The organism is Streptomyces sp. NPDC002619, from assembly GCF_042889305.1.
Lineage (GTDB): Bacteria > Actinomycetota > Actinomycetes > Streptomycetales > Streptomycetaceae > Streptomyces.
Genome location: NZ_JBIAQV010000055.1, coordinates 1 through 41,541 on the forward strand (window position 1 = coordinate 1; position 41,541 = coordinate 41,541).

Below are 41,541 nucleotides of genomic sequence, written 5' to 3' on the forward strand. Positions count from 1 at the left end.
TGGGCGCTCTCAACGTTCTACGGGCCGGGCTGGTCCGTCGCGAAGCTCAACCGGCTTAGCGAGAAGCCACCCCGTTTACGGGGTGGAGGAGTCACTGGGAATCACTGCCAACGCAGGAACTGGAGCACCGCCTGCACCCGCCGGTGCTCGCGCTCGCTCTGCTCCAGGCCGAGCTTGGTGAACACGCTGCGCACGTAGCCCTCGATCGTCTTGGGGCTCAGGACCAGTTCCTCGGACAACGCGGCGTTCGTCAGCCCCTGGGCCATCAGCGTCAGTACCTCCCGCTCGCGGTCGGTGAGCTCGGTGAACGGGTCACGTTCCCGGCGCCGACCGACCAGCCTGGACACGAGCTCGGCGTCGATCACGACCTCGCCACCGGCGACGCGTCGTACGTCCACCGCGAAGGCACCGAGGTCGGACACCCGGTCCTTCAGCAGGTAGCCGACCGCACCGTCGAACTCTTCCATGAGCCGTAGCGCATGATGCACCTCGACGTACTGCGACAACAGCATCAGCCCGACCCGCGGCGCGAACGAGCGGATCTCGGCCGCGGCCTCGATGCCCTCGTCCGCGAAGCCCGGCGGCATCCGCAGGTCGGTGATGACCACGTCCGGTGGGGAGCGGCGGACGAGGCCGACCAGCTCGGCACTGTTCCGGGCCTGAGCCACCACGTGGAAGCCCTCCTCGGCGAGGATGCGAGCCATCCCCTCGCGGAAGAGGACCGCGTCGTCGGCGACGATCACCCGCACGGCAGCACCGCCCTGATCCGTGTCCCGCCGCCGGAGGGGCTGTCGACCCGGAGCTCGCCACCGAGGGCGGCGAGGCGATCCGCCAGCCCCTGCAGGCCCATCCCCGGCCCTGGGCGTGCGCCGCCGCGACCGTCGTCGGTGACCTCCACGCGCAGCCCGCCGTCGACCGAGGCCACGTCGACGACGACCACGCTCGCGCCCGAATGGCGTGCGGCGTTGGTGAGCGCTTCGCAAATGACGTAGTACGCCGTTGCCTCGACATCGCGCGGCAAGCGACCGGCGCCGGCCACGTGCAGTTGCACCGGGATCGCCGACCGGTCCGCGAGCGCGCCGAGCGCGGGTTCGAGACCCGACTGGGCCAGCACCATCGGGTGCAGGCCACGGGCCAGCTCACGCAGCTCGGCCGTGGCCTCCAGCAGTTGCGCCCGCGCTTGTTTGACCCGATCCGCCATCGCCGCGCCGCTGGCCTCCGCCTGCTTGGCCAGGGCGCCGAGTTCCAGACCGAGGGTCACCAGCCGCTGCTGCGCACCGTCGTGGAGGTCGCGCTCGATGCGCCGGCGGGCCGCGTCTTCGGCGGTGACGATCCGGCGGGCCGCCGCCTGGATCTCCTGCGCCTGTTGCTGCTGCACGATGACGAGCCCGGTCTGCGCGACCAGGTCCGACAGCAGACGGACCTCCGTGGCGCTGAGCGACTCCCCCGCCGGCTTGCGGACCGTGATCGCGCCGCGCACGGTGCCGCGGTGGACGACGGGCCGGACCAGCCGGCGCGGCCCGTCCAGCCCGGCGAGCGCTGCCGGGCTGGCCTCGACCGTCGCAGCCGGCCACCGGCCCCGCGGCACCAGGCGATGCTCGTCGCCCACCCACGCGACAACCTCGGTGGCGCCGACCGCGCCTGCGACCGTGGCCGCGATGGCGTCGAGCAGCTCCTGCGGCGGGTCCTCGAGGTGGGCCGACAACCGGGACAGCGCTTCGTACGGCGTCGCGCGATGCCCGTACACGAGACGATCCGCCAGGCGCTGGGCCCGCCGCCGCAGCGGCTCGAACGCGACTGCGACGACGGCCGTCGTGACCAGCGACAGCGCTCGTTCGTCAGCGGGAACCACGGTTCCCGCACCGACGACGATCGCCACGTACGCGGCCGTGATCAGCAGCAGCATGGCCCCGACGACGAGGGTCTTGTTGATGACCGGGTCGATGTCGTAGAGCCGGAACTTGAGAATCGCGAACCCGGCGGCGATCGGGATCAGCGGGAGCGCGAGCAGGCCCGGCACAGGGCTGCCGAACGCAAGCAAGCCGGCCACCAGCAACACGATCGCCATGACCACCGCGAACACGAGCCAGCGCATCTGGCGCGCCTCGTCGCCGCGGGCGCGGCGGATCCGCACCACGATCGCGACAGTCCACAGCACCTGGAAGAGCAGGTAGCTGTACTGGGCGTATTCCCAGACGCGGTCCGCCGCCTCCCCGCCAGGCACAGCCAGTGGGTGTGGAGCCGCCAGCCCCATCCGGTCGTACTCCACCGGCCACAGCGCTGACACCACCGCGAGAACGGCCGCGATCGCCATCATCGCGACCACGGCGAACCGCCACCAGGGTGATGGGAGCCGCCCGTCGGGGAACGCCATGAACGTCCACCCGGCCAGCGCGATCGCCAGCGGCAACGGCCACACCCCGACCCAGCCGACCCAGGAGGCCCCGGCCAAGGCGCCGTCGTGCAGGCCGTACTGGCGGCCGAAGAACATCACCGCGTGCACCATGCCGGTCGCGACGAACAGCCAGCCCTCCGGGTGCCGCGGCCGTATCCGGACGACGTACAGCCCCACGGCGGTGAAGGAAGCGCCGATCAACGCGTTGTGCACGTTCTCGAGGTGGAAGCCGAGGTACCAGCCGTAGCCGACGAGGGTCGCGACCACAAGCGCCACCAGTGCGGCTCCGGCTTCGCGGACCGTCGGTGGGGCCTGATTGTGCGCCTCCGTGGCCGCAGACATGAAGCAATGCTGGCACAGCGGCAACGCTCACGGATGAGGGTTTTCCCGGATCGAAGTGCAGGGTGCGCACCGTGTCCCGCAACCCCGGGGAGAGACACGGTGGCTCCACCGACTCGTTCCGATCGAAGGAGCCACCATGAGTACGTCGACTCGAGCCCGCACCCGTCTGTCCCGCGTCGGACGCCCCGAACGGGTCGCCGGGCCCCTTCTGGTGCTGAGCGGGGTCGCCTTCTTCGCAGGCGGCGCCATCCACCCCGGTGACAGCGGCGAGGGATCGAAGGTCTCCCAGCTCCACGAGATGCTGGTCGACTCGATGTGGTACCCCTCGCACGCGCTGCTGCTGGCCGCGATGGCGTGCTTCGCGGCCGCAATCCTCGCGTTCCGGCGCCGCGGCAGCCTCGACGCCGGCATGGCCACAGCGACCGGCGTCGTCTCCGCCATCGCCGTCGTCGCCACGATAGGGATGACGCTGCACCTGTTCACCGCCCTCGGCGCGGACGGGATCGCCGGTGGCGAGAAGACGTTCCTCTACCACCTCCAGACGTGGAACGAGACGATCGTCGATTCGCTGTGGGGCCTGGGCATCGCAGCCCTCGCTGTCGCCGGTGGCCTCACCCGCACCCTCGGCAACCCGATCACGCTCGCCCTCGGCCTCATCGGCGGGCTGGCCTTCGCGTTGGCGTCCGCCACGATCGCGTTCACCGACCGCTTCGACGCGCTGTTTCCGTTGGCCTCACTCATCGGCATCTGGGCCGTCGTGGTCGGCCTCATGATCTCGCCGCGGAAGGCCCGATCCGGGGGCGCCGCATCTGCCCCGGATTTCGACCGGGCCGACACCTCCAACTGAGGGGTTCGCGCGCGGCGAGAAGCCCGAGGTGATCGCACGGGTGCGAACTGGAATGCGACGAGACACCGTCTCCGTCTTCAGTAGGGTCGGGGACTGGCGCGGTGGCTGACTCCGTTGCCAGTCCCCGCCCCTACTTGACCCGGTGCCGCTCGCTCGAGGCCCCGAGCAGTACCTACGACTGTTTGGCGACCGGTCCGTCGGCCTCGTCGAGGATGGGCCAGGGCCTGTCCAGCCAGCGGGGAGTGACATCGGACTGAGGCCTGCACCGCGTTCATCGCCGCCGGCAGCAGTCTCCAGGTACAGCCCGCCACGGGACTGGCTGGCGTCGCCGCCGACAACGGGGCCCGGCTCATCAGCGTCAACGCCGAACCGACCCCGTACGACGACCGCGCCGACGAGCTCATCCGCGAACCCATCGGCACCGCCCTGCCCAAGTTGCTTCGCACGCTTCACAGTTGAGGCAGATAGGCGTGCCTCTCAGGTGGCTAGAGTTCGCCCGGCTCAATCTCTCCGGCCGGGCGGGCTTCCGGCTCAGGCAGCGGGTGATCAACCAGCGTTGGGAACGGAGCGCCGACATACACGAAGTCTTCCTCAGACCTGCCTGCTGCCTGATCACTTACCGCCAGCTGGGGGCATCGCGCCCGCCTGGCAGGACAATGAGGTGAAGCGATGACGGGGGAGCCATGGCGCGAGGCGGTCGACAGAGCGGCACGATCATTCACGTGGGTCGCGGACGTGTCTACAGACCTCAAGGAGCAAGGCGAGTCCGCAGAGCCATCGGACACACGCTGGGCCTGTTGGTTGGATTGCTCTTCGTCACCATCGGTCTCGTCCTCGGCTTGGACAACGCGGCTGCACGACTGCACTTCGATGACGCCGGGAAGGTCCCAGCTGTAGTAGTCGAAGCTGACTACGCCAAGCCGCAGATGAAACAAAGCGCCTCATTCATCAGCGTCACCCTGACAGACGGCTACCGGACCCAGGCGTCAATCGACAACGTCCTCCAGGCCCCGGACAGTCTGTCGACGGGCGACCATGTCACCGTGCTCTACGATGCGGCACGACCCGGGCATGCCCTGTTCCCCAGCCAACTCGGCTGGACGAAGTTGATGGTCCCTGGCGGGCTGTTGTTCCTTGTCGGTCTCGTCCCCACCATCGGCAACGGCCTAGCGGTGGCCAGGATGATTCACGCGTACCTCCGAAGGTGACCTCTTGCGTTCCGCCTCCAGGCAGGCGAGGCCGCAAGGAGGGCGCCATTCAAGCTGTTGGCTGCTCTGTCAGCCTGCGGGCAGTCCCTGTGTGAACCCCCGGAGGCACTGCACCATACGCAGTCCCCAGAGACTCAGCGAGATCAGATTCGCGTGTTACATCTACCGATGCCTTGCGACGGGGAGGTGCCGGTGCTGGTGCCATGTCCGGGCATCTCCATGACCTGCCCCGAGCCGTCGAGGAACACGGTGGTCTGGGTGTCCGGGTCCAGCGTGGCCGTGGCGTACGCGGTGGCCATCGTCGGTAGGTGATGGTCTACACGGCAGTGTCAGTTGAAAATCGTCATCTGAGTATCAGTGGCACAGGCCCGGTGACCTGCTGATTGGCACTGACAGATGGTGCTCACCTGTTGCTGACATGAGTGACGAAAGGCCATGTCATTCTCACGCCGACCGCTATAGCGGGGGCGGAGGTTGCGCTGGTCAGAGACATGAGTTCCATGCTGTGGTGATGGGCTCCGTCCGGTCAGCGGCGTGGAACGCCGTGTGGCCAGTGGCCGCCCGTCGAAGACGGGGGGCTGCATGCGCCACACGTTCTCGTGGGCTCCCGGTGCTGCCGCAGCCAACTGCTGCGCGGCCGAGGGTGTGCCGCTCGAAAATACGATTCGTGCCGTGACCTGTGCTGATGCCTTGGGCGTCAGGCGGCGCTCTGGTACTCGTTGATTAGGCCTCCGAGGACGGGTTGTCGCCGAATCCTGTGAGTCTGGAGGTCGGTGACAGTGGCCGGGGCGGGCGGTTGGTCGCTGTCCGGGGGTAGCTGCCGCCGGGATTGGTGGGGGCGGTGCCCGTTGTAGTGGCGGATGTACTCGGTGAGCACTGCTTGGGCGTGGGCCTCGTTGTAGATCAGCATGCGGTCCAGGATTTCGCGGCGGAGGGTGCCCACGACTCTCTCGCAGATCGCGTTCGCTTTCGGTGCCCGAGGCGGGCTGAGCAGGATCTCTTTATCATCGGCTTCGAACACGGCGTCGAAGGCGCTGGTGTACTTGCTGTCCCGGTCCCGGATGAGGAAGCGCAGCGAGTCGATGCGGCGTCCCAGGGTCATGGCGAGGTTCCTGGCTTGAGCTGTGGGGTTGGTAGTGACGCCGGCGAGGTGGAGGCGCCGGGTGCCGTGTTCGATGAAGACCAGGGCGTACAAGCGCTCGAGTGACACGGTGTCGAGGTGGAGGAAGTCGGCGGCGATGACGCCGTGGGCCTGGGCGGTGAGGAACTGGTGCCAGGTCGGCCCTGAGCGCTGCGGGGCGGGATCGATGCCGGCGGCGTGCAGGATCTCCCAGACCGTGGACGGGGCGATCGGGTAGCCAAGGCGGGCGAGTTCGCCCTGTGTCCGCCGGTGGCCCCACGTGTTGTTCTCGCGGGTCAGGCGCAGGACAAGGTGCTTGACGATGGGCGCGGTAGGAGGTCGCCCGGGGCCGTGGTGGGTGAACGTCCATCTGTGGGTGGCGAGTTGGCGATGCCAGACCAGCAGCGTGATGGGTGTGACGGCGAAGACCTGACGCTGGCACCCGCGAGGAATCAGTCGGGAGAGGGCAGGGCGGCGAGCCGGATCCGGTCGGCTGGCTCGTACCGGACCCGGGCGATCTGGCGGCGCAATACCGCGTTCTCATGCCGGAGCGCCATCACTTCCGCATCCTTGGCCACGCGGCTACGCAGCACGGCAGTGGGCACCATGATCAGATTCCGGACCAGCGTGGAGACAACCGACAGCGACATCCGCAGATCGTTGCAGGCCCGTCGAGGCCGCGTCGCCAGGATCAGCAAACATGCAGGCACAGCCCCAAATCGTATTTTCGAGCGGAACACGGGCTTGGGGTTGCTGCGCTGCAGGATGGCCAGCTGGTGCCGGAGCACCAGTATCCCGACGTCCTTGGCCGTGGAGGACCGCGCCAGCAGGCGCAGCCAGCCGAGCAGGAGGCAGCCGAATCGGTAGACCAGACGGAACGTCACGACTCCCCAGCGTGTGCCGACGGGCTCACGAGCGCTTTCGACGTGATCACATCGTGACCCTCAAGTCGCAGCTCAGCGTAGGTGACAGGATTGTCGGCACCCACAGGCCAGGAGCGTCGGCGTGTCCTCCATCGTGCGCTTGGGCGCATCCCGACAGTCCCGGTGTCTGACTGGTATGCGACGGCTGGATGGGTCCCCGGGGCCCGGCGTCCGGGACGCCTGCGGTACGGGGACGGCGGCAGGGACGACGATGCAGGCGAAGACGCGTCAAACGGCGGAAGCCGTCGGGGCGGGCTCGCTCTCCTGGGTGGGCGGTTCGGTGGTTCCGTTCTGAGCGGCCAGCGCCTTCTCCAGTCGCCGGATGTGGTAGTACTGCACCCGCGTGGTCCGCTGCAGGGCCATGACCGCAGCGAGGAACTGGTCCATCTCGGTGGCCCGGGTGAGGATGTCGTCGGGCACGTGCTCGTCCCGCAGGCAGGCTTTCGCGTCCTGGCTGAGCACGGCGTGTGCCCAGCTACGGGTGATCGGCTTGAACAGGCCCGGGTGGTTGGTCACGATCCGCGCCCGGATGGCCAGGTCGTTCTCGGCGGCTTCCAGGTGTAGCCCGGTGTCCTTGTTGCGCGCCCCGAACAGCGGCTCATGGATGTGGTAGGCATCAAAGCCGTGCTCGGCGCAGCCGATCCAGAAGTCCCAGTCCTCTCCGGCCCGCATGCTCTGGTTGTACCCGCCCACGGTCTGCCACGCTTCACGGCGGTACAGCGAGCAGTAGAACATGATCAGTCGCTGGAGTAGCAGTTCTCTGCTGTAGGCGGGCAGGGGCATCGCCTGCGGGGGCAGATCGTCGTCGGTGAAGGTGAACACATCGGTTGAGGCGATGGCGATGTCGGGATCGTTCAGTACCGCGACGGTCTTCTCCAGCATCGTGGTCGCGATCACGTCGTCGGCGTCCAGCGGAAGGATGTAGCGGCCGGCACTGGCCTCGATCCCGGTATTGCGCGCGGCGGAGACCCCGGCATTGGCCTGTTCGAGCAGCTTGATGCACCGGTCGGGGTGGCGGGCGATCAGGCCTTGGGTCACCTCAACGGTGTTGTCGGTGCTGCCGTCGTCGACGATGACGAGTTCCCAGTCGCGGAACGTCTGGGCGAGGACGCTGGACACTGCCTCGGGCAGATAGCGGGCGTAGTTGTGGCACGGGATGACCACCGAAACCACGGGGTCGGATCTGTGGGGCATGCGCCGTCTTTCGCTTCGGAAGGCAACGGGACGGAGGAGGATCCAGAGGGTGCGGGTGGCAGGATTCCGCGTTGTCGGGCGTCTGCGGCCCCCCCGGACCCCGTTCGAGGGCCCCGTCCAAGCAGACCCGCCGGATCACCTACTGGCTGGGGCGCCGTCAACCCCAATCGTCGTCGTCGTAGTCGGAGTCGTAGTCGGAGTCGGAGTCGTAGTCGTAGTCGTGGTGTGAATGATGCTGGTGGTGACCGTAGTCGCAGCCGTAGTCGGAGATTGTGACGTTGCCCATGGGCGTGCAGGGGTGCGCGGAGCCGGAGATGAGGGCGACGTCGCCGCTTGTCGGGTGCTGTTGGTACCCGTACGGTGCCGACGCCGTGACAGGCTCCGCATTGAGAGCGGCGGCATAGGCCGCCTCCGCGGTGTTGAGCAGTCCGGCGGTCGCCAGTGCGGCAGGGAGGGCCAGGGAGGAGATGACACGGGCTTTCACAGGGCCTTCTTTCTAGTAGGGAGCTGCCCTGTAATGCCGGTGAACTCCACGGCAGGGGCAGTGGTGCCACCGTAAAATCGACTACCTAGCGTGTCAAAACGATTACTCCTATTAGCGGTCACGTCGTAATTCCCCACGATCTGCATGATCAGCGTCACGTAATTCCCCATCTGGGCTGAGGTGGTGACGGGCCGCCCGACTGCTGAGTGTCTGGCTGGTCCGGTCGGTCAAGGGCGCCTTCGGCGGCGCTCCGCGCGGGCCTGACGGCCATCCTGGACAGCCTGAACGACAGTCCGGCTACCGGGCGGCCCGGAACCCTTGGCGCCGTGGGAATCTCGACGCATGGTCACCGTCTCCCTGTCCGCGGCGGTTGCGACGCCGCCGTCCCCCCGGCCCATCGCGTGACGTTCGGGGTGGCCAATTGCGTGACCGTCGACAACCCCCGTGCTGTGGGGAGGTGGATCGGTGCTTTGTGCCGGCCCCGGTCGGTCAGGACGGGGACATGGCTCCGATGTCCGCCGGATCCGGGACATGGTGCGGATGCAGCACTTCCAGGTCGGGCAGCGCCCAGCAGGCTGTGCCCATGTCCCGGGCCATCGCGGCGAGACCCTCGGTCTCGATGAGGTGCCGGTACGGGAAGGACGGGAAGTTCAGGCCGTCACGGTGGAGGTCGGCGCGTACCAGCAATGCGGTGCCGCCGACCGAGTCGACGCGGAGGAGCCCTTGCCCGCGCAACTCGTCGAGGTACGTCCGGCCGAACCCTCTGGGGGGCTGCAGAATGCCGTCGCGCCGCCACTGGGACCAGTTGAGCGTGCCGGCCCTGGGGTGAAGGACGAAGGTGTTGAGGTCGTACGTGGGTCCACCGGTCGTGGTGGCACAGTGCGGGACGACGATGTCCTTGCGCGCTCCGAGCAGGTGCTGGACGAGGTCGGCCGGGTAGCCGGTGACATCGACATCGAGCCACAGCACCCACTCCTCGTCGGCGAGGGCCCGGGAGAGCAGATGGTTGCGCACCTTGGCCAGCACCGACCGGCGTCGGCGCTGGACGCTGGGCTCCCAACGGGGGCCCGCCAGCTGGAGGCCGAAGTCGCGGTGTACGAGGATGACCCGCCGGTACTCCGCCTCGAGGCCGGGCAGGACCTGTTGGAGCAGTTCCGGCGTCGTGTCCTTGCTGTCGCCCTCCAGCAGGCCCAGTGAGATCGCCTCGCGCGGGTAGTCCAGGGCGCGAAGGTTCTCCAGATAGCCGGGCAGGAACGCGGCCGCGTCCTTAAGGGGGGTGAGCACCAGCACCAGGGGCCGCTCACTCGCCGGGCCCGGGGCGGACTCGACGGCCGTCTGCGCTCTGCGCGCTGAGGCTCGGGCGGCGCGATCGGTCTCGGCCTGGGCGATCTCCTCCGGCTCGATCGGCAGCCGAGTCGCCATGGCCAGCAACCGCTCGACGTAAGTGCCGGGGTCGGCCCAGATCTGGGTCGCCACCTCGAAGTGCTCCGCGAAATGGGACTCGTTGAACGTATTCCTGCCGTGACACACATACGTGTACAGCTCGGGCGCGTCGACCGATACGACCCGGCAGGTGCGAACCACCTCTTCCGCCACCGGGGTGTCCTCGCCCCGGCGTTGCGCCGGGTAGCGCGGGAGCCGTTCCTTGGCGCACACCATCGACCCTTCCCAGACGCGCGCGCAGGAGATCGCGAGCTTGTGGCGAGCGGGCCACCACAGCCGTTCACGGGCGAGGAAGCAGGCCTCGGCACCGAGTGCGAGAATCGCCGCCATCTGTGTCTCGACCCGCTCCGGGTCGTACAGGTCGTCGTCGTCCCACTGGCATACGTAGGGCCCGGTGGCCCGGTCCACCGCCTCATTGCGCAGCTCGCCCAACGGCCGCCCCTCCGCAGGGAGCCGGTGATGGCGGATCCGCGAGTCGCCCAGCTCGCGGATGTGCTGCTCAAGGGTGTCATCCGTGCCGTCCTCCACGACGACCAGTTCCAGGTTCGAGTAGGTCTGCGTACGGAAGCACCTGATCGCGCGGCGGGCCGTCGACGAGCGATCCTTGGTCACCATCAGGCATGACACCATCGGCGCGGGCGCGCCAAAGGCCCAGCGGCGGCGCTGTGCGTCCAGGCTGAGCAGACCGTCGGCGAGCGGTTGCAGCTCCTGGCTCGCCCAGAACGGGAACCTTTTGCCGGCCGAAATCCGCGGCGTCCCGGGGATGTCGCGCGCCCAGCTGCCAGACCAGTGGTGCACGGCGTACGCACGCTCATAGTCGGCTTTCTGAGGGCCGAACAGTTCTGTCGCGTACGGGCTCACCTCGGGGTACAGGACCTCCGGGCCGAGGACTGTGATCGAGGCAGGTTCCGGGGCGCTGTCGATTGCTCGGGTGAGGAAGAAGGGGCCTGTGACGTCCAGAGGGCCGGGCAGCTTGTGGGCGCCGACCAACTGTCGGTGCACATGGGCCCAGAATGGGTGGCCCGGCCGTGACGCGATGAACGCGTTGCCGACGATGCGGCCGAATCCGCGCTGGCGGGCCAGCAACAGCCGTGTGTGCACCTCGGGCTCGCAGCCGAGGACGAGCTCGTGCCCGTCAAGGATTCCGTCGACCGGGCTCAGGCACTCGAAGTCCAGATCCACGTAGAGCCCGCCGAAATGGTCGAGCAGGAAATAGCGAATGGCGTCGGCCCGCATGATCGCTTCTGGATAGCCGTCGTAGACCGGCAGGAACCATGGGTAGTGCTCCTGGAGGAATGCGCGATTGTCGGCGTCGGTCCACAAACGGTACCCCCAGTCAGGGTGGCGCAGACGCCAAGAGTCAGCCCACTCCCTCCATTTCAGGGGTACGTCGGTGTCTTTCCAGGTTTGATGGATCAAGGCGGGAATCCGCTTTGGCATCCGCATTGACACAGTATGCCGAGCCGCTTGGCGGAGAGGATTTCCGGTAGGACCAGTCGGCAGAACATTCACCCGGGCGGCCCTCCCTGTGATGTTCTTCGCGGCTGCGGATTTCTTTCCCTGCTGGCAGTAGCTGGTGGCATCATGCCCGGCCATGGGGAAGAGAGAGGGAAGCGATGGGGCGCACGTCGTCGACCTGCGCAACCGGGTGCTGGGAGAAACGGCCCTCACCCAGCACACGTTCGACTGGCTGCTGGGCGATGCGGGGGTTGGCGGGCGGCGGGCCGGACTGCCGGTCGATGCCTCCTGGCCCGGGCACCAACTCGTGGTCGAATACCGGGAGCTGCAGCGCCATCGGCCTGTGCCGCACTTCGACAAGCCGGACCAACTGACCGTCAGCGGCGTCCACCGGCGCGAGCAGCGGGCCCTGTACGACGCCCGACGCGAGAGCGAGATCCCCTCTCACGGCCTGCGGTTGCTGGTCATTCGCCCCCGCCGACCTCGACGCGGACAGCCGTGGGCGCCCGCGCCGCAACCGGGAGGCGGACATCGCAGCACTGAGGAAGATCCTCGCCCGCGACAGTGATGAGGACCGGGTCACAGATGCCTTCCGCACTTGGTTGCGGGCCCAGGACTGGACACCGGTGACACCGACCGACCGCTGGAGCGACATCGAGGCGGTACGCGGGAGCGAACGGCTGATTGGTGAGGCCAAGGGGCGAACCAGCGAGAAAGGCATCGACGCCGATATCGCCTACGGGCAGTTGCTGCGCCGTATGACCGGTGACGCACCAGGTGTGCGGTACGCGTTGGTCGTGCCGACTTCATCGGTCAAGGCCACTGAGCGCGTCCCGGGTCGTGTGCGCCGGCTGCTGCGGATCGACGTGTACGAGGTAACGGACGACGACCAGGTGCGTCGGCTGCCTACATCACCGTTGTGAACCGGTGCGCGGACTTCTTCGCACCGTCAAGGAAACTCTCGAAGGAGAGGGATTCGTCCATGAATGGACGGTAGCGGTGCCTGTCGTCCGTATCACCATCGCTGCCCACGTCACCGCCTGGTGCGGCGAGCCAGCCGACCAGCGTGGCGAGAGCGTCGGTGCCTGCGCCAGTCGGCGAGAGGCCGTGGATGCCTGTCGTCGCTATCTGACTGGTCACCTCGACCAGCTCCGCTACGACATCGCTCTGGCCGCGGGTTGGCCGATCGCCACCGGCGCGATCGAGGGCGCCTGCCGTCACTTGATCGGCGACCGCCTGGACATCACCGGCGCCCGCTGGGGCCTCGTCGGCGCCGAAGCCGTCCTCAGGCTCCGCACGTTGATTGACAACGGTGACTTCGATTCCTACTGGCGTCACCACGCCGCGCGTGAGCACCAGCGTCTCTATCCGGCGCCCGACCAGCAGGAATTCATCCTTACTGCTTGATCGCGGGGCTGCCTTGCGGACAGACTGCACCGGTGAGCTCCGACCTTCCTGCCTTCCGCTATCACCCCGATCCGCTCGCGAGCGGGTCCATCCGTGACAGCGCCGAGACATGTGTGTGCTGCAACCGCGCCATGGGGTGGATCTACACCGCGACCTTCTACACCGCCCAAGAGGTCAGCGGACGCTTCTGCCCCTGGTGCATCGCAGACGGCAGCGCGGCTGAACGGTTCGCCGGCGAGTTCATCGACTCCTACGGACTCGACGGCGTCAGCGAGGAGATCCTGCACGAGGTCACCCGCCGCACTCCCGGCTTTCACGCCTGGCAGGATCCGCACTGGCTCGTCCACTGCCACGACGCGGCCGCCTTCATCGGCGAGGTCGGATACAGCGAACTGGCAGCCCACCCCGAGGCCCTCGGCCAGCTCAGGCAAGACCTGCGCATGGACGGCTGGCACGACGCAGCCCAACTCGAGCAGTTCCTCACCCACCTCGGCGAGGGGGCCACAGCCATGCTCTTCCGCTGCACCGTCTGCGACACCCACCTCGCCTACGCCGACGCCTCGTAACTGCCACTCAGCCCGACAGCCCCCGAGATCGAACCGATCATCCCTTCAAAGGAACCGCACCCTTCGCCGATGAACCGGTCCTGGTCATACGTGCTGGTGCCGTAGATGGGGGAACCTCACTCCGCTGCGGCTGCTGGGCGTCGTGGCGAGGAACCGGGGCCGAAAGGCTTGAGCGAAGTCTCCCAATGACCACAACGCCCGGGCCCCTATTGGGGCCGGGCGCTGGCAGCTTTCGGTAGGGGCAGGGCGTCCTTTCCGGGCAGCGGGAGCTCCGGTTCCCGGGCGGGCTTCCGCGCGAGCGTCGTCCCGCCGGCGCCGGGCAGTCCGTTGACCGACACAGCTGACATGCCGCGACCCTAACGGTGTCGTCGGCGTCCGCGGAGCAAGCCCCCGACTCGGCGGGTCCACGCCGCGGACGACTCGTCCGTGACGCGGATCCCCGCGGACCGCGCCCAGTTGCTGCCGGTCCGGCCCCAAGATGGCAGGGGGACCCGGGGGTCGTGCGGGAGGCGGCCGATGAACAGGGGGCGCAGGTCCGTGTCGTGTTCGGCCCAAGCGGCGGAGAACTGGCTGCGGGTGACCCGGAGGTTGGTGTTGAGCTGGGTCACGGCCGCGCGGGCGCAGTCCTCGCGCCATGCGTCGTCGTGCCAGTCACCCGAATCCGCGGGAGCGTCCACCGCCAGCGCCAGGCTGAGGAAGCAGGCGGCGTTGTAGTGGACCAGATGTCCGGCGGCGGCCCTGTTGGAACCACGGTGCCGCGGCGCCGCACCGGTGGTCAGCGCCTGGCTGTGGGCGGGCCGCCCCGCGTGGCCCCCGCCGCGCGCGTGATCGGCGTACAGCAGACGGCGCATCCCCCAGTTGCGGCCGCCCCAGCGCCGGCCCCAGAGCGCCCAGCCGCCCGTGACCTCGCTGGCAACGACGCGGAACGCCTCCCGGAGCCCATCGGGCGGTTGGGGGGCATTGGGGTTCATCCGAAGTACCTCGGCCGCGTGGGCGATCCGCACGGCCCCGAGGAAGGAGCGGCGACGGGTCCGCAGCGAGGGGCGGGGCCGCTCGAGGGCGAACCACCGGCGCCAGTAGCGGCGTTCACCGAGGTTGCGACGGCCCGGAAGCCAGGTGCGGGCGTAGCGGCGAATGATGGCCCGCCGGGAAAGGCGCTTGAGGAGCCGGCCGAGGTGGGCGCGGGAGCTCGATTCGTCGTCCTCCTGCGCACCTCGGGCGCGGGCGATGGCCAAGCGGTACGCGGTCTCGATGTGCTCGGGCCAGAGCTGGACGCAGTACGTGTAGATGTCGACGGCGCTGCGGATGTGGTCGGCTTGGTTCCGCACGCCGAAGGTCTGGGCGGTGAGCTCCTGGAATCCCGCCTGATGGAGCCGGATCGTCAGGTTTCCGGGCACCAGTTCCGCGGCCTGCGCGTAATGCTTGTCTGCGCGCTGGGCCTGCTTCTTGCTGGCCCTGCTCCGTCCCTTCGCAGCCAGCGCAAGAGCCAACTCCTGCGCCTTGATGCCCATGCGGTAGAAGCGGTACGCCGCGGGGTCGTCGCCCCAGCTCTCCCAGCGGGGGATACGGTCCTTCGAGCGCGGATCCGCGAGGATCTTGACGGTGCAGAAACAGGCTATCGTCTCGTACAGCTCCCTCTCGCGGCCGTCCGGGGACCCGTCCGTCCGCGCGGTGGCCTCGGCCTCCATGATCGTGGCCGCCACCACCGTGTTCTGGGGCATGTACAGGATGCGCACCGAGAAGCGGAGCCGATCGTTGTCGGCGGACAGACAGTGCAGCATCACGTGGTACGCCCGGGGGCGGAAGAGGGCGAGCCGCTTCATCACGTCCACCCAACCGTGCGGCGAGGACGCGGTCTCCGGGGCCGGATCGGGGCCGATGGTGGTGCCGCTGCCGGGAGTCAGGACGTTCGGGCCGAGCGTGTCGGCGGCCATGTGCTCCGTGATGTACGCGGCCAGTTCGGCGGTCCGCGCGGACTCGTGGCCGTGGCCGCCGTTGTGGTCCGCGCCGTCGTGCCCGTTGCCGTTGGCCCTGTGGCCGTTGCCGCCGAGGAGGCTGCGGTCCTCGCACACCACCACAGGCAGCAGCCGGTTGCTCCGGTAACGTCTCAGCAGCGCGGACACCAGTCGGACGAGCGCGATGATGACGATGACCAGGCAGATGCCGAGCAGCCACACGGCGGTGCCGCCGGACTGTTGCCAGAACGCGGTCCAGAAACTCCCGGCGGCCAGGGCTTCGGGCGCGGCGAATTCCAGCCTCATGGCACATCCCCCCTCATTTTCCCCCTGCGTGGTCGTACTGATCCCCCTCACCGGAGATCACCAAGCCCACGCGGGGTCGTGAGTCGTCAACTCGCCTTCTCCGGGGCCTCCACGCGCCCTGCCGGGTCGTGCGGGACGGGCCCGTCGGCCAGGCGGGCGCGGCGACCACGGCGCCCGGACGGAGAACTTACTCCGATGCGGAGGCCCGGCCGAAACCCGCCCGGTCCCGTGCCGTCATCGACGCGCTGTCGCCGTTCGCGAAGAACCCCGAAGGACCCTCAGGACACGATGTCCTTCCGCCGGAAGCCGCGGAACGCCGGCGCGAAGAACACCACCGCGAACGACAGCGACACCGACGTGCCCTTGATCATGCCGGCCCACTCCAGGCGGGGTCAGCTGGTGTGCTGGTCCTCGGAGGCGAGCTCGGTGAGTCGGCGGACCTCGTCCTCGGAGAGGCTGAGCTTCGCCGCCGCGAGGTTCTCGGCGAAGTGACCGGGCGTCGTCGTGCCTGGGATCGGCAGGCTGTTCGGCGACCGGTGCAGATGCCAGGCGAGGGCGACCTGCTGCGGCGTCACTCCATAGCGCTGCGCGATGGCCTGCACCTCGTCCCGGATGCGCGGCGCTTCGGGGCCGTCGATCCGGGTCGGTCCCCAGGGCGAGAACACGACGTCGGCGCGCTCGGCGGCGGCAAGCTGCGCGGCGCCGGCCCGGCTGGCGAGGTTGTACTCGGCGGTGATCGCGGCGATATCCACGATCTTGCGGGCCGCTTCGAACTGGTCGACGGTGACGTTCGACAGGCCGATGTGGCGGATCAGGCCCTGTTCCTTGAACTCGGCCAGCACGCCGACCTGGTCCTCGAACGGCGCGTCCGTCGCCCTCCCGCTGTGCAGGTAGTACAGGTCGATGCGGTCCAGGCCGAGCCGCCGCAGGCTCATGTACACGCACTGCCGCAGGTAGTTCGGGTTCCCGACCGCGCCGAGGGTGTCGTACGGGTAGCCGCCGCGTACGAAGCCGCCCTTGGTCGCGATCACGAGGTCGTCGGGGTACGGATGCAGCGCCTCGCGGATCAGCAGCTCGTTGGAGTGCGGCCCGTAGACGTCCGCGGTGTCGATGAAAGTGACGCCCGAGTCGACGACCTGGCGCAGCAGGGCGATACCGCCGTCGTGGTCCGGGTACTCACTCCACACCTGATCACCGGTCAGCCGCATGGCGCCGAAGCCCATCCGGCCGACGGTCAGCTCTTCGCCGATCGTGATCGTCTCGATGTCCCGTGCTGTAGTGGGTGACATGGGTCCTCCTTGTTCGAGTGGTGGTTGCGGGCTTGTTCAGCCCTGCTGGGGCTCTGAGCCGGCGTCGAGGGTCGCGAGCATCCCGGCGGGGTAGCGGTCGCCGACGGCCTTGCCGATCGGGGCGGCGTCCTCGAGCGCGGCGCGGTCCGCGCCGGTGAGGACGATGTCGGCGGAGGCCGCGTTGTCTTCCAGGTACGGGATCCGGCGCGTGCCCGGGATGGGCACGTGGCCCTGGTCGAGGAGCCAGGCGAGGGCGAGTTGCGACGGCAGCACGCCCTTGCGGGCGGCCACCTCGCCGATCGCGGCCACGAGCCGCAGGTTGGCGTCGAGGTTCTCGCCCTGGAAGCGGGGGTCATGGCGCCGGAAGTCGCTGCTGTCGAGTCTGTCGAGGCTGGTCAGCGCGCCGGTGAGCATGCCGCGGCCGAGTGGCGAGTACGGGACGAAGCCGATGCCGAGCTCCCGCACGGCGTCGAGCACGCCGTTGTGCTCCACACCGCGCTCGAAGAGCGAGTACTCGCTCTGGACAGCGGTGAGCGGGTGCGTCGCGTGGGCGCGCCGGATGGTGCCCGCGGATGCCTCGGACAGGCCGATGTGGCCGACCTTCCCGGCCGCGACCAGCTCCGCCATGGCACCGACGGATTCCTCGATCGGCACCTTCTGGTCGATGCGGTGCAGGTAGAGGAGGTCGATCTGTTCCACTCCGAGGCGGCCCAGCGAGCCGTCCACGGCGGTGCGCAGGTGCTCCGGGCTGCAGTCGACATCGGGCTGGCCCCCGTCGTGGGTCACCATGGTGCCGTCATCGTCGAAGACGAAGCCCACCTTGGTCGCGATGCGCACCTGGTCGCGGACGGGGGCCAGTGCGGAGCCCACCAGCCGCTCGTTGTGGAACGGCCCATACGTCTCCGCCGTGTCGAACAGCGTCACCCCCAGTTCTACGGCTCGCGCGAGGGTGGCGCGGCTCGCCTCGTCGTCGCTCGGGCCGTACGTGGTGCTCATGCCCATTCAGCCGAAGCCGAGGGCGCTGACCGTCAGACCCTGACCGCCGAGTTCCACGCTCTTCATCGTTGTCACCTGTCCCATCCGGTGTGCTGGCAGTGGTCCCGCATTCGGTTCAGGACCCGCACCTGCAGAGTGGTTTTCAGGGACGTCCCCTGCCCCCAGGCAAGTCCCTGGGAGGACACACGGGTCCCGGTGGGCGGGAAGCCCTGGGCGGACATGCCCCCCGGGCGAGACGCGTGGAGCGACGGGAGGGCGATCCGGTGCCGGACGTCGGCCTGCACTCGTACCCTGTGCGCATGTCCAGATCACGGAGTGTTGCCTTCATGGGCCGCGCTCGTGAGCGGGTCGAGCTTGACGCCCTGCTTGCCGACGCCCGTCACGGGGCCGGTTCGGTCCTGGTCATCCGGGGCGAGGCAGGCATCGGCAAGACGGCCCTGATGCAGTACTGCGCACGCCAGGCGTTCGGGTTCCAGGTCCGGGAGGTCTCCGGCGTCGAGTCCGAGATGGAGCTGCCGTTCGCCGCGCTCCACCAGCTGTGCGCGCCGATGCTCGACCGGCTCGACGTCCTGCCGGCTCCCCAGCAGCAGGCGATCCAGGTGGCTTTCGGGCTGGCCGGCGGTAGTCCTCCGGATCCGTTCATCGTCGGCCTGGCGACGCTCGGCCTGCTGTCCGAGGTCGGGGCCGAGCAGCCGCTGGCCTGCCTCGTCGACGACGCCCAGTGGCTGGACAGCGTGTCCAAGCAGGTGCTCGGTTTCGTCGGCCGGAGGCTGAACGCCGAGTCCGTGCTGCTGCTGTTCGCCGTCCGGGGAGAGGCCGCAGACGCCGACGACCCGGGGTTCGCCGCGTTGCCGGTCCTGACGCTCGGCGGGCTGACCGACGAGGACGCCCGCGAGCTGCTCACCGCGACCGTTCCCGGGCGCCTGGAGAAACGGGTCCGCGACCGGCTGATCGCCGAGACCCGCGGGAACCCGCTGGCCCTGGTGGAGTTGGCGGGCGAGATGAGCCCGGAGGAGCTGGCCGGTGGCTTCGCCGGCCGGCCGTCCCTGACCGGCATGCTGCACGACCTCTACCTGCAGCGGATCGGGAGCCTGCCCGAGGCGGCCCGGCTGTTCCTGGTGCTGGCCGCGGCCGACCCGACCGCCGACCCCGCGCTCGTGTGGCGCGCGGCGCACGCTCTGGGGCTGGGACGCGACGAGGCGGCGGCCGCCGAGACCGAGCAGTTGCTCGTCATCGACTCACTGGTGCGCTTCCGGCATCCGCTGGTGCGCTCGGCGGCGTATGCGGCGGGCAGCGCGGAGCAGCGCCGTACCGTGCACCAGGCGCTCGCCGAGGCGACGGATGCGCAGGCCGATCCCGAACGCTGGCTGTCGCACCGGGCGGCGGCCGCCACCGCGCCGAACGAAGACATCGCTGTGGAGCTCGAGCGGGCGGCGGACCGGGCAGAGGCCCGCGGGGGCTTGTCGGCCGCTGCCGGCTTCCTGCAGCGGTCGGCCGCGCTCACCGAGCGCCCCGGCACGCGGGCGGACCGTACGCTGGCGGCCGCGTCGGCGCACCTGCAGGCTGGCTCGTTGCAGACCGCCGGCGCCCTGGTGGCCGAAGCAGAGGCGGATGCGGGCACCGATCTGCAGCGGGCCCTGGTGGCGCGGCTGCGGGGGCAGATCGGCTGGGCCTCCTCCCCCGGGCGGTCGGCCCCGGCCCAGCTGCTGCGGGTCGCGACGCAGCTCGACGGGCTCGACGCGGGTCTGGCGCGGGAGACCTACCTCGACGCCTGGGCCGCGGCCCTGGTAGCCGGCCGGTTCGCCGAGCCCGGTGGGCATCTTCCGGACGTGTCGCGGGCGACCCTGCAGTCGCGCGCCATGGCGGAGCCGTCGCCGGAGCCGGCGCATCTGCTGCTGCGCGGATTGGCGACCCTGATCGACGACGGGTCGGCCGCCGCGGCGCCGAGCCTGCGTCAGGCCGTCGACGCGTTCGTGCACGATCCCGATCCCGGCTGGTTCCAGAAGGGCGCCAACCTCGTCGCGACGGCCGCCGTCCTGCTGTGGGACTTCGACACCTTCGCCCTGCTGAGCGGCCGCTGGACGCAACACGCCCGCGCATCGGGCGCCCTGGCCCCGTTGGTCGGCTCCCTGGGCGTGCAGGAGCTGGTAACCACATGGCGCGGCGACCTGAAGGCGGCGGCAGCGCTGCGGGACGAGGGCGAGACGATCGCGGACGCTACCGGGACGAGGATGTTCCCGCTGGGGGCGGCGCTGCTCGCCGCCTACCGGGGCCGTGCGGACGAGGCCATGCCGCTGATCGAGGCGACCGCCACCGCCGCGGTCGAGCGCGGCGAGGGCATCTCCTCCCAGGCCGCGCACTGGACGGAAGCGGTCCTGCGCAACGGACTCGGCCAGTACACCGAGGCGATGGCGGCCGCGGAGCGGGCCGTCGACGAGACGTACCTGCCGCAGTTCACGTGGTGGGTGCTGCCCGAACTGGTCGAGGCAGCGGTCCGGGCCGGGAAGCGGGACGTCGCCGAGCGGGCGCTGCGGCGGCTGACCGGACACGCGGGCGATGCGGACTGGCCGGTGGGCATCGAGCTTCGATGCCGGGCCCTGCTCGGCGACGGTACCGAGGCTGAACGGCTGTACGCCGAGGCCATCGAGCGGCTCGACCGCACGCAGCTGCGCCCCGAGGCCGCCCGGGCACGGCTGCTGTACGGCGAGTGGCTGCGCCGCGAACAACGGCCCACCGACGCCCGCGACCAGCTCCGGGCGGCCCACGACCGGTTCTCCGCCATGGGTGCGGAGGCGTTCGCCGAGCGGGCCCGGCGGGAGCTGGCCGCCGCCGGCGAGAAGCTCCGCAGGCCGGAGTCGCAGGCCGCCACCGGGCTCACCTCGCAAGAGGAGCACATCGCGCGCCTGGCCCGGGACGGGCGCACCAACCCGGAGATCGGTGCCGAGCTGTTCATCAGCGCCCGGACCGTCGAATGGCACCTGCGAAAGATCTACATCAAACTCGGCATCACGTCGCGCCGGGCTCTGCGAGAGGCCCTTCCGGCCCTGGGGGACGGTTCCTCGACAGGGCCGCGCTAGGTCCGGCGCACGGGTCCCGGCGGGTCACCAAGTCTGGTCTGCTGCCCGGACGACGATCTCGTTCACCGCGACACGGCGGGGGCTGTAGACGATGAAGGCCACGCTGCGCGCGACGTCCTCCGGTGCCAGGCGCTCGGTCTTCCGGATCCGCGTCTCGACGCCGGGGCGCCGCTCCTCCCGCGTGCGCGAGGCATGTCCGGTGTCCACGGTGCCGGGTTCGACCACGCTGACCCTGATCCGCTGCAGCTGCAGCTCCTGCCGCAGGGACTCGGAGAAGGCCGCCACGCCGGCCTTGGTCATGGAGTAGACGGCCGTGCCGGCGCGGGCCACCCGGCCCGCGGTCGAGCTGATGTTGACGACGTCGGCCACGTGCCGCGGGTCCGAGGCGGCGGCTTTCGCCAGGTGCGGCTGTGCGGCCTGAGTGACGTAGAGCAGCCCCAACTGGTTGACCGCCACCATCCGCTCCCACTCGCCCGGCGGCGCGTCCTCGACGGGGCCGACGAGCATGACCCCGGCGTTGTTGACCACGGTGTCCAGCCGACCGAACCGGGCCACGGTCTTCTCGACCGCCCGAGCCGCCTGCCCGCGGTCGGTCACGTCCGCCTCGACGCACAGCGTGGGAGGGCGCAGGTCGAGCACCTGCCGCGCCACGGCTTCCAGGCGGTCCCGCCGCCGCGCCACCAGTGCGACCGCCGCGCCCTGCTGCGCGAGCGCGACGGCGGTCGCCGCGCCGATGCCGCTGCTGGCACCGGTGACCAGGGCCACGGTGCCGTCCAGTCGCTCCATGATTGCCTCTCCCCACACGTGCTCCGCCCGCGCTCCACCGCGGGCCGGGTGTCCCTCTGCGAGCATGGGCCCGGCCCGGCCCGGCGGGACCAGGGACGTCCCTGGTCCCGCACCCCGGTGAACGGCATGGCCTGGGCTCGGCGCGCGGGCTCGCCGCTTGGGTATCAGCCCACGGTGAGGGTGCCCTTCATGTTCGGGTGGATGGTGCAGATGTAGGAGTAGCTGCCGGGTGCGGACGGTGCGGTGAAGGTGGCGGTTGCGTCGCCTGCGATGCTGCCGGTGTCGAACGTCTTGTCCCCGGCGGTGACGGTGTGCGTGGCGGAGTCGCGGTTGACGACGGTGATCTTCGTTCCGGGGCGTACGCGAAGGTTCGCCGGGGTGAAGGCGAAGTTCTCGATCACGATGCGCGCAGCAGCGGGGCTGGCACTGGTCGCGGCGGGTGGGGCGCTGGTGGTGGTGGGGCCATTGCCGTTGCCGCCGTTCGAGCAGCTGACCAGGGCGAGCAGGGTGATGGCTCCCCCCAGGGCAACGGCGGTGCGGCCCCGGTGCAGTGGGGTGAATGTCATGGGGGCGGGCCTTTCGGGCGGGGACTGCGTGGTCAGGCTCGGCCGGTGGTCGGCGGTTGCATTCAGGTTCGCTCTCACTGACGGTGCTTGGGCGGGGCGTACCGCCGTCTGCTTCGTCTGCTCACCCACGGGGGCGTGTGTCCGGCTGTGGCGGGGGTTACTTGAGAGCGGTGGCGGTGCGGCGGAAGAGGATGGCTGCGGCGAGGGTGAGTCCGGTCAGCCAATGGAAGCCTTCCGCACGCAGGCCCGCGACGTCACCGAGGCACCTCTGCCGCAGGTCGCAGTCCTGGGCATCGACGAGACCCGGCGCGGACGGCCCCGCTGGGAACAGGATGCGGATACCGGCAAGTGGCGCCTGACCCGGGACCGGTGGCACACCGGCTTCGTCGACGCCCTCGGCCACGGCGGGCTGCTCGGACAGGTCGAGGGCCGCACCGTCGCCGACGTCCTGGCCTGGCTCGCCACCACCGACCTGGACTGGAGAAGGGGCATCGGCTACGTCGCCATCGACATGTCGGCCACCTACCGCGCCGCGATCCGTATCGGCCTGCCGCACGCCACTGTCGTGGTCGACCACTTCCACGTGGTCCAGCTCGCCAACAAGACGCTGTCCATGGTCAGGCGCCGCACCACCGCCGAGACCCGCGGCCGACGCGGACGGGCGAGCGATCCGGAGTGGAAGGCCAGACGGCGGCTTCTGCGCAACCGCGAGGACCTCACCGACGACCAGTTCGCCACGATGTGGAACACGCTCCTGGGCGAGGGGGAGATCGGGCAGACGCTGCTGACGGCCTGGATCGCCAAGGAGAACCTGCGCACCCTCCTCGCCCTGGCCCGCACCGGAGTCGACCGCCACCAAGTCGGCCACGCCCGCTGGAAGTTCCTCACCTGGTGCGCAGATTCCGGCATCCCCGAAGTCCGCCAGCTCGCCACCACCGTCGACCGCTGGTGGCCCGAGATCGGCGCGTTCATCGACACCGGTCACAGCAACGCCTAGAGCGAAGGGATCAACCGCGTGATCAAGCTCGTCGCCCGCAACGCGTTCGGGTTCCGCAACGCTGACAGTCAGCGTCTACGGACACGCTGTGTCACCACTCGCCGAGCCCGCGGACACCTCCGCACGGCTCAACTTTGAAGACCCTCTTTGACGCGGCCCGGACGTTCGGAACCGACATCCGCCTCGAGCCCGCGCCGGCGCCGGTCCCGAGCTGGTGGACGGGGCCGTCCTTCACGAGCGACGCCGAAGTGGCCGCCCTGCTCACCGCCAAGGCAGACGAAGGCCGACCGCTCAGCCCTCGCCGCGGCGCGGCAGGCTCAGGCGCTCGCGCAGTTCGGACCAGGCCGGAGCGAACATCTCGGCGAACACGGACCAGTCGCTGTCCCACGGGGTGGCGCTGGCGGCGATCTGTCGGATCCGCATGGAGTAGGGGATCCGCGTGTCCAACGGCTCGACGTGATCGACCTTGATCTCCTCGTCGACCATGCTGGCCCGCGGACCGATGGCACGGCGGACGCTATGTACTAGGCCGTGTTTTGGAAGTCGGCCGAGGACTTGACCGCCGCGCTCGCCGAGACCGAAGCGCGCCTCGCGGACCTGGCCACCACCCGAAAGGTCATCGTCGAACTCGCGCCGACCGGAGGCGGAGACGAGGCCGATCCGCCCGAGTCGACCACTGCCTACCAGACCATCCTGAACGCCTTCAACCAGCACCCTGACCAGGCATTCAGGGGCCGTGAACTGCACGATCTCCTCGGCCTGCCCACCGACGACCCGTGCATGAACGTCACCCGCAGTCGCCTCGGGCGCCTCACCCGTCAAGGCTTCCTTATCCAACCCGGACGAGGCATCTACCAGAAACGGACTTAACGCCCTCTGAATAGCTGTCCGTCACTTCCCCGCAGGAACAACCAGGCAGACCACCGACTTCGAGAACACGGCGTAGCCCGTCACGGCGCGGGCGGCCCGTCCGGCGTGGGCGGCCCGTCCGGCGTGGGCGGGGGGAGCGCCGCGCGGAGAATTGCCGCCGTGCCCGGATCGGCCGGGAAGAAGGTCTCGACGGCGATCTCGTCGAGGGTCACATCGCGCGGTGACCCGAATACCGTCGTGGTGTAGAGCAGGGCCAGCTCACCGTGTTCGGTGGACAGCCTCAGCGGCACGACCAGATCGTCCGCGCGTACGCCCCCGCCCGCCCGGCCCGCCCGCTCACGGACGTCCGCGGGGCTCGCCGCCTCGGAAAGGCCACCCGGCTCGAAGGGCTTCGCCGTGTCGGCGTCCGGGACGGGATAGCTCTCCAGCTCCGCCAGCAGTTCGGCCAGGCCGTCCGCCGAAGTCCGGTCCAGCTGCCGGCGGACCCGGCGCAGGACGTGTGCACGCCACTGCGCCAGGTTCCGGATCCGGTTGGCCATGCCGTCGGGGTGCAGGGTCGCCCGGAGCACGTTGAACGGCGCGCTGCCCAACGACACATCCGCGTCGCCGAGAAACACCCCCATGGCCCGGTTCGCCGCCAGCAGGTCCCAGCGCACGTTCACAGCGAGCGCGGGATTCGGCTCGTGGCCGGTCAGCACGGCCTCCACCGCCGCCCGCGCCGCGCCCAGGTCGGCGAACGCCCGCTCCGGATGGACCGGGGCGAAGCCCGCCGCCAGGTAAAAGGCGTTGCGTTCCCGCAGCGGCACATCGAGCTCGTCGCAGAGCCGCCGGATCATGTCCCGGCTCGGATTTGCCCGTCCCGTCTCGATGCAGCTCAGGTGCCGGGTGGACATCTCAGCGGCGAGCGACACGTCGAGCTGCGAACGGCGCCGCCGCCCGCGCCAGCGCCGTATGAGCGCCCCGACCGGCTCGGTGGTCGTCGTCATGCGCCCAGGGTGCCCGCCGCGCCGCGGCGACGGCAATGACCTCCGAGGTCATCGACACTCCACGACCGGCCGCCGCACAGTCGAAGGGCCGGCACGCCGTTCGTACTCGACTCACCACCCTGCTCGGCCAGTTGAAGGGACACCACCATGACCGAGACCACCGCACCCGACGAGACCTCAGGACACGCCGAGCCGCGCACCGACGCGTCCGGCACGGAGGCCGTCCTGGACCGTTACGTGCGGTTCTGGAACGCCAGCACCGAGGCCGAGCAGCGCAGCCTCGCCGCCGAGACCTTCGCCGACCGCGTCGAGTACCACGCCGAGATCGGAGTACTCACCGGCGCCCAGGCGTTGATGGACTTCCGCGACCAGTTCCTCGACCACATGGGCACCGCGTCCCTCCAACTCCGGGCCCGGCCCCGCTTCCACCACGACCGCGCCCGGCTCCAGTGGGAGATCGTCACCGGCGAGCCGGACGGGCACGGCGAGGGCAGGTCCTTCGCCACCGGCACCGACGTGCTCGTGCTGGACGGGAAGGGCCGCATCACCTCCGTCACCACCTTCCTCGACCGCGCCCCCGAGGGCTTCGACTCGGCCGCGCACCACTAGCTACTTGCCCCTGAAAAAGTGTTTGGGCTGGTGACGGGGCTGGCGCTGTAGGACGGCGCTGTGCCGCTGGCTGGCGGAGCATCTCCCTCACTGGCTGAGGACGGCCATCCGCTGGAGGTTGTAGGCGAAGATTCCCAGCCCGGCCCAGGTCTGGGCGCCGGCCAGGCGGCGCAGGCGGGTGCGACGGAATCCGAAGCTGCGCTTGAGGTGACTGATACGGGCCTCGACGCCGACTCTCCAGTTGCGCATCCGCCGAAATGGGCGAGTTTGCTCGTACTCGCGCCGTGCCTTTCCAGGCTTTCCAGCACGTTGCAGGCCGACCCGCTGGACACCGAGTTCGGCCAGGGCGAGATCGTTGGCCGCCGTGCCGAAACCTCGGTCCGCGACGACGTGTTGGGCGGGCGGCCCGTCAGTGACACGGCGCGCTCCACCGAGGGAACCAGTTGCGGCGCATCGGCCGGGTTTCCACGCTGGACCTGGTGGTCGACGATGTGGGGCATCGCCGGTTCCCACCAGATCCAGTTCCTCGACGCCCTGCACCGCGACCACGCCGAGATCGAAGACCGCATCCGCACCGGCAAGGCCATGGGCCTGCACAACCTGCCCTCACAGTCCTGGCAGATCAACACAGGCTGGATGCTCGCCGCGAACCTCGCGGCCGATCTCGACACCTGGCTCCGTCTGCTGACCTTGCACGACAGCGAGGACCTGACAGGCGCCGAGCCGGACACCATGCGCTTCCGCCTCTACCACCTCCCCGCCCGCCGCCGCTACCTGCGCATCGAACGGACCTGGCCTTGGGCATCGGCGTTCACCACCAGCTGGACGAGGCTCACGCAGCTACTGGCCGCCACTTGACCGCCGGCTCACGCCCCGACGAGGACCAGGAAGGAGGAGAACTCGCAGACCCCGGGCCCGTGGAACCCGGCGCACCCCGCGGCGTCACGCGACGGCCCGTCCTCCAGCGGCAGAGGACATTACGGGCGAACAGCTGCACCGATCAGCGACCGAAACCCGCTGACGAATCGAGGTTAGACGTGGCTAATACCACACATAGAGGTGGTATTTGAGCTTTCCGTCAGTGCCGTAGCCGTGCAGGCATGCGTAATCCTTTCCGGTCGCGTTCCCCGCTTCCAGGCACTCGCCGTAAGCCCAGTAGCTCCGGTAGAAGTGCCAGCTCGCCATGGGGGAAACGGCACCAGCGGCCCTGCTCGCAGTCGACGTGGTGCTGGATGCCGCGGTCTTTGCGACTGGTGCAGGCTGGTCAGCCTGAGCCGATAGGGCTGGGGCAACGACGGCGAGCACACCACCGAGGGTACTGAGGTTGAACTCGCGATAGCGGGTGGGTTGGTCAAGGTGGCTCGATGATCAGACCGGTCTCGGCGAGGCAGCCGTCGAGCAGGTGCGGGCGGTACTGGATCTTCTTCAGCTTGCGCTTCATGACGCGAACGAGGTGATCGAGGTTGGCGGCGGCGAGGTTCTCCAGCGACCGTTTGAGCAGCGACCACACCCCCTCGGTCGAGTTGAGGTCGGGAGCGTAGGGGGCAGCTGGAACACGCTGAGCCACTCCTTGTTCTCCGCGATGAAGTCCGCAAGCTCGCCGGTCAGATGGACATTCAGGTTGTCCCACACCCACACGATCGGCGTGCCGAGCTGGTGGTGCGCGAGCACGATCAGGTCGCGGTAGTCCCGCCAGGCAAAGCTCTTCCGCTCGCCCTTGCGCCCGCGCCACACATGCAGCCGGTAGAACAAGTGCGACCGCGCACCGGGCTTGAAGCACACGACGCCGGCCACGGAGACCCGGCCCCGATTGCTGCCGCGTACCCGCATCACCGGGGTCTGGCCGCGCGGTGCCCAGGTACGTCCCTTCGGCGGCCTCAGTCCCTGGCCCGCTTCGTCCTCGAAGCAGACGCAGGCGCCCAGGTCCGCCGCGGTGCTTTTACCCGCGGCCACGCCTCGTCCTTCCACACCTCGACCGCCTCGTCGTCCCGTTCGATCGCCCGGTGAGCGGGCACCTGCGCGGACCATCCGTGCCGCCGGAGCAGTTTCCACACGCCCTGCACGGTGTAGCCGACGTGGAACATCCGCCCGATCAGCGTCTTGATCCGCACCAGCGTCCAGCCCTGGCCCTCGTCCCAGCCGTGCGCCAGCGGTCCCCGTGCCAGCTCCCGCTCCAAACGCTCCCACTGCCGGGGGGAGAGCCGCTCCACCGACATCGGCCCCTTGGACCGCAGGGCGTCCAGGCCTCCCTCGCGCCAGGCCTGACGCCACTTCTCGACCTGCCGCTTGCCCACCCGTAACTCGGCAGCGATCTCAGCGGTCTTCTCACCCCGCCCGAACCGCGCACCGGCCTCCAACCGCACCCGTTCCCGGGCCTGTTGCCCCTTGGACGTGAGCCCGCCTCCCTGCGCGTATCTCATGCACACGGCATACCGCAGGGATCACAAGCCGTCACGACCAGCCGCTATCGCGAGTTCAACCTCAGTACCCATCGGGTGGCCATGTCATGCCGGACGGAACCGGACAGAAGTGGTTCCGGCTTCGGCTCCCGAAGTCTTGACGATCGTCTTGCCGCCTCATAGCTTCACGACTTGCACAAAGGCTCAGGCAAAGTCCGTCCACCTCCCTGCCGTTGGCCCTGACCCCACCAGGTCACGCGGTGCGTCTCGGCATGAGTTCCGCATGCCGCTCGTCAGGTCGCCAGGCCCAGCACGACGGGACCGGCGCCACGTCCTTCAATCAGGAGCCAATCCATGGGCATCGTGACTGATGCACGTACCAGACGCAGGAACCTCGCCGTGGCGCTCAGTGCCGCCGCGGCGCTGCTCGGACAGGGTGCGCCCGCCCTGGCCGCCCCACCCTCCGCAGCCGAGGCGCCGGCCTATCTCGACGCCGACGCACCGGTCGCCCAGCGGGTGGCCGATCTGCTTGGCCGGATGACTCTCGAAGAGAAGATCGGCCAGATGACCCAGGCCGAGCGCGGCGCGGTCGCCGACGATCCCTCCAAGATCAAGACGCAGATGCTCGGGTCCGTTCTCTCCGGCGGCGGGTCGACCCCGGCCCAGAACACCCCCGCCGCCTGGGTCGAGATGGTCAACACCTTCCAAGCGCAGGCCCTGCAGACCAGGCTGAAGATCCCGCTGATCTACGGCATCGACGCCGTCCACGGCCACGGCAACGTCCGCGGCGCGACCGTCTTCCCGCACAACGTCGGCCTCGGCGCCACCCGCTCACCAGGCCTGGTGAAGCAGGTCGGCCGGGCCACCGCCGCCGAGGTGCGCGCGACCGGTATCCCGTGGAGCTTCTCGCCCTGTCTGTGTGTGTCCCGCGACGAGCGCTGGGGGCGCAGCTACGAGAGCTTCGGCGAGGACCCGGCACTGGTCTCGCAGATGTCCACGGTCATCGACGGCTATCAGGGGCCTGCCGGGAACGGCAAGGACCGGACCTTCAAGTCCGACCGCGTCCTGGCCACGGCCAAGCACTTCGCCGGCGACGGCGGCACCACGTACAACACCGCGATCGCCCAGGCGAACGTGGGCAAGCCGTGGTGGGAGAAGAAGTACACTATCGACCAGGGCGTCACCGAGATGAGCCGCGCCGACTTCACGCGCCTGGCCCTCGCCCCGTTCGGCCCCGCGGTCAACGCGCACGACGTGGGCAGCGTCATGCCTTCCTACTCCAGCGTCGACTTCACCGACGACGGCCTCGGCAACCCGGTGAAGATGCATGCCAACAAGGAGCTGCTGACCGGCACCCTCAAGGGCGACCTCGGCTTCGACGGTTTCGTCATCTCCGACTGGGAGGGCATCCACCAGATCCCCGACCCGGCCGCCCCCGGCAACGGCGGGCTCACCCCTTACAAGGTGCGGACCGGCGTCAACGCCGGCAACGACATGCTCATGGAGCCCTACAGCGCGCAGCAGTTCGAGGATCTGCTGCTCGCCGAGGTCAAGGCGGGTCGCGTCGCACAGTCGCGAATCGATGACGCCGTGAGCCGCATCCTGACCAAGAAGTTCGAGCTCGGGCTCTTCGAGCACCCCTACGCCACGCTCGACGACGTCGACCAGGTGGGCAGCGCGGAGCACCGCGCCGTCGCCCGCGAGGCGGTCGCCAAGTCGCAGGTACTGCTGAAGAACGCGGGGAACGCGCTTCCGCTCAGCTCCAAGTCCAAGGTGTACGTGGCCGGGCGCAACGCCGACAACATCGGCAACCAGGCTGGTGGCTGGACCATCACCTGGCAGGGCGAGTCCGGCGACAACATCCCGGGCACCACCATCCTGAAGGGCATCCGCGAGGTCGCCCCGAACGCGGACGTCACCTTCAGCGCGGACGCCTCCGCGCCGGTCGGCGACGCCAAGGTCGGCATCGCGGTGGTCGGTGAGACGCCGTACTCCGAGGGTTACGGCGATGTGGGCGGCCCGGAGTGCGGCTGGTGCACCGTCCCGCAGCACGAGGAGAAGTCGCTCAACCTGAACGCCGATGACCAGAAGGTGGTCGACAAGGTCTGCGCCGAGGTCGAGACCTGCGTGGTGCTGGTCGTCTCCGGCCGCCCGCAGATCGTCGCCGACCCCAACGGTCGGATCGACGCGCTGGTCGCGTCGTGGCTGCCCGGCAGCGAGGGGGCGGGCGTGGCCGACGTGCTGTTCGGTCGTCAGGGCTTCAGCGGGCGGCTGCCCGTGACCTGGCCGGCCAGCGCGGCCCAGGAACCGATCAACGTGGGCGACGCCGACTACCACCCGGCGTACCCCTTCGGCTGGGGCCTGCGCACCGGCGACGACTCGGATTCCTCCGACCTCGCCCAGGCCCTGGACCGGGCGCAGTCCGCGGTCGCCGCAGGCCGGGCACCGGCCGACTGGGCCGCGCTCATCGCCGACGCCGAACAGGCCCGCCTGACCGGCGACACGGCCAAGGCCCGCAACCTGCTCAACCAGGTCGCACGGTAACGAATCCAACCGGCCGGCCCACCTCCAGGGTGGGCCGGCCGCGGCGCGTCAAACTTCACGAAACCCCAAGGGCCTCTCGCCTGGTGAGTACGTGGGCGACCTCAGGGCCACTGACACTGATGCCTGCGACGATCTACAAGCTGCACGCCGAACTCGCCGCCCGAAGAGAGATGCGTGCCCGACGTCACTCTTCCTGCCCGTGGCCAATACGGCGAATGTCTGATCCGGAACAGACATCTATTTTATGCGCCTTCTTCCCGATAGCTCACGCGGCTCCTAAAATCCATCCATAGACTCGTGCTTGACGGGGGACGCCATGGGGTCAGGTGGCAGCGTGGCCGGGCCGCGGCTAGTGATCACGGATCCGGCTCAGTTTCGGAACACCGCATTTGTATTGACAGGCGGCCGCCAGGTTGTCGGACGCGCGCCTGGCTGCGATCTGCGCCTGGAGCATCCGCATGTGAGTGGCCGTCATGCCGAGCTGAGCAGGTCCGGCGTGCAAGTCCTCATTGAGGATCTGTCCTCCACCAACGGGACGTATGTCAATGGCAGCCCGGTGCGGGGGCCTCAGCTGCTGCGTTCGGGGGACACCATCTGCTTCGGCGATGTCCGCGCCCGCTTCGACGATCTGGCGCAATCCGTCACGCAGACGGCGCAGGCACCTGCCTTCAACGTCAGGTCCCAGCAGGCCGGAAGCATCAACAACGTGGGGCGGGACCAGTACATCCAGGAGGCGCAGCAAAGCTTCCTGAAGGAAGTGGCGGCCACCCGTAGCAGGGGGCGGCGGCTCATTCTCGTGGGTTTCGTGCTCACTGTCGGCGGCTTTGCGCTCTTCGCCTGGGGCGTCCTGCGCTTCATGGGCATGGTCGGCAGAGGCCTCCAGCAATCGGTTGATTCGACTGATCCCTCCTCCGTTCCTTCATTCGATGACCTCGGAACGGTGTGGGGTGACCAGATCGGTGGGGTTCCGGTCTTCCTGTTCGGCTGGGTGGCCGGGGCCGTCGGCGGCATCCTGATGATCGTCGGGCTGGTGCTGCATGTAATTGCCGCCGCCCGCCGTCGTGCCTACGAGCGCATGACCTTCTACTCCTGACAGAGGCTGGCCATGACCTTCAACATCGGCAGTCAGCAGGGCAATATCAACAACATTGCGGGTGACCAGACCATTTACGGCGGTCAGCACGGCACCTTCCACGGCGCGCCTCAGGATCCCGGTGAACTGGTCGTCCGCCTTCGCGAGGCACTCGACCGCACCGCCCTGCCGCCCGATGTCGCAGCCGAGGTGCGTGATGAGGTCGCAGGCCTGAACGCCGCTGTCACCAGCCCCACTCCGGACCGCCCCCACGCCGCCGATCGGCTCGCCCGCATCACCCGCATCCTGGCCTCGGCCGGCGCCCTGACGGCCGCGGCGGGGCCGGTCGCGGGAGCTCTTGTCGCGCTCGCCCAGTGGCTGGGGTCTTTGGGCGAGCCGGTCCTGCAGGCGCTCGGTCGGTGACTCCCAACCAAGGTCCGGCCCTGGTAGAGGATCGCGTTCACGATCTCCCGCATCGCGTGGGGGCGAGAGGGTGGGGCTTCTTTCCGGCTCTTCGCTCGTTTCTGTGGGTGAGGTGATCGGTCAGCTGCGTCCGGGGAGTGGGCGGGCGTAACCGGCAAGGCAGAGCAGGATCATGGCCCGGAGGGCCTCGACGCTGCGGAAGCCGTAGGACCGCCGGATGAGAAGGCGGATCTTCGTGTTCAGCGATTCCACACGGGCGTTGGTCAGCCGGTATGCCAGCGCGTTGGCGATATCCGTGCGGTGGGCGCGGATGGTGCGGGCGAGCTTGACGAACGGCTTGAGTCTGCTGCGGCAGGCCCAGGCCAGCCAGGCGTCCAGCAACCGCGTCCGCTCCGGGCCACCCGGCGCGAACACCTTCCGCAGCTGCTCCTTGAGCAGGTAGGCCCGGTACAGCGGCTTGTTGACGGTCTAGTAATCGAGAGCTACGCCAACCCGTACGCCAACGGCAACGCGCAACGGCGGCCAACCGAGATCATCCATGGCCCTTATGATCAGGCCCTACCCCGCCAGGACGCGGCCTGAAAAGCGGAAGGTCGCCGGTTCGACGCTGGCCCCCGCCGCAGCCGCCCGTCAGGGCAAACAGCCCCTCCGGGATCTTCCGGAGGGGCTGTTTTCGTGTCGGTGGCGTCCGGTCCGGTGGCGTCCGGTGCGTGCTCTCGGCGTGTCGGCCGGGAGTCCTCGTAGTGGATGTGCGTGGGCTTTCGGCCAACCGCTACTCGCCCCCTTCTGCCCCACCGGCGGGCGCGGCGTTGGTAGCGGCCACCGCACGGCGCAGGGCCCGCGCAATCTTCACGGCGTCGCCGACGGCCCAGACGTGGATGAAGAACATGCGGGGCGTGTCGACCAGGCCATGGTTGTGCAACTCGACGATCCCGATTCCGCCGCGCTGGAGCGCGTCCAGCACGTCCTGCGCCTCCCCGGCCAGCACGGCGAAATCCCCGCTGACCGCGGCACGGCCTCCTCCCACCGGCTGGAAGCTGAGGGCCGTGGTCGCCCCGGAACCGGGCGGCAGGATGTAGCTGCCGTCGGTGATCGTCTCGCGGCGCCGGAAGACGGACTTGTAGACGCTGCCATAGACGGTGCCTGCGGTGCCCAGGGCGGCGTCGATGCCCGCTGTGTCCAGCTTCAGCTTCTGTGGAGGAGTCGTCGAGGACTTGGCGGGCGGCGTGCCTGTGCAGGCGAACGCGGCGCGCAGGCCGCGGGCCAGGGTCAGGGCATCCGGACCGTGCCCGTGCGTATGGATCCACACGAGACGGGGAGTGTGAGCGAGCAGGTGGTTGTGAATAGCCGTCTGCTCGATGCCGTGTGACTGCAGTGCGCCGGTCACACGGTGCAGCTCCGTCTCGGTGACGGCCAGTTCTCCCATGGTCATGATGGTGTTGTCGGCATAGCGGATGAAGGACACGTGCGAGCCGACGGCGAGTTGCGGCGACACAATGACGCCGTGGGAGACGACACGCAGGTCGGTGCGGGGGAAAGCCGTCCGGTAGATCAGTCTGCCCAGCATGCTTCCCTCGCGGCCCAGCTCCGCCGCGACGTGAACCCAGTCCTTCGCCGTACTCTCGGCCGGACGCACCAACGCGCCGGCATCCCGGCCGGCTCTGCCGTCAGCGCCTGCGCGCTCACCGCCGCGGGCGTGATCCGTGCCGCCGTGCGCCCCTTCGCGAGAGGCGCCCGGCTCGGCGCCGACAGCCCGTCCCGGCAGTGCCGCGAATGCCGATCCCAGCGCAGCCGTGGTCAGGACGCGGCGTCGTGATGCCCCTGCACCTGTTCCGGCCGGCACCGGCCTCGCTTCAGTAGCCATGTATTCGCCATCCCAACCACATTGGGGAGGGGCCCGCCGGATCCTCTCGACGAGCCACTCACGCGACCTGTGTTCCAGCGGTCTCCCTGCCCTGGACCGGGATCAACAGGCACAGCGTGACGGCTTAAACCGCCCGTAACCCTCTATTACGCCAAAAGTGGCATGTCGCTGCATCACACAACGTGGAGCCCGATCCCACCGAAAACGCTGTGCACGTACATCTCGACGAAATCGAACAGGGCTATGCCAACCCGTACGCCAACAGCAGCGCACAAGCACGGCCACCAGAGATCACCTACTCGCTCTGGATCAGGCCCGGCCTCGCCAGGGCACGGCCTGAAAACGAAAGGTCGTCCGAACGGCAGTCTTGCCGGCCTGCCTAGCGTCCGCCCCGTCCGGTAGGTGACGACTTCACGAGCGAAGCTGCAGTTCCAGGGCCTGTTGCGTGACATCAGCCAGGACTGCGCCACGAAAGCCAATCTTGGCGGCTTTTCGGGTGCATGGCTGTCGGATGCATACGATGATAAGCAGCCACTGAAGGCGGGTACGGCATTCTGCGTAATGACCGACAAGGGGAATATCGTCAATGCCAAAGTAGTACGATTGATTAGGAACGATTCCTCGCATGCGCCCGACGTGATCGAATTCACGGTAACCATGTGGAAGCCGGAGTGATTTGCGCAGCGTCTGGTGCCCGCCCGTTGCTGGAAGACGCCTCGGGCGGGCGACGCGCGAGACTGGGCGTTGGCTGGGCCGGTCTTCGGCTTGTAGCCGACCGGCGTCCACACCTTCGCGTCGGAGACGCCGGTGATGGTGGCCAGTTCAGACGCGGCAGCCGGGTAGCCGAGCGGTCCTGCATGTACGTCGGGTCGTAGTCGCGGACCCAGCGGGCCGCGATCCCATCCCCTCGAAGCTCGTGGTCGCGCCACGTCCTCGCTGCTGAGGGGAGTTATTGGGCTCCCCCTAACGATTTGAGTCCGATGTCAGTCATTCGGTACTTGGCGACGGTGGTCGTGATCGACTGGCCCGCATGGATGCGGTGTTGGGTTCGCTCATTGCGGTGGTCGGGACACTGCTTGGTTCAGTGGCCACGTACGTGTTCCAGCGTCGAGGAGTCGAGATCGCGGAGAACCGTGCACAACGGGAGCTTCGCCGACGAGAGCGCCTGGAAGTCTTCGCAGAATTCGCTGGGGCCGCGATGGATCTCCGTCGCGCTGCGTACGACCGCTGGCATCGTGAACGCGACTCGCCCGCATCGGATGCCTTCATCCTCGCCAGGGACGAGTACTACAAGATCTACGCCGCGGCGAGAAATTTTGAGCTGAGGCTGCGGCTTGTGGCGGATGATCAGGAACTCGCCGAACTTGCACATGAGGCGATCGAGCGTGCCGGCGATATCAAGGATTCTGCAAGCGAGGGTGAGCGAGCGACAGCCGGTGACCTGGCGAAGCAAGCCCTCGACAAGTACATACGTGCAGCATCAGCGAGGCTCAGCCCGGATCCACCGGCTTGACGCCTGTGGGTCGTTCTTCCGGAAACGAAGAAGTGCCTTGCGACCTGCGACGATGGGGTTTCTCTAGGACCACATCAGGCACGATCGGCAAGGCACTTTCGAGATGCAATCTTCCCATGCGCGACGGCTGTCTCATCCGCGTTCGATGACCCGAACTTGATCGCGTACGGCGGGCTGGAGCCGGTGGTGCGGCTGGCCGAGCGGTGTGGTCTGCCAGCTCTGGCGGACGAGCTCATCAGGCTGCCCGCATCGAAGGACGGCACCGGCGCCTTCCCAGCGGCGAAACTGATGTCGCTGGTGGGTGGCATGGCCGCGGGCGCCGACAGCATCGATGACATGGACCGCCTGCGGCATGGCGCGATGGGCCGCCTGTTCGCCGGGGTCCGGGGCGGTGTGACGCGACAGGCGCATGGCCAGTGCCGTCAGCAGACGCTCACCCGCCCGGCCTGCTAACTCCTTCACCACAGCCCTGACTTGCCTGGTCAGTCGCGCGGTGCGGCGTTGGTATCGCTCCAGCACTCCGGGCACTTGTTCGCGGAAGGTGTGGCGGCAGCCGCGCGTGGGACACACCAGGCGCCGCACCCGCACACGAACCACCACTCGCCGCCCGTCCACCGACACATCAGCCACCGTCCGCAGGTGATAGCCGTGCACACGCCCGGACGCCACCCCGCAGCCCGGGCACGGCACTGGGTCCTGCGGTGTCCGCGCCCGCACGAGAATCAACTCGCCCTCGTCGGCCACACCCTCGATGAGCAGCGGGGACAGGCCCGAAAACACCACATCTACAAGCTCGTTGACGTCACGCACACCATGCCAACGGCCCTGAGCAGGTGGCCGGCCAGTGTTCTGAGTCCAGCGGCATTCGCCTCGATCACGACGTCGGCACCAACGCTCCGGACCGCGATGTGCGCATCGCCTCCCCAGGTGAAGACCTGGGCGACACCATCGGTCACGACCGTAACCTCGGCGCTCACGTGCGGGGTGCTGTTGGCTTCGGAAGTCATGGCTAACATCATGCGGGTTTGGCGCACACGACTCCGGAGGGCATCCCTAGCCCCCCGTGCAACGCCTCTGACCAGGCCATACGCCGAGAGGAATCGGCCCTGCGCCTGATCTCTATCGCATACCGTGCGCAGGCCCTCCCGATGTGCGGGACCAACAGTCCTGTCCGTCATGTGCCGGCCGACGGAGTGCACCCGCAGCCGGTGAGCGTACTCATGCGAACCAGACCGGACGCTGGCGAATGAGACGGAAACTGAGCCCCGAAAGCGTCAGGAGCGCCGACGACCCGACGCTCGCGGAACACGAGCGTGTCGTACGCGCGATACTGCGCCGCAAGGCCGACCGCGCTGCGGAAGTCATGGCGGAGCACCTCACCCGCGGCCGTCAGCGCCAGCTCGGCCAGGCCCCCCCGAGAGCTGACCGCGGGGCGGCGGTCCGGAACCTCCGTCCAAACCCTCGTATTCCCACGCAATCCCGTGACGTTCTTCACGCGGCTTGTTTATTGTTCAACTACCCCGTTGCGGATTAACGTCCGGAATGTCCTCGTTGAACCAGCCGTACGTCAGACGGACAGTCAACAGGTCAGGGATCGCCAGAGGAGAAATGACCATGAACAAGCTCATGCGCCGCATCGCGACAGTAGTCGCTTCGGCGGTCATCGCTGGAGGAGCCGTTCTGGCGGCCGGGGGCTCCGCCTCCGCGGCCACCCCCACGCACAGCCCGCACCCGCGCCCCGCCGCGGTCGTGTACCGCCACGACCTGTGGATCGCCGACCAGTTGGCCGCGTTCGGGCTCGAGCACAGTCACGAGGGCTGGGTGAAGAGCGAATCGGATCACCGCTACTACCCGTGGGTCGCCGACCAGGTGGCGATATTCGTCTACCAGGTGCACTGAAGGGACGAACGGCCGTGAGAGCCCTGAGCAGAGTGGTCAGCCACGAGCTGCAGGTGCGGCTTGCCGTGTCGGAGGAATCCATGCTGTCCCTGCACATGCAGCTGTCCTACGAGTCCGCCGACCCCTACGCGGTCCATGCCCTCTTCCTGCTCGATGATCATGAGCCGGTGGAGTGGGTCTTCGCCCGCGAGCTGCTCGCGCAGGGGCTGCACCGGCCGACCGGCCCCGGCGACGTCCACGTATGGCCGCTGCGAGGCCGCGACCAGTACGAACTGTGCATCGCCCTCGCCTCCCCGGCGGGCAACGCCCTGCTGATCGCCCCGGCGCGCGAGGTCGCGTCGTTCCTGCAGCGGACCGATGCGCTCGTACCGCCGGGCACCGAGGCCGCTCACCTGGACCTGGACACCCAACTGGCGCGCATCCTCGCGCACTGACCACGCGGCCGGCAGGACGTCGCCGGTCGGAGGGTCCTCGACTACGCCACCGTCCAACCGGGGATGGCCGAGGCACTGCGCGCCGTCGTCGACTCCGGCGTCAGTCCCTGCGTCAGCCGCGAGCTGATGACGACCGCCCTCACCTCGCTCCTGGACACCGCGGCCGCCAAAGGCACCATCCGGTCGGACATCGGCGCGCCCGACCTGTTCGCTGCCCTGACCGGCGTCGCCCTCGCCGCCGGAAAGCCCGGACAACGCGAGCAGGCCGAACGCCTCCTCGACCTCATCCTGGGCGGTTGCGCTGCGGCACAGCAGTGAGGGGCCGGCCGACGGGGTGGGTCCCCGGGCCAGCCGGGCCCTCTGTCCTGCGTGCCGTCAGGTCCGTGCCGGACTCACGGGTAGCTGACCAGGTAGGCCACGTTGCTGCTGGGGGTGACCTGGTTGCCGGTGCCGTCGATGATGTGGTTGATGGTGCCGGCGCCGCCCAGGACCGTGGTGACCATGCTGTGGAACTTCACCGTGGACGTGGTGGGCACCTCGATGGCATGGCCGAGCACCACGGAGGGGTTGTCGCGGAGATAGGCGTAGACGCCCACACCCCATGCCTCGTGGGAGGTCACCGAGTTGGCGACCTTGTACGAGGCGTAGCCGAGGTCGCCTCCACTGGTGGTCCAACTGGACTGGTCGGGCACGTCGTAGGGGGTCTCGCTCTGGTAGAAGTAGGTGCGGCCGCCGTTGCCGTTCCAGGTGGTCTGGTACTTCTGGTAGTGCTCGACCGCCAGGCCGTACATGGTGACGTTGTTGCCGTTGACGATCAGTCCGTTGACGGCCGGGTTGGTCGTCCAGCCGACGCCGTTGGTGTGGTCCGCCCGCCACAGCCACAGGTCGTCGCCGATGACGTCGTTGCTGTTGATGACCAGTGACTGGGTGGCCTTGCCGGCGACGTCGCCGCCGATGCGGAAGAACACGTCGTGCAGCACGATCGGGTTGGCGCTGTGCCCGGCGCTCGAACCGGCCGGGCCGACCTGCATCAGCACGTTCGAGTTGGTGGTGTTCGCACTGATCAGCAGCCCGGCGATGTCGATGCCGTCGACATCGGCAGTGGTGATCGCGGTGACGCCGTTGTCCGGCACGAGGGTGGCCAGGCCCAGTCCCAGGACCACCGTGTCGGGGCGGGTGATGTTCAGCGGGGCGGACAGGTGGTAGACGCCCGGGGTGACGATCAGGTTCTGGCCCGCGGCGAGCGCGTTGTTGATCGTCGTGGCGGTGTCACCGGGCTTGACGATGTAGAACTGGCTGATCGGCAGCGAGGTGCCCGGAGCAGTGCCGTTGATCCAGTCCGGCCCCTGCACATTGGTGCGCACCGACGGGACGAACACCTGCCAGTTTCCTGAGCCGTCGACGTAGATGAACGGCTTCTCGCGCATCACCGGGCTCTGGGCGACGGTGGTGTACTGCGGGTTGGGGAAGCTGGTCGCCGGGGCGCCGGTGTCGCCGACGAACACCATGTTCCAGTTGCGCCCGGTCCAGCCGCCGTCCATGGCGGTGTTCTGGGTGAGGAACTGCTGCTGGGTCCCGGAGTTGATCTGGCCGGAGACCCGGGAGTTGCCGATGTAGCCGCCGCTGGACCAGTTGGTGATGGTGCCGTGGGTGTCGTCCCACAGCTTCATGCTGCCGTGCACATCCATCCGCCGGAACGGGTCGGCCTGCGATACGGCCCACATGGTGCTGCCCGAGCTGGGGCTCACGGACATGTTCTCGACGTCGCGCCAGAAGTTCTGGGTGGCGTTGCCGTCGCTGGTGTGACCCTCGACGTGCACGCCGCCGCCGGTGATCGACACCTGGTCCGGTGACAGGCCCAGCCCGGAGACCTGGGTGTAGTAGCCGACGGGGATGTCGACGTTGTACGTGCCGGGAGTGAACAGCAGGGCGTTGCGCTGGGTGCCGAACTCGTTGGTCTGCTGGGTGCTGTAGACCGAGTTGATCTTCGACTGGATGGTGGACATTGGCATCGACGGGTCGAACACCGTCACGTTGGGGCCGAAGTCCGGGGTGTTGGCCGGCGGGGTGATGCCGCCGGAGATCGTGAACGACTGGGCGCCCGTGCCGTTGCAGGTGTACTGCTGCAACTGGACGCTGTCGGCGGTGGACGCCGACGGCACATCGAGACACTTGCCGCTGTTGCGGTTGACGAAGTGGTAGGTGCCGGAGGCCTCGGCGACCGGCAGCCACTGCTGGTTGGCACCGCCGCCGTAGAGCCACAGCTGGGTCAGCGCACCGTCGGCGGTGGAGACGTCGGTCTCGTCCCAGACCTGATTCGGCGCGGAGGCCACGCCGATGCGGTAGTAGCCACTGTCGGTCGCGGTGAACTGCCAGGACTGGGCGCCGGTGCCGTTGCAGGTGTACTGCTGCACGGCGGTGCCGTTGGCGGTGGCCGCGGCACGCGCGTCCACGCACTTGCCGCTGTTGGCATTGACGACGGTCGTGGGAGCGGTGGGGATGGGCGCGGCGCCGGCAGCGGGGGCGGAGACCAGCGCGATACCGGCGGCGGTCGGCAGCAGAAGGGCGGTCGTGAAGGCGGCTGTGCGTCTGCGGTGACGGATGGCTCTTACGAGCCCGGCGAGAGAGTTGGTCACGCGTGTCTCCTCGGTCGCGGAGGTGGGGCGCGATGCGGATCGGACGCTAAGCGCCGCCCGACGGGCCGTCAATACTCATCAAAAAATAAGCCGTGAACTAAGCCCTCAGAGAAGGGAGATGAGCGGGAACGGCCCTGATGTCGAGGAGACCTCGTCGACGAGGTTCACGACGGGCACGGTGCCGGCCGCACCGGCTGCGAGACGACGCGCTTCGCTACGGATTCGTATCGGCCGGCGGCGGGGAGTGGTTCTCCCGCACGCTCCGGTCCTTGCCGATCGGAGCGCGGGTGTTCACCCACATCCCCAAGGTGGGATACGTGGGCGTCGGCACCGTCTCCGGCGAGCCGCAACCGTTCGAGGACGCCGTTCTCACCATTGACGGTCACAGCCGACCGATGGCTGACCTGCCCCTGAAAGGGACCTACCGACCCACCGCAGCCGGCGCAGAGGTGGACGGTCAAGATCGCCGTGAGTGGATCGTCCCGGTCACGTGGGAACAAGCTGCGCCCCGCGAGCGAGCGTTGTGGCGCCCGGGCTTCTTCGCCAACCAAAACTCGGCCTGCAAGCTCCGTGCCCGTTTCACCGGGTTCCTCCGAGGGTGCCCCGGCCTTCGGGCCGGGGAGGAATCGGACTCCTGTGGAGCAGGGCAGGGATAGTCGGATCGCCGTCTGGGCGATCCGGTGTCCACCCCGCACGGCGGTGCTGTCGCCCACAATGATCAAGAACTCTCACCTGTCAGTCCTCCCGGGTAGGTTCGGATGCATGACGACAGAAGCGACCACGAAGGACACCGGGCATGCCCGGTACACCTTCCGTGTGCGCCTGTCGAACACGGCCAGGCGCCGGCTCGAAGCCGAGTGGGATCGCTGCCGCTGGATCTGGAACGAATGCGTGGCCAAGTCCAAGCAGGTCCACGTGCAGAGCACAGCGGGC

Annotated in this window: 39 protein-coding genes and 9 pseudogenes; 21 read left to right on the forward strand and 27 right to left on the reverse strand. The window is 68.8% G+C overall.

All coding sequences use genetic code 11. The features are described from left to right. Nucleotides 1-101: 101 nt before the first annotated feature. The gene (locus ACFYXB_RS39845; protein WP_389589914.1) at nt 102-749 is read right to left on the reverse strand and encodes a response regulator transcription factor; all 648 of its coding nucleotides are present in this window, start codon (nt 747-749) and stop codon (nt 102-104) included. Continuing rightward, nucleotides 740-2,737, reverse strand: coding sequence for a histidine kinase (locus tag ACFYXB_RS39850; protein ID WP_389589915.1), 1,998 nt, complete (start codon nt 2,735-2,737; stop codon nt 740-742). Before ACFYXB_RS39850 ends, ACFYXB_RS39845 begins: the two co-directional genes overlap by 10 nt. A gap of 136 nt (nt 2,738-2,873) precedes the next feature. Between ACFYXB_RS39850 and ACFYXB_RS39855 the strand changes: the two genes are divergently transcribed. The 3 genes and pseudogenes from ACFYXB_RS39855 to ACFYXB_RS39865 all read left to right on the forward strand — a co-directional run bounded on the left by ACFYXB_RS39855 (nt 2,874) and on the right by ACFYXB_RS39865 (nt 4,792). Further along, entirely contained in the window at nt 2,874-3,584 is a 711-nt protein-coding gene (locus ACFYXB_RS39855) for a hypothetical protein (protein WP_389589916.1), read from the forward strand. Between the two features lie 252 nt (nt 3,585-3,836). Continuing rightward, nucleotides 3,837-4,043, forward strand: a pseudogene (locus tag ACFYXB_RS39860) (SIR2 family transcriptional regulator); the annotation flags it as partial. Nucleotides 4,044-4,267: 224 nt separating this feature from the next. After that, the gene (locus tag ACFYXB_RS39865) at nt 4,268-4,792 is read left to right on the forward strand and encodes a DUF3592 domain-containing protein (RefSeq protein WP_389589917.1); all 525 of its coding nucleotides are present in this window, start codon (nt 4,268-4,270) and stop codon (nt 4,790-4,792) included. Between the two features lie 143 nt (nt 4,793-4,935). On the opposite strand, the gene ACFYXB_RS39870 is transcribed toward ACFYXB_RS39865, so the two are convergent. The 7 genes and pseudogenes from ACFYXB_RS39870 to ACFYXB_RS39900 all read right to left on the reverse strand — a co-directional run bounded on the left by ACFYXB_RS39870 (nt 4,936) and on the right by ACFYXB_RS39900 (nt 11,402). Beyond that, complete coding sequence (locus ACFYXB_RS39870) at nt 4,936-5,091, reverse strand: putative ATP-grasp-modified RiPP (RefSeq protein WP_389589919.1); 156 nt, start codon at nt 5,089-5,091, stop codon at nt 4,936-4,938. 249 nt (nt 5,092-5,340) lie between these two features. Continuing rightward, nucleotides 5,341-5,454, reverse strand: a pseudogene (locus ACFYXB_RS39875) (NADP oxidoreductase); the annotation flags it as partial. A 35-nt stretch (nt 5,455-5,489) separates the two neighbouring features. Beyond that, nucleotides 5,490-6,002: an integrase core domain-containing protein gene (locus ACFYXB_RS39880; protein ID WP_389589921.1), complete on the reverse strand. Its 513-nt coding sequence runs from the start codon at nt 6,000-6,002 to the stop codon at nt 5,490-5,492. A gap of 362 nt (nt 6,003-6,364) precedes the next feature. Then, entirely contained in the window at nt 6,365-6,796 is a 432-nt protein-coding gene (locus ACFYXB_RS39885; RefSeq protein WP_389589922.1) for a hypothetical protein, read from the reverse strand. Between the two features lie 267 nt (nt 6,797-7,063). Beyond that, a complete protein-coding gene (locus ACFYXB_RS39890) occupies nt 7,064-8,029 on the reverse strand; it encodes a glycosyltransferase family 2 protein (protein WP_389589924.1) in 966 nt (321 codons plus the stop codon). 157 nt (nt 8,030-8,186) lie between these two features. Beyond that, nucleotides 8,187-8,513 (reverse strand): hypothetical protein, encoded by a 327-nt coding sequence (locus ACFYXB_RS39895; protein ID WP_389589925.1) that lies wholly within the window; start codon nt 8,511-8,513, stop codon nt 8,187-8,189. 489 nt (nt 8,514-9,002) lie between these two features. Next, nucleotides 9,003-11,402 carry a glycosyltransferase gene (locus ACFYXB_RS39900; RefSeq protein WP_389589927.1) on the reverse strand — a complete coding sequence of 800 codons (2,400 nt, stop codon included), beginning with the start codon at nt 11,400-11,402 and terminating at the stop codon, nt 9,003-9,005. A 148-nt stretch (nt 11,403-11,550) separates the two neighbouring features. On the opposite strand from ACFYXB_RS39900, the gene ACFYXB_RS39905 reads away from it, so the two are divergent. The 4 genes and pseudogenes from ACFYXB_RS39905 to ACFYXB_RS39920 all read left to right on the forward strand — a co-directional run bounded on the left by ACFYXB_RS39905 (nt 11,551) and on the right by ACFYXB_RS39920 (nt 13,387). Next, the gene (locus ACFYXB_RS39905; RefSeq protein WP_389589929.1) at nt 11,551-11,982 is read left to right on the forward strand and encodes a hypothetical protein; all 432 of its coding nucleotides are present in this window, start codon (nt 11,551-11,553) and stop codon (nt 11,980-11,982) included. A gap of 58 nt (nt 11,983-12,040) precedes the next feature. Beyond that, a complete protein-coding gene (locus ACFYXB_RS39910) occupies nt 12,041-12,337 on the forward strand; it encodes a hypothetical protein (RefSeq protein WP_389589931.1) in 297 nt (98 codons plus the stop codon). A gap of 169 nt (nt 12,338-12,506) precedes the next feature. Continuing rightward, a pseudogene (locus ACFYXB_RS39915) lies at nt 12,507-12,821 on the forward strand (ISKra4 family transposase); the annotation flags it as partial. 32 nt (nt 12,822-12,853) lie between these two features. Beyond that, nucleotides 12,854-13,387 (forward strand): CbrC family protein, encoded by a 534-nt coding sequence (locus tag ACFYXB_RS39920; protein WP_389589933.1) that lies wholly within the window; start codon nt 12,854-12,856, stop codon nt 13,385-13,387. A 206-nt stretch (nt 13,388-13,593) separates the two neighbouring features. On the opposite strand, the gene ACFYXB_RS39925 is transcribed toward ACFYXB_RS39920, so the two are convergent. From ACFYXB_RS39925 to ACFYXB_RS39945, 5 genes and pseudogenes are all read right to left on the reverse strand, one after another. Further along, nucleotides 13,594-13,734 (reverse strand): hypothetical protein, encoded by a 141-nt coding sequence (locus tag ACFYXB_RS39925; protein WP_389589934.1) that lies wholly within the window; start codon nt 13,732-13,734, stop codon nt 13,594-13,596. A gap of 9 nt (nt 13,735-13,743) precedes the next feature. Next, nucleotides 13,744-15,648, reverse strand: a complete 1,905-nt coding sequence (locus ACFYXB_RS39930) for a hypothetical protein (protein ID WP_389589936.1) — start codon at nt 15,646-15,648, stop codon at nt 13,744-13,746. A 278-nt stretch (nt 15,649-15,926) separates the two neighbouring features. After that, nucleotides 15,927-16,040: pseudogene (locus tag ACFYXB_RS39935) on the reverse strand (ABC transporter permease); the annotation flags it as partial. After that, complete coding sequence (locus ACFYXB_RS39940; protein ID WP_389589937.1) at nt 16,041-16,937, reverse strand: aldo/keto reductase; 897 nt, start codon at nt 16,935-16,937, stop codon at nt 16,041-16,043. A gap of 36 nt (nt 16,938-16,973) precedes the next feature. Then, nucleotides 16,974-17,939: an aldo/keto reductase gene (locus tag ACFYXB_RS39945; protein ID WP_389589938.1), complete on the reverse strand. Its 966-nt coding sequence runs from the start codon at nt 17,937-17,939 to the stop codon at nt 16,974-16,976. A gap of 293 nt (nt 17,940-18,232) precedes the next feature. Here ACFYXB_RS39945 and ACFYXB_RS39950 point away from each other — a divergent pair, with 293 nt between their 5' ends. After that, complete coding sequence (locus ACFYXB_RS39950) at nt 18,233-21,010, forward strand: ATP-binding protein (RefSeq protein WP_389589940.1); 2,778 nt, start codon at nt 18,233-18,235, stop codon at nt 21,008-21,010. A 24-nt stretch (nt 21,011-21,034) separates the two neighbouring features. On the opposite strand, the gene ACFYXB_RS39955 is transcribed toward ACFYXB_RS39950, so the two are convergent. Both ACFYXB_RS39955 and ACFYXB_RS39960 read right to left on the reverse strand, forming a co-directional pair. Beyond that, entirely contained in the window at nt 21,035-21,796 is a 762-nt protein-coding gene (locus tag ACFYXB_RS39955) for an SDR family NAD(P)-dependent oxidoreductase (RefSeq protein ID WP_389589942.1), read from the reverse strand. Between the two features lie 164 nt (nt 21,797-21,960). After that, the gene (locus tag ACFYXB_RS39960; protein ID WP_389589944.1) at nt 21,961-22,362 is read right to left on the reverse strand and encodes a cupredoxin family copper-binding protein; all 402 of its coding nucleotides are present in this window, start codon (nt 22,360-22,362) and stop codon (nt 21,961-21,963) included. 223 nt (nt 22,363-22,585) lie between these two features. On the opposite strand from ACFYXB_RS39960, the pseudogene ACFYXB_RS39965 reads away from it, so the two are divergent. Continuing rightward, a pseudogene (locus ACFYXB_RS39965) lies at nt 22,586-23,497 on the forward strand (ISL3 family transposase). A 153-nt stretch (nt 23,498-23,650) separates the two neighbouring features. On the opposite strand, the gene ACFYXB_RS39970 reads toward ACFYXB_RS39965, so the two are convergent. Beyond that, on the reverse strand, nt 23,651-23,845 hold the full coding sequence (locus ACFYXB_RS39970) for a hypothetical protein (RefSeq protein ID WP_389589945.1): 195 nt from the start codon (nt 23,843-23,845) through the stop codon (nt 23,651-23,653). A gap of 69 nt (nt 23,846-23,914) precedes the next feature. Here ACFYXB_RS39970 and ACFYXB_RS39975 point away from each other — a divergent pair, with 69 nt between their 5' ends. Next, nucleotides 23,915-24,229: a hypothetical protein gene (locus ACFYXB_RS39975; RefSeq protein WP_389589946.1), complete on the forward strand. Its 315-nt coding sequence runs from the start codon at nt 23,915-23,917 to the stop codon at nt 24,227-24,229. An 80-nt stretch (nt 24,230-24,309) separates the two neighbouring features. Here the strand turns inward: ACFYXB_RS39975 and ACFYXB_RS39980 are convergent, their stop codons facing one another. Then, nucleotides 24,310-25,215 (reverse strand): helix-turn-helix domain-containing protein, encoded by a 906-nt coding sequence (locus tag ACFYXB_RS39980; protein WP_389589947.1) that lies wholly within the window; start codon nt 25,213-25,215, stop codon nt 24,310-24,312. Between the two features lie 147 nt (nt 25,216-25,362). On the opposite strand from ACFYXB_RS39980, the gene ACFYXB_RS39985 reads away from it, so the two are divergent. Next, on the forward strand, nt 25,363-25,824 hold the full coding sequence (locus tag ACFYXB_RS39985) for an isomerase (protein WP_389589948.1): 462 nt from the start codon (nt 25,363-25,365) through the stop codon (nt 25,822-25,824). A gap of 87 nt (nt 25,825-25,911) precedes the next feature. On the opposite strand, the pseudogene ACFYXB_RS39990 reads toward ACFYXB_RS39985, so the two are convergent. Further along, a pseudogene (locus ACFYXB_RS39990) lies at nt 25,912-26,315 on the reverse strand (transposase); the annotation flags it as partial. Here ACFYXB_RS39990 and ACFYXB_RS39995 point away from each other — a divergent pair. Further along, on the forward strand, nt 26,314-26,682 hold the full coding sequence (locus ACFYXB_RS39995; RefSeq protein WP_389589950.1) for a transposase: 369 nt from the start codon (nt 26,314-26,316) through the stop codon (nt 26,680-26,682). The pseudogene ACFYXB_RS39990 and the gene ACFYXB_RS39995 sit on opposite strands and share 2 nt — an antisense overlap. Nucleotides 26,683-27,175: 493 nt before the next feature. Here ACFYXB_RS39995 and ACFYXB_RS40000 read toward each other — a convergent pair whose 3' ends face one another. The 3 genes and pseudogenes from ACFYXB_RS40000 to ACFYXB_RS40010 all read right to left on the reverse strand — a co-directional run bounded on the left by ACFYXB_RS40000 (nt 27,176) and on the right by ACFYXB_RS40010 (nt 28,244). After that, nucleotides 27,176-27,391: a hypothetical protein gene (locus ACFYXB_RS40000; RefSeq protein WP_389589972.1), complete on the reverse strand. Its 216-nt coding sequence runs from the start codon at nt 27,389-27,391 to the stop codon at nt 27,176-27,178. A gap of 23 nt (nt 27,392-27,414) precedes the next feature. Beyond that, a pseudogene (locus tag ACFYXB_RS40005) lies at nt 27,415-27,792 on the reverse strand (IS630 family transposase); the annotation flags it as partial. After that, nucleotides 27,702-28,244: a winged helix-turn-helix domain-containing protein gene (locus ACFYXB_RS40010; protein WP_389589952.1), complete on the reverse strand. Its 543-nt coding sequence runs from the start codon at nt 28,242-28,244 to the stop codon at nt 27,702-27,704. The gene ACFYXB_RS40010 and the pseudogene ACFYXB_RS40005, both read right to left, overlap by 91 nt. Nucleotides 28,245-28,577: 333 nt before the next feature. Here ACFYXB_RS40010 and ACFYXB_RS40015 point away from each other — a divergent pair, with 333 nt between their 5' ends. The 3 genes from ACFYXB_RS40015 (at nt 28,578) to ACFYXB_RS40025 (ending at nt 32,262) form a co-directional block, all read left to right on the forward strand. Next, the gene (locus ACFYXB_RS40015; RefSeq protein WP_389589953.1) at nt 28,578-30,767 is read left to right on the forward strand and encodes a glycoside hydrolase family 3 protein; all 2,190 of its coding nucleotides are present in this window, start codon (nt 28,578-28,580) and stop codon (nt 30,765-30,767) included. A gap of 334 nt (nt 30,768-31,101) precedes the next feature. Beyond that, the gene (locus ACFYXB_RS40020; RefSeq protein WP_389589954.1) at nt 31,102-31,860 is read left to right on the forward strand and encodes an FHA domain-containing protein; all 759 of its coding nucleotides are present in this window, start codon (nt 31,102-31,104) and stop codon (nt 31,858-31,860) included. 12 nt (nt 31,861-31,872) lie between these two features. Further along, nucleotides 31,873-32,262: a hypothetical protein gene (locus tag ACFYXB_RS40025; protein WP_389589955.1), complete on the forward strand. Its 390-nt coding sequence runs from the start codon at nt 31,873-31,875 to the stop codon at nt 32,260-32,262. A 120-nt stretch (nt 32,263-32,382) separates the two neighbouring features. On the opposite strand, the gene ACFYXB_RS40030 is transcribed toward ACFYXB_RS40025, so the two are convergent. Together ACFYXB_RS40030 and ACFYXB_RS40035 are read right to left on the reverse strand one after the other, a co-directional pair. Continuing rightward, the gene (locus ACFYXB_RS40030; protein WP_389589968.1) at nt 32,383-32,715 is read right to left on the reverse strand and encodes a transposase; all 333 of its coding nucleotides are present in this window, start codon (nt 32,713-32,715) and stop codon (nt 32,383-32,385) included. A 319-nt stretch (nt 32,716-33,034) separates the two neighbouring features. Further along, nucleotides 33,035-33,829, reverse strand: coding sequence for a DUF1259 domain-containing protein (locus ACFYXB_RS40035; RefSeq protein WP_389589956.1), 795 nt, complete (start codon nt 33,827-33,829; stop codon nt 33,035-33,037). Nucleotides 33,830-34,528: 699 nt separating this feature from the next. On the opposite strand from ACFYXB_RS40035, the gene ACFYXB_RS40040 reads away from it, so the two are divergent. Together ACFYXB_RS40040 and ACFYXB_RS40045 are read left to right on the forward strand one after the other, a co-directional pair. Then, nucleotides 34,529-34,801 carry a hypothetical protein gene (locus tag ACFYXB_RS40040; RefSeq protein WP_389589958.1) on the forward strand — a complete coding sequence of 91 codons (273 nt, stop codon included), beginning with the start codon at nt 34,529-34,531 and terminating at the stop codon, nt 34,799-34,801. A 355-nt stretch (nt 34,802-35,156) separates the two neighbouring features. Next, a complete protein-coding gene (locus ACFYXB_RS40045) occupies nt 35,157-35,639 on the forward strand; it encodes a hypothetical protein (RefSeq protein WP_389589960.1) in 483 nt (160 codons plus the stop codon). A 384-nt stretch (nt 35,640-36,023) separates the two neighbouring features. Here the strand turns inward: ACFYXB_RS40045 and ACFYXB_RS40050 are convergent. Together ACFYXB_RS40050 and ACFYXB_RS40055 are read right to left on the reverse strand one after the other, a co-directional pair. Next, nucleotides 36,024-36,449, reverse strand: a pseudogene (locus ACFYXB_RS40050) (transposase family protein); the annotation flags it as partial. Further along, complete coding sequence (locus tag ACFYXB_RS40055; protein WP_389589962.1) at nt 36,425-36,646, reverse strand: hypothetical protein; 222 nt, start codon at nt 36,644-36,646, stop codon at nt 36,425-36,427. The gene ACFYXB_RS40055 and the pseudogene ACFYXB_RS40050, both read right to left, overlap by 25 nt. A gap of 239 nt (nt 36,647-36,885) precedes the next feature. On the opposite strand from ACFYXB_RS40055, the gene ACFYXB_RS40060 reads away from it, so the two are divergent. From ACFYXB_RS40060 to ACFYXB_RS40075, 4 genes and pseudogenes are all read left to right on the forward strand, one after another. After that, a complete protein-coding gene (locus ACFYXB_RS40060; RefSeq protein ID WP_389589964.1) occupies nt 36,886-37,173 on the forward strand; it encodes an FCD domain-containing protein in 288 nt (95 codons plus the stop codon). Between the two features lie 80 nt (nt 37,174-37,253). Then, entirely contained in the window at nt 37,254-37,538 is a 285-nt protein-coding gene (locus tag ACFYXB_RS40065) for a hypothetical protein (RefSeq protein ID WP_389589966.1), read from the forward strand. Between the two features lie 80 nt (nt 37,539-37,618). Continuing rightward, the gene (locus ACFYXB_RS40070) at nt 37,619-37,972 is read left to right on the forward strand and encodes an SsgA family sporulation/cell division regulator (RefSeq protein WP_389589970.1); all 354 of its coding nucleotides are present in this window, start codon (nt 37,619-37,621) and stop codon (nt 37,970-37,972) included. Between the two features lie 39 nt (nt 37,973-38,011). Next, a pseudogene (locus ACFYXB_RS40075) lies at nt 38,012-38,290 on the forward strand (TetR/AcrR family transcriptional regulator); the annotation flags it as partial. Between the two features lie 74 nt (nt 38,291-38,364). Here the strand turns inward: ACFYXB_RS40075 and ACFYXB_RS40080 are convergent. Further along, complete coding sequence (locus tag ACFYXB_RS40080; RefSeq protein WP_389589967.1) at nt 38,365-40,608, reverse strand: RICIN domain-containing protein; 2,244 nt, start codon at nt 40,606-40,608, stop codon at nt 38,365-38,367. Between the last annotated feature and the right edge of the window lie 933 nt (nt 40,609-41,541).

Bases quoted from the DNA above. Each gene is read 5' to 3' on its own strand.
- ACFYXB_RS39850 (WP_389589915.1), bottom strand. From the start codon at position 2,737: ATGTCTGCGGCCACGGAGGCGCACAATCAGGCCCCACCGACGGTCCGC.
- ACFYXB_RS39855 (WP_389589916.1), top strand. From the start codon at position 2,874: ATGAGTACGTCGACTCGAGCCCGCACCCGTCTGTCCCGCGTCGGACGC.
- ACFYXB_RS39865 (WP_389589917.1), top strand. From the start codon at position 4,268: ATGGCGCGAGGCGGTCGACAGAGCGGCACGATCATTCACGTGGGTCGC.
- ACFYXB_RS39870 (WP_389589919.1), bottom strand. From the start codon at position 5,091: ATGGCCACCGCGTACGCCACGGCCACGCTGGACCCGGACACCCAGACC.
- ACFYXB_RS39890 (WP_389589924.1), bottom strand. From the start codon at position 8,029: ATGCCCCACAGATCCGACCCCGTGGTTTCGGTGGTCATCCCGTGCCAC.
- ACFYXB_RS39900 (WP_389589927.1), bottom strand. From the start codon at position 11,402: ATGCGGATGCCAAAGCGGATTCCCGCCTTGATCCATCAAACCTGGAAA.
- ACFYXB_RS39905 (WP_389589929.1), top strand. From the start codon at position 11,551: ATGGGGAAGAGAGAGGGAAGCGATGGGGCGCACGTCGTCGACCTGCGC.
- ACFYXB_RS39925 (WP_389589934.1), bottom strand. From the start codon at position 13,734: ATGTCAGCTGTGTCGGTCAACGGACTGCCCGGCGCCGGCGGGACGACG.
- ACFYXB_RS39930 (WP_389589936.1), bottom strand. From the start codon at position 15,648: ATGAGGCTGGAATTCGCCGCGCCCGAAGCCCTGGCCGCCGGGAGTTTC.
- ACFYXB_RS39940 (WP_389589937.1), bottom strand. From the start codon at position 16,937: ATGTCACCCACTACAGCACGGGACATCGAGACGATCACGATCGGCGAA.
- ACFYXB_RS39945 (WP_389589938.1), bottom strand. From the start codon at position 17,939: ATGGGCATGAGCACCACGTACGGCCCGAGCGACGACGAGGCGAGCCGC.
- ACFYXB_RS39950 (WP_389589940.1), top strand. From the start codon at position 18,233: ATGTCCAGATCACGGAGTGTTGCCTTCATGGGCCGCGCTCGTGAGCGG.
- ACFYXB_RS39955 (WP_389589942.1), bottom strand. From the start codon at position 21,796: ATGGAGCGACTGGACGGCACCGTGGCCCTGGTCACCGGTGCCAGCAGC.
- ACFYXB_RS39960 (WP_389589944.1), bottom strand. From the start codon at position 22,362: ATGACATTCACCCCACTGCACCGGGGCCGCACCGCCGTTGCCCTGGGG.
- ACFYXB_RS39970 (WP_389589945.1), bottom strand. From the start codon at position 23,845: ATGGTCGACGAGGAGATCAAGGTCGATCACGTCGAGCCGTTGGACACG.
- ACFYXB_RS39980 (WP_389589947.1), bottom strand. From the start codon at position 25,215: ATGACGACGACCACCGAGCCGGTCGGGGCGCTCATACGGCGCTGGCGC.
- ACFYXB_RS39985 (WP_389589948.1), top strand. From the start codon at position 25,363: ATGACCGAGACCACCGCACCCGACGAGACCTCAGGACACGCCGAGCCG.
- ACFYXB_RS39995 (WP_389589950.1), top strand. From the start codon at position 26,314: ATGTGGGGCATCGCCGGTTCCCACCAGATCCAGTTCCTCGACGCCCTG.
- ACFYXB_RS40010 (WP_389589952.1), bottom strand. From the start codon at position 28,244: ATGAGATACGCGCAGGGAGGCGGGCTCACGTCCAAGGGGCAACAGGCC.
- ACFYXB_RS40015 (WP_389589953.1), top strand. From the start codon at position 28,578: ATGGGCATCGTGACTGATGCACGTACCAGACGCAGGAACCTCGCCGTG.
- ACFYXB_RS40025 (WP_389589955.1), top strand. From the start codon at position 31,873: ATGACCTTCAACATCGGCAGTCAGCAGGGCAATATCAACAACATTGCG.
- ACFYXB_RS40035 (WP_389589956.1), bottom strand. From the start codon at position 33,829: ATGCTGGGCAGACTGATCTACCGGACGGCTTTCCCCCGCACCGACCTG.
- ACFYXB_RS40045 (WP_389589960.1), top strand. From the start codon at position 35,157: ATGGATGCGGTGTTGGGTTCGCTCATTGCGGTGGTCGGGACACTGCTT.
- ACFYXB_RS40055 (WP_389589962.1), bottom strand. From the start codon at position 36,646: ATGACTTCCGAAGCCAACAGCACCCCGCACGTGAGCGCCGAGGTTACG.
- ACFYXB_RS40060 (WP_389589964.1), top strand. From the start codon at position 36,886: ATGAGACGGAAACTGAGCCCCGAAAGCGTCAGGAGCGCCGACGACCCG.
- ACFYXB_RS40065 (WP_389589966.1), top strand. From the start codon at position 37,254: ATGAACAAGCTCATGCGCCGCATCGCGACAGTAGTCGCTTCGGCGGTC.
- ACFYXB_RS40070 (WP_389589970.1), top strand. From the start codon at position 37,619: ATGCTGTCCCTGCACATGCAGCTGTCCTACGAGTCCGCCGACCCCTAC.